Annotated in this window: 53 protein-coding genes and 1 tRNA gene (2 of these 54 cut by a window edge); 17 read left to right on the top strand and 37 right to left on the bottom strand. The window is 60.4% G+C overall.

The window, feature by feature from the left end; genetic code table 11:
- Window positions 1-2,295, bottom strand: partial view of a phosphoribosylformylglycinamidine synthase gene (purL, locus tag ACO77H_RS05250; protein WP_169956698.1) — the 5' portion only. It extends 1,602 nt beyond the left edge of the window; only the first 2,295 of its 3,897 coding nucleotides appear in the window; it begins with the start codon at window positions 2,293-2,295; the stop codon falls past the left edge of the window.
- A 287-nt stretch (window positions 2,296-2,582) separates the two neighbouring features.
- Between purL and mltF the strand changes: the two genes are divergently transcribed.
- Window positions 2,583-4,043 (top strand): membrane-bound lytic murein transglycosylase MltF, encoded by a 1,461-nt coding sequence (gene mltF, locus ACO77H_RS05245; protein WP_432755116.1) that lies wholly within the window; start codon window positions 2,583-2,585, stop codon window positions 4,041-4,043.
- Between the two features lie 138 nt (window positions 4,044-4,181).
- Here the strand turns inward: mltF and ACO77H_RS05240 are convergent, their stop codons facing one another.
- The 5 genes from ACO77H_RS05240 to treP form a co-directional block, all read right to left on the bottom strand.
- On the bottom strand, window positions 4,182-4,466 hold the full coding sequence (locus ACO77H_RS05240; protein ID WP_169956669.1) for a PTS transporter subunit EIIB: 285 nt from the start codon (window positions 4,464-4,466) through the stop codon (window positions 4,182-4,184).
- 2 nt (window positions 4,467-4,468) lie between these two features.
- Window positions 4,469-7,000 (bottom strand): phosphoenolpyruvate--protein phosphotransferase, encoded by a 2,532-nt coding sequence (ptsP, locus tag ACO77H_RS05235; RefSeq protein WP_432755115.1) that lies wholly within the window; start codon window positions 6,998-7,000, stop codon window positions 4,469-4,471.
- 169 nt (window positions 7,001-7,169) lie between these two features.
- Window positions 7,170-8,390, bottom strand: a complete 1,221-nt coding sequence (locus ACO77H_RS05230; RefSeq protein WP_170042961.1) for a maltoporin — start codon at window positions 8,388-8,390, stop codon at window positions 7,170-7,172.
- Window positions 8,391-8,461: 71 nt separating this feature from the next.
- Window positions 8,462-10,108 carry an alpha,alpha-phosphotrehalase gene (gene treC / locus ACO77H_RS05225; RefSeq protein WP_170042962.1) on the bottom strand — a complete coding sequence of 549 codons (1,647 nt, stop codon included), beginning with the start codon at window positions 10,106-10,108 and terminating at the stop codon, window positions 8,462-8,464.
- A 119-nt stretch (window positions 10,109-10,227) separates the two neighbouring features.
- Complete coding sequence (treP, locus tag ACO77H_RS05220) at window positions 10,228-11,670, bottom strand: PTS system trehalose-specific EIIBC component (RefSeq protein ID WP_170042963.1); 1,443 nt, start codon at window positions 11,668-11,670, stop codon at window positions 10,228-10,230.
- A gap of 200 nt (window positions 11,671-11,870) precedes the next feature.
- On the opposite strand from treP, the gene treR reads away from it, so the two are divergent.
- From treR to ACO77H_RS05200, 4 genes are all read left to right on the top strand, one after another.
- The gene (treR, locus tag ACO77H_RS05215; protein ID WP_169956677.1) at window positions 11,871-12,575 is read left to right on the top strand and encodes a trehalose operon repressor; all 705 of its coding nucleotides are present in this window, start codon (window positions 11,871-11,873) and stop codon (window positions 12,573-12,575) included.
- A 64-nt stretch (window positions 12,576-12,639) separates the two neighbouring features.
- Entirely contained in the window at window positions 12,640-15,672 is a 3,033-nt protein-coding gene (locus ACO77H_RS05210; protein ID WP_432755114.1) for a dermonecrotic toxin domain-containing protein, read from the top strand.
- A 118-nt stretch (window positions 15,673-15,790) separates the two neighbouring features.
- Complete coding sequence (locus ACO77H_RS05205; RefSeq protein ID WP_432755113.1) at window positions 15,791-16,558, top strand: APH(3')-II family aminoglycoside O-phosphotransferase; 768 nt, start codon at window positions 15,791-15,793, stop codon at window positions 16,556-16,558.
- Window positions 16,559-16,646: 88 nt separating this feature from the next.
- Entirely contained in the window at window positions 16,647-16,958 is a 312-nt protein-coding gene (locus ACO77H_RS05200) for a hypothetical protein (protein WP_432755112.1), read from the top strand.
- Between the two features lie 325 nt (window positions 16,959-17,283).
- On the opposite strand, the gene guaA is transcribed toward ACO77H_RS05200, so the two are convergent.
- The 4 genes from guaA to ACO77H_RS05180 all read right to left on the bottom strand — a co-directional run bounded on the left by guaA (window position 17,284) and on the right by ACO77H_RS05180 (window position 22,069).
- Complete coding sequence (gene guaA / locus ACO77H_RS05195) at window positions 17,284-18,861, bottom strand: glutamine-hydrolyzing GMP synthase (protein WP_029298509.1); 1,578 nt, start codon at window positions 18,859-18,861, stop codon at window positions 17,284-17,286.
- 81 nt (window positions 18,862-18,942) lie between these two features.
- Window positions 18,943-20,412, bottom strand: a complete 1,470-nt coding sequence (gene guaB, locus ACO77H_RS05190; RefSeq protein ID WP_016977684.1) for an IMP dehydrogenase — start codon at window positions 20,410-20,412, stop codon at window positions 18,943-18,945.
- 186 nt (window positions 20,413-20,598) lie between these two features.
- A complete protein-coding gene (locus tag ACO77H_RS05185; RefSeq protein WP_169956685.1) occupies window positions 20,599-21,147 on the bottom strand; it encodes a sugar ABC transporter ATPase in 549 nt (182 codons plus the stop codon).
- 154 nt (window positions 21,148-21,301) lie between these two features.
- Window positions 21,302-22,069 carry a sulfite exporter TauE/SafE family protein gene (locus tag ACO77H_RS05180; RefSeq protein ID WP_170058295.1) on the bottom strand — a complete coding sequence of 256 codons (768 nt, stop codon included), beginning with the start codon at window positions 22,067-22,069 and terminating at the stop codon, window positions 21,302-21,304.
- 99 nt (window positions 22,070-22,168) lie between these two features.
- Here ACO77H_RS05180 and ACO77H_RS05175 point away from each other — a divergent pair, with 99 nt between their 5' ends.
- From ACO77H_RS05175 to leuA, 4 genes are all read left to right on the top strand, one after another.
- Window positions 22,169-23,059: a LysR family transcriptional regulator gene (locus tag ACO77H_RS05175; protein ID WP_432755111.1), complete on the top strand. Its 891-nt coding sequence runs from the start codon at window positions 22,169-22,171 to the stop codon at window positions 23,057-23,059.
- Between the two features lie 30 nt (window positions 23,060-23,089).
- Window positions 23,090-24,469 (top strand): exodeoxyribonuclease VII large subunit, encoded by a 1,380-nt coding sequence (xseA, locus tag ACO77H_RS05170; RefSeq protein ID WP_432755110.1) that lies wholly within the window; start codon window positions 23,090-23,092, stop codon window positions 24,467-24,469.
- 3 nt (window positions 24,470-24,472) lie between these two features.
- Complete coding sequence (locus ACO77H_RS05165; protein WP_170042968.1) at window positions 24,473-25,294, top strand: M23 family metallopeptidase; 822 nt, start codon at window positions 24,473-24,475, stop codon at window positions 25,292-25,294.
- Between the two features lie 382 nt (window positions 25,295-25,676).
- Entirely contained in the window at window positions 25,677-27,356 is a 1,680-nt protein-coding gene (gene leuA, locus ACO77H_RS05160; RefSeq protein WP_169956696.1) for a 2-isopropylmalate synthase, read from the top strand.
- Window positions 27,357-27,528: 172 nt separating this feature from the next.
- Here leuA and ACO77H_RS05155 read toward each other — a convergent pair whose 3' ends face one another.
- The 21 genes from ACO77H_RS05155 to trmJ all read right to left on the bottom strand — a co-directional run bounded on the left by ACO77H_RS05155 (window position 27,529) and on the right by trmJ (window position 46,444).
- Entirely contained in the window at window positions 27,529-28,320 is a 792-nt protein-coding gene (locus ACO77H_RS05155; RefSeq protein ID WP_432755109.1) for an amidohydrolase, read from the bottom strand.
- On the bottom strand, window positions 28,308-29,456 hold the full coding sequence (locus ACO77H_RS05150; protein WP_432755108.1) for a pyridoxal phosphate-dependent aminotransferase: 1,149 nt from the start codon (window positions 29,454-29,456) through the stop codon (window positions 28,308-28,310). The genes ACO77H_RS05155 and ACO77H_RS05150 overlap by 13 nt, the downstream gene beginning before the upstream one ends.
- 220 nt (window positions 29,457-29,676) lie before the next feature.
- Window positions 29,677-31,146 (bottom strand): ribosome biogenesis GTPase Der, encoded by a 1,470-nt coding sequence (der, locus tag ACO77H_RS05145; protein WP_057437955.1) that lies wholly within the window; start codon window positions 31,144-31,146, stop codon window positions 29,677-29,679.
- Between the two features lie 134 nt (window positions 31,147-31,280).
- A complete protein-coding gene (gene bamB, locus ACO77H_RS05140; RefSeq protein WP_032858293.1) occupies window positions 31,281-32,432 on the bottom strand; it encodes an outer membrane protein assembly factor BamB in 1,152 nt (383 codons plus the stop codon).
- Window positions 32,425-33,066 (bottom strand): YfgM family protein, encoded by a 642-nt coding sequence (locus tag ACO77H_RS05135; RefSeq protein ID WP_057437951.1) that lies wholly within the window; start codon window positions 33,064-33,066, stop codon window positions 32,425-32,427. Before ACO77H_RS05135 ends, bamB begins: the two co-directional genes overlap by 8 nt.
- A gap of 41 nt (window positions 33,067-33,107) precedes the next feature.
- Complete coding sequence (hisS, locus tag ACO77H_RS05130; protein WP_099169878.1) at window positions 33,108-34,397, bottom strand: histidine--tRNA ligase; 1,290 nt, start codon at window positions 34,395-34,397, stop codon at window positions 33,108-33,110.
- A 23-nt stretch (window positions 34,398-34,420) separates the two neighbouring features.
- Complete coding sequence (ispG, locus tag ACO77H_RS05125) at window positions 34,421-35,530, bottom strand: flavodoxin-dependent (E)-4-hydroxy-3-methylbut-2-enyl-diphosphate synthase (protein ID WP_057437947.1); 1,110 nt, start codon at window positions 35,528-35,530, stop codon at window positions 34,421-34,423.
- A gap of 2 nt (window positions 35,531-35,532) precedes the next feature.
- Window positions 35,533-36,522 (bottom strand): RodZ domain-containing protein, encoded by a 990-nt coding sequence (locus ACO77H_RS05120; RefSeq protein ID WP_432755107.1) that lies wholly within the window; start codon window positions 36,520-36,522, stop codon window positions 35,533-35,535.
- Window positions 36,522-37,280, bottom strand: coding sequence for a type IV pilus biogenesis/stability protein PilW (pilW, locus tag ACO77H_RS05115; protein ID WP_432755106.1), 759 nt, complete (start codon window positions 37,278-37,280; stop codon window positions 36,522-36,524). The genes ACO77H_RS05120 and pilW overlap by 1 nt, the downstream gene beginning before the upstream one ends.
- Before the next feature lie 12 nt (window positions 37,281-37,292).
- A complete protein-coding gene (rlmN, locus tag ACO77H_RS05110; RefSeq protein ID WP_169956313.1) occupies window positions 37,293-38,441 on the bottom strand; it encodes a 23S rRNA (adenine(2503)-C(2))-methyltransferase RlmN in 1,149 nt (382 codons plus the stop codon).
- Between the two features lie 29 nt (window positions 38,442-38,470).
- Entirely contained in the window at window positions 38,471-38,896 is a 426-nt protein-coding gene (gene ndk / locus ACO77H_RS05105; protein WP_017846179.1) for a nucleoside-diphosphate kinase, read from the bottom strand.
- Between the two features lie 91 nt (window positions 38,897-38,987).
- Window positions 38,988-39,188, bottom strand: a complete 201-nt coding sequence (iscX, locus tag ACO77H_RS05100) for a Fe-S cluster assembly protein IscX (RefSeq protein WP_057437937.1) — start codon at window positions 39,186-39,188, stop codon at window positions 38,988-38,990.
- A gap of 14 nt (window positions 39,189-39,202) precedes the next feature.
- Window positions 39,203-39,544 (bottom strand): ISC system 2Fe-2S type ferredoxin, encoded by a 342-nt coding sequence (fdx, locus tag ACO77H_RS05095; RefSeq protein ID WP_016977666.1) that lies wholly within the window; start codon window positions 39,542-39,544, stop codon window positions 39,203-39,205.
- A 3-nt stretch (window positions 39,545-39,547) separates the two neighbouring features.
- Window positions 39,548-41,410, bottom strand: coding sequence for a Fe-S protein assembly chaperone HscA (gene hscA / locus ACO77H_RS05090; protein WP_432755105.1), 1,863 nt, complete (start codon window positions 41,408-41,410; stop codon window positions 39,548-39,550).
- A 51-nt stretch (window positions 41,411-41,461) separates the two neighbouring features.
- Window positions 41,462-41,983: a co-chaperone HscB gene (gene hscB / locus ACO77H_RS05085; protein ID WP_169956309.1), complete on the bottom strand. Its 522-nt coding sequence runs from the start codon at window positions 41,981-41,983 to the stop codon at window positions 41,462-41,464.
- Window positions 41,984-41,991: 8 nt separating this feature from the next.
- On the bottom strand, window positions 41,992-42,315 hold the full coding sequence (gene iscA / locus ACO77H_RS05080) for an iron-sulfur cluster assembly protein IscA (protein WP_010565230.1): 324 nt from the start codon (window positions 42,313-42,315) through the stop codon (window positions 41,992-41,994).
- Between the two features lie 28 nt (window positions 42,316-42,343).
- A complete protein-coding gene (iscU, locus tag ACO77H_RS05075) occupies window positions 42,344-42,730 on the bottom strand; it encodes a Fe-S cluster assembly scaffold IscU (RefSeq protein WP_028617851.1) in 387 nt (128 codons plus the stop codon).
- A gap of 99 nt (window positions 42,731-42,829) precedes the next feature.
- Window positions 42,830-44,044 (bottom strand): IscS subfamily cysteine desulfurase, encoded by a 1,215-nt coding sequence (locus ACO77H_RS05070; protein WP_169956307.1) that lies wholly within the window; start codon window positions 44,042-44,044, stop codon window positions 42,830-42,832.
- A gap of 50 nt (window positions 44,045-44,094) precedes the next feature.
- Entirely contained in the window at window positions 44,095-44,586 is a 492-nt protein-coding gene (iscR, locus tag ACO77H_RS05065; protein WP_003210305.1) for a Fe-S cluster assembly transcriptional regulator IscR, read from the bottom strand.
- Window positions 44,587-44,885: 299 nt separating this feature from the next.
- Window positions 44,886-45,671 (bottom strand): serine O-acetyltransferase, encoded by a 786-nt coding sequence (gene cysE, locus ACO77H_RS05060; protein ID WP_432755104.1) that lies wholly within the window; start codon window positions 45,669-45,671, stop codon window positions 44,886-44,888.
- Window positions 45,672-45,673: 2 nt separating this feature from the next.
- Window positions 45,674-46,444 (bottom strand): tRNA (cytosine(32)/uridine(32)-2'-O)-methyltransferase TrmJ, encoded by a 771-nt coding sequence (trmJ, locus tag ACO77H_RS05055; RefSeq protein ID WP_432755103.1) that lies wholly within the window; start codon window positions 46,442-46,444, stop codon window positions 45,674-45,676.
- A gap of 145 nt (window positions 46,445-46,589) precedes the next feature.
- Here trmJ and suhB point away from each other — a divergent pair, with 145 nt between their 5' ends.
- Window positions 46,590-47,405, top strand: coding sequence for a type III secretion system regulator SuhB (gene suhB / locus ACO77H_RS05050; RefSeq protein ID WP_003175971.1), 816 nt, complete (start codon window positions 46,590-46,592; stop codon window positions 47,403-47,405).
- Window positions 47,406-47,587: 182 nt separating this feature from the next.
- Here the strand turns inward: suhB and ACO77H_RS05045 are convergent, their stop codons facing one another.
- The 6 genes from ACO77H_RS05045 to queA form a co-directional block, all read right to left on the bottom strand.
- Entirely contained in the window at window positions 47,588-48,130 is a 543-nt protein-coding gene (locus ACO77H_RS05045) for a glycine zipper 2TM domain-containing protein (protein ID WP_029298576.1), read from the bottom strand.
- Between the two features lie 123 nt (window positions 48,131-48,253).
- The gene (secF, locus tag ACO77H_RS05040; RefSeq protein ID WP_169956302.1) at window positions 48,254-49,168 is read right to left on the bottom strand and encodes a protein translocase subunit SecF; all 915 of its coding nucleotides are present in this window, start codon (window positions 49,166-49,168) and stop codon (window positions 48,254-48,256) included.
- Between the two features lie 9 nt (window positions 49,169-49,177).
- Window positions 49,178-51,046, bottom strand: coding sequence for a protein translocase subunit SecD (gene secD / locus ACO77H_RS05035; RefSeq protein WP_169956300.1), 1,869 nt, complete (start codon window positions 51,044-51,046; stop codon window positions 49,178-49,180).
- A 62-nt stretch (window positions 51,047-51,108) separates the two neighbouring features.
- On the bottom strand, window positions 51,109-51,447 hold the full coding sequence (yajC, locus tag ACO77H_RS05030; RefSeq protein WP_003175975.1) for a preprotein translocase subunit YajC: 339 nt from the start codon (window positions 51,445-51,447) through the stop codon (window positions 51,109-51,111).
- 43 nt (window positions 51,448-51,490) lie between these two features.
- A complete protein-coding gene (gene tgt / locus ACO77H_RS05025) occupies window positions 51,491-52,606 on the bottom strand; it encodes a tRNA guanosine(34) transglycosylase Tgt (protein ID WP_032858353.1) in 1,116 nt (371 codons plus the stop codon).
- Window positions 52,607-52,611: 5 nt separating this feature from the next.
- The gene (gene queA, locus ACO77H_RS05020; protein ID WP_170042975.1) at window positions 52,612-53,661 is read right to left on the bottom strand and encodes a tRNA preQ1(34) S-adenosylmethionine ribosyltransferase-isomerase QueA; all 1,050 of its coding nucleotides are present in this window, start codon (window positions 53,659-53,661) and stop codon (window positions 52,612-52,614) included.
- Between the two features lie 108 nt (window positions 53,662-53,769).
- Here queA and ACO77H_RS05015 point away from each other — a divergent pair.
- The 7 genes from ACO77H_RS05015 to ACO77H_RS04985 form a co-directional block, all read left to right on the top strand.
- Window positions 53,770-53,854, top strand: a tRNA-Leu gene (locus ACO77H_RS05015).
- 165 nt (window positions 53,855-54,019) lie between these two features.
- Window positions 54,020-55,261, top strand: a complete 1,242-nt coding sequence (locus ACO77H_RS05010) for a tyrosine-type recombinase/integrase (protein WP_170045496.1) — start codon at window positions 54,020-54,022, stop codon at window positions 55,259-55,261.
- 246 nt (window positions 55,262-55,507) lie between these two features.
- Window positions 55,508-56,446 carry a hypothetical protein gene (locus ACO77H_RS05005; RefSeq protein ID WP_432755102.1) on the top strand — a complete coding sequence of 313 codons (939 nt, stop codon included), beginning with the start codon at window positions 55,508-55,510 and terminating at the stop codon, window positions 56,444-56,446.
- Between the two features lie 82 nt (window positions 56,447-56,528).
- A complete protein-coding gene (locus ACO77H_RS05000) occupies window positions 56,529-56,783 on the top strand; it encodes a helix-turn-helix transcriptional regulator (RefSeq protein WP_026078127.1) in 255 nt (84 codons plus the stop codon).
- Window positions 56,780-57,085 carry a hypothetical protein gene (locus ACO77H_RS04995; protein ID WP_029298593.1) on the top strand — a complete coding sequence of 102 codons (306 nt, stop codon included), beginning with the start codon at window positions 56,780-56,782 and terminating at the stop codon, window positions 57,083-57,085. Before ACO77H_RS05000 ends, ACO77H_RS04995 begins: the two co-directional genes overlap by 4 nt.
- 47 nt (window positions 57,086-57,132) lie before the next feature.
- Entirely contained in the window at window positions 57,133-57,618 is a 486-nt protein-coding gene (locus tag ACO77H_RS04990) for a hypothetical protein (RefSeq protein WP_133257337.1), read from the top strand.
- Window positions 57,615-57,671, top strand: partial view of a hypothetical protein gene (locus ACO77H_RS04985; RefSeq protein ID WP_432755101.1) — the 5' portion only. The gene runs 228 nt beyond the window's last position; only the first 57 of its 285 coding nucleotides appear in the window; it begins with the start codon at window positions 57,615-57,617; its stop codon lies off the right edge, out of view. Before ACO77H_RS04990 ends, ACO77H_RS04985 begins: the two co-directional genes overlap by 4 nt.

Raw genomic sequence — 57,671 nt, 5'->3', positions numbered from 1 at the left:
TTCCGGGCACAGCTCCATGCCGACCGCCTTGACGGTGTCGTACAGGCGCGCATCTTCACCGGGGTGGCCGGCAGCAGACATCCAGTTGGCCGAGAGCTTGATATCGGACAGCTTGCCAATGCGCGACGCGGCGATGTTGGTGATGGTTTCGCCAATGGCCATGCGGCCCGACGCCGGGGCGTCCAGCAGGGCCAGCGGCGTGCGCTCGCCCATGGCCATGGCTTCACCGGTGTACACGTCAAAGCTGGTGGCGGTCACGGCAACGTCAGCTACCGGCACCTGCCATGGGCCGACCATTTGGTCACGGGCCACCAGGCCGGTGATGGTGCGGTCGCCGATGGTGATCAGGAAGCTTTTGCTCGCCACGGCCGGGTGGTGCAGCACGCGCTCGATGCTGTCGGCCAGGTCGAGGCTGCTTGGGTCGAAATCATCGCCCAACTCGGCTTCACGTACCGCCGAGCGGTGCATGCGCGGAGCCTTGCCCAGCAGCACTTCCAGGGGCATGTCCACCGGGCTGTTGCCGAAGTGGCTGTCGGTGACGGTCAGTTGCGGCTCGGCGGTTGCTTCGCCGACGACCGCAAACGGGCAACGCTCGCGCTCGCAGATCGCCTGGAAGCGTTCGAAGTCCGCAGGCCCCACCGCCAACACGTAGCGTTCCTGGGATTCGTTGCTCCAGATCTCGTGCGGGGCCATGCCCGGCTCGTCGTTTGGAATGTTGCGCAGTTCGAAACGGCCGCCACGGTCGCCATCGTTGACCAGTTCCGGGAAGGCGTTGGACAGACCGCCGGCGCCGACGTCGTGGATGAAGCTGATGGGGTTCTTGTCACCCAACTGCCAGCAACGGTCGATGACTTCCTGGCAACGGCGTTCCATCTCAGGGTTTTCCCGTTGTACCGAAGCGAAGTCCAGGTCCGCCGAGCTGGTGCCGGTGGCCATGGAGGAAGCCGCGCCGCCGCCCAGGCCGATCAGCATGGCCGGGCCGCCGAGGACGATCAGCTTGGAGCCGACGAGAATCTCGCCCTTCTGCACGTGGTCTTCACGGATGTTGCCCATGCCGCCGGCCAACATGATCGGCTTGTGGTAACCGCGCACTTCATCGCCACGGGGGGTGGTGATGGACTGCTCGAAGGTACGGAAGTAACCGGTCAGGGCCGGACGCCCGAATTCGTTGTTGAACGCGGCGCCGCCCAGGGGGCCTTCGATCATGATGTCCAGCGCGGTGACGATGCGCTCAGGCTTGCCGTATGGCACTTCCCACGGCTGTTCGAAACCTGGGATCTGCAGGTTGGACACGGTAAAACCGGTCAGGCCGGCCTTGGGCTTGGCGCCACGACCGGTGGCACCTTCGTCGCGGATCTCGCCGCCCGAGCCGGTGGCTGCGCCCGGGAACGGGGCAATCGCGGTCGGGTGGTTGTGGGTCTCGACCTTCATCAGGATGTGCACCGGCTCCTGCACCGCGCCGTACTGGCGGGTCTGCGGGTCCGGGAAGAAACGGCCGGCGACAGAGCCGACGATCACCGAGGCGTTGTCCTTATAAGCCGACAGAACGCCTTCGCTGTGCATCACGTAGGTGTTCTTGATCATGCCGAACAGGCTTTTTTCCTGGCTCTGGCCGTCAATATCCCAACTGGCGTTGAAGATCTTGTGGCGGCAGTGCTCGGAGTTGGCCTGGGCGAACATCATCAGTTCGATGTCGTGGGGGTTGCGCTGCAAGCCGTTGAAGGCGTTGACCAGGTAGTCAATCTCGTCTTCGGCCAGGGCCAGGCCCAGCTCGGTGTTGGCCTTCTCGAGGGCGGCGCGGCCACCGCCGAGCACGTCAATCGCGGTCAGCGGCTTGGGCTCGGCGTGGCTGAACAGGCCGCCAGCCTGTTCCAGCTGGCTGACGATGATCTGGGTCATGCGGTCGTGCAGGCTGCTGGCGATCAGCTCGGCCTCGGCGTCGCTGAACTGGCCAGCCACGTAGAAGGCGATCCCGCGTTCCAGACGCTGGATTTTTTCCAGGCCACAGTTGCGGGCGATATCGCTGGCCTTGCTCGACCAGGGCGAGATGGTGCCGAACCGCGGCAGAACCAGGAACAAGCGGCCGGTCGGCTCTTGAACGGGAACGCTGGGGCCGTACTTCAGAAGGCGTGCCAGCACTTGCTGTTCGTCGGCGGTCAAAACGCCGTTAACGTCGGCGAAGTGAGCAAATTCAGCATACAAGCCTGTGACAGCTGGAACCTTCTGGCTCAGTTGCTCAAGGAGTTTGCTGTGGCGAAAGGCAGAAAGGGCAGGAGCGCCGCGCAGGATCAACATCTTCGGGACAGCCTCGGGAAGGGGGTGTGCTTTGAGGCCGTGCATTCTAGCGTAAACCTGCGCCAACGGCACCCGAAACGGCACCGCTGGCCGCTGCCGAACGTCAGTTGGCACCGATTGCACGGTATCGGGGCGTTTTCCAGGGCCGGCGGCGCAGTTATTTTAACCGTCACAATCGCGCCCCAGGCCACGTTTCTGCGGGCTGCAGCACAGTTTCGCGGGCGCTAGCAGACAACGCCGATGCTGTCGAGATATGGCGCCATGGGCCGTTTGCGTATACTGCGCAGATGTTCTCCCCAACTGCTTTGCGCCCGCGATGTGCCAAATGGCTCCTCGCCACCGGACTCTTCCTGATGCTCAGCGCCTGTGTTGATAAGCCCAGCACGCTCGAGCGAATCAAGGAGGATGGCGTATTGCGGGTGGTCACTCGAAACAGTCCGGCCACCTACTTCCAGGACCGCAACGGCGAAACCGGTTTCGAATACGAACTGGTCAAGCGCTTTGCCGACGACCTGGGGGTCAAGCTTGAAATCGAGACTGCCGACAACCTCGACGACCTGTTCGGCCAGTTGGGCAAACCCAACGGCCCGGTATTGGCCGCTGCCGGCCTGGTCAGCAGCGAACAGCGTAAACAGCAGGTGCGCTTCTCCCATGCGTACCTGGAAGTGACCCCGCAGATCATTTACCGCAACGGCCAGTCCCGCCCCACCAACGCAGCGGACCTGGTGGGCAAGAAGATCATGGTGCTCAAGGGCAGCACCCACGCCGAGCAACTGGCCGAGCTGAAAAAGCAGAATCCTGCGATTGAGTACGAAGAGTCCGACGCCGTTGAAGTAGTCGACCTGCTGCGCATGGTCGATGAAGGGCAGATCGACCTGACCCTGGTCGACTCCAATGAAGTGGCGATGAACCAGGTGTACTTCCCCAACGTGCGGGTGGCCTTTGACCTGGGCGACGCCAGCAACCAGAGCTGGGCCGTGGCAGCCGGGGAAGACAACAGCCTGCTCAACGAGGTCAACAGCTACCTCGACAAGGTCGAGAAGAACGGCACCCTGCAGCGCCTCAAGGATCGTTATTACGGGCATGTCGATGTGCTGGGCTACGTGGGCGCCTACACCTTTGCCCAGCACTTGCAGCAGCGCCTGCCCAAGTACGAGAAGTTTTTCAAGACCTCGGCCAAGGAAGAAAAGGTCGATTGGCGGCTGTTGGCGGCCATTGGTTATCAGGAGTCATTGTGGCAGCCGGCGGTCACCTCCAAGACCGGCGTGCGTGGCCTGATGATGCTGACCCAGAACACCGCCCAGGCCATGGGCGTATCCAACCGCCTCGATGCCCGGCAGAGCATCAAGGGTGGCGCCAAGTACCTGGCGATGATCAAGAGCGAACTGGACGACAAGATTCTCGAACCTGATCGCACCTGGTTTGCCCTGGCGGCCTACAACGTCGGCGGCGGTCACCTGGATGACGCGCGCAAGCTGGCGCAAAAGGAAGGCCTGAACCCGAACAAATGGCTGGACGTGAAGAAAATGCTGCCGCGCCTGTCGCAGAAGCAGTGGTACAGCAAGACCCGCTACGGCTACGCCCGGGGCGGTGAGCCGGTGCACTTCGTGGCCAACATCCGCCGTTACTACGACATCCTGACCTGGGTGACCCAGCCACAGCTGGAGGGCAACCAGGTGGTGGAAGGCAATCTGCATGTGCCGGGCGTGGACAAGACCAAGCCGCCGCAAGATACCCCCCAACTCTGACCCCTGGGAACGACCAGACACCACAAAACCCAATGTGGGAGCGGGCTTGCCCGCGATCGCGGTGGGTCAGTTGATGAGTATTTGACTGACCCACCGCTATCGCGGGCAAGCCCGCTCCCACATTTGTTTTGTGGTGTTCTACAGGCCAGTGATCAGATGCACCACCCCGCCCGCCAGTACCATCACCGCCGTGATACCCGCCGCCTTCAGCGCCGCCTCGTCCACCCGCGCCGGGTCCTGTAGCTGCACGCGGATCCGGGTCAATGCCACGCGCTGCTGTGACTTGAGATTACTCGCCCCACCCAACGCACTCAGCACCTCAGGCGCCAGCATCGCATCAGCCGCCGGCTCGGCAACCACCGTTTCTGCCACCAGGTCCGGGGTCAGGGCTTTCCAGAACGCCTGCTGCAATTTCTCGAACATATTCAGTTCTCCACAACCAGTGAGGTTTCCACAGTCGCCGCGTGGTACTGGCTCAAGGCCTCGCGCACCTGGGCGGCTTCTTCCAGGTTTAACACCTGGTGGGCGATCAGTTGGCAGTCCGCCAGGTCCAGCTCACGCACCGTGGCCTTGATGCTCGGGATCAGCGGTACGCTGACGGACAACTCGTCCACCCCCAGCCCGATCAGCATCGGCACCGCCAGCGTTTCGGACGCCAGCGCGCCACACACCCCCACCCACTTGCCGTGGGCATGGGCGGCCTTGACCGTGGTGGCGATCAGGCGCAGCACCGCCGGGTGAAAGCTGTCGGCCTGGCTGGCCAGGCGCGGGTGGTCGCGGTCCATGGCCAGGGTGTATTGGGTCAGATCATTGGTGCCGATCGAGAAAAAGTCCACGTGGGGCGCGAACACATCCGCCATCAACGCCGCTGACGGCACCTCGATCATGATCCCCAGTTTCGGCAATTCAGTGAGCCCCAGGGCCGCCGCTTCCTCTTCGAGGATCTGGCGGGCCTGGCGCAGCTCCGACAGCAGGCTGACCATCGGCAACATGATGTGCAACCGGGCCAAGCCCGCGCTGGCGAGGATTGCCCGCAACTGCTCGCGCAACAGTTCAGGACGCTCCAGGCACAGGCGAATGCCACGCAGGCCAAGAAAGGGGTTGCTCTCGCTGTCCATCGGCACGTAGGCCAAAGGCTTGTCACCGCCCACATCGAGGGTGCGCACCACCAGGTTGCGCTCGGTGCCCAGGGCACCGGCAATGGCGCTGTAGGTCTGGGCCTGTTCCTGCGGGCTCGGCGCACGGTTGCGGTCCAGGTAGAGAAACTCCGAGCGCAACAGCCCCACACCCTCAGCCCCCAAGACCAGGGCTTGCTGCACTTCTTGCAGCGAAGCGACGTTGGCTGTCACCTCGACATGATGACCATCGCGCGTGGTAGCCGCCAAGGCGGCCTGTTGCACATCGCGCTGGTGACGCAACACCTGTTGCGCGCGCGCGGCCCGCAGCCGCTCGATTACCGTCGGGTCCGGGTCCAGGTGCAGTTCGCCTTTATCGGCGTCCAGCAACACTTGCTTGCCCTCGGGCAAGTCCAGGACCTGGGCTGGCACCCCGCACATCGCCGGCAAGCCCAAAGCACGCGCAAGGATGGCGACATGGCTGGTGGCGCCGCCGGCAACGGTGATAAATCCCAACACCTTGCGCGGGTCGAGGCTGGCGGTTTGCGAGGGTGTCAGTTGCTCGGCAATCAGGATTGCCTGCTCCGGCAACTCCCAGGCGCCGTCCTGCACCCCGAGGATCAGCTTGAGCACACGCTGGCCAACATCCGCCATATCGGCGGCGCGTTCGGCCAGCAGGGAGCTGCCGGATTGCTCGAACAGCCCGGCGGTGGCGAGTGTGGCGCTGTTCCAGGCAAAGGCGGCGCTCTTGCCCTGGGCGAGCAGGCCGTGGGCTTGTTCAAGCAGGGTCGGGTCTTCGAGCAATTGCTGATGGGCGCGGAAAATCTCTGCCTGGGCACTGCCGCCGGCCTTGTCCTGCAACACTTGCAGCGCTTGGGTTGCAGCGCGCAAGCCACGTGCCAGGGCGGCATGCTCCAGCGTCTCGCCAGCCCCCTGTTCAGGCACATTCAGCTCGGGCTCAGCCACCTGCACCACCTGACCAAACGCCGAACCCGGCGATGCACATACGCCGCGCAGCACGCTTGCCGATGACAGCGGCGCAACTGGCTCAACCACCTCGGCCACCAGCGCAACGGTTTCGCCACAGCCTTCTGTCAACAGCGTAACCAGCGCCTGGATCGCCGCCGCGGCATCCTCCCCCGCCGCGCTCACTTGCAGGGTATCGCCCCGTACCGTTTGCAAGCCCATGATCGCCACCAGGGACTTGGCGTTGGCGCTCTGGGTTTGCTTGTGCAGGCAGATGCTCGCCTTAAAAGCCTTGGCCGCCTGGGCCAGCACCGCCGCCGGGCGGGCATGCAAACCGTTGGCGTTGGGCAGCTTCAGGGGCTTGGAGAACAGTGCGTCACCCTCCTCCTCGTCATCGTTGGCGGCGCGTATTACCGGCGTCACACGCAACAACGGTTGCCCGGTTTCCACCAACCCCGCGCCCGCCGCCAGCAGCACAAATGGCTCACCGCTGACCACCAGCATCAGGGTCAGCAAGCTACGGGCATTAAGCGCGATAAAGTCGCCATCGAATTCGATCAAAGGCTGGCCCGCCTCGACCCGCTGGCCTTCCTCGACCAGCCGGGTGAAGCCCTTGCCCGCCAGGTTCACGGTGTCCAGGCCGATATGCATCAGCACTTGCACGCCCTGGTCGTCGGTGACGCTGACCGCATGCCCGCTGTCCTGGATATTGCTGATCACCCCGGCCAGCGGCGCGCAGAGGGTCTGCGAGGTGGGATCGATACACACGCCGTCGCCAATCAGGCGGCTGGAGAACACCGGATCCGGCACCTGGTCCAGGGGCAACAGCACACCCGCCAGGGGCGCCAGCAGTTCCAGGGGTTGAGTTGTGGTCATGACATCACCTGCTGTTTGGTTCTGTAAAAAACATGGGCCGAGTACACATCCCGGGGTGAAATGGGCCCCTGTGGTAGCTGGCTTGCCTGCGATTGCATCAACGCGGTCTCATTGGAACACCGAGCCGCCTGTATCGCGGGCAAGCCCGGCTCCCACATAAAGCCGCTGTTTATTTCCACCAGTATTCGACCTGCACACCGAAGTTGGAACCGTGGCGCGCGGTGCCATAGGAGCCGGTGTCGGACAACGCCGAACCCGCCGCCAGTTCATTGGCCGCGCGCTTGGCTGCTTGGTTCCAGGTGGCATAGGTGTAATACAAGCGCACCTCCGGCCGCGCCCAGAAATCCGGGCCCTTGGGCGACCAGGTCGGGGCGAAGGTGAACTTGCTGAGTTTGCGCGTACCACCGCTGGCATCGACCTGATCGTGGCCCAGTTCGGTGACCAGCTTGAACTGTTCGCTGATGGCATACGCCGGGCGCACACCGACAGACATCCAGGTCTGGTCCTGGCTGCCGGGGCGCACGTCTTTCTGGTACACCGCCTCCACCTGGCCGCCAAAACGCGGGGTCACTTGCCAGTCAAAAAACTCCACCGCGCGGTAGCTTTTGCTGCTGCGCTCCAGAGCTGTATTCCCGGTGTAGCCCAGGCCGGTGCCCGGCCCTTCGCCGTACTGCAGGGCGAACTTGTTCTTGCCACCGAGGAACGCGGCCTGCACATGCTGCGCAGTGAGGGCCCAGCCGCTGTGGGTGTCGCGCCCGCCCGCCTGTTCGATATAGCTCAGGCCCAGTTCCAGTTCGCCGCCGGGGTTGGTCTTGAAGCCTGCGACGTTGAAGTCGTGACGGGTGGCGTATTGCTTCTGGTACAGGTTGTCCTTGCGCGACAGGGCGTAGCTGTACTTCAGATCGCCGATCAGCACGTCCTCGATGCCGCCGCCGGTGGCGCTCTGGTTCCAGTAGTAGAAGTCGGAAATATGGATGTCGTTACGTTTGTAGTAGCGCCGACCGGCCCACAGTGAGCCGCCGTTGAGGCTGGGCATGTTCGACCATTGCGCATACATCTGTGGCATGCGCGCCGAGCCGTTGTTTTCGCCCTGGAACTTCAGTTCGCGGTCGTATTTGTTATACAGCGAGGCCATGGCATCCACGCTCAGCACCGAACCGTCGTCCAGGGTGAACAGGTCCTGGCGCAATTCCAGCTCGGCATATTGCTCGCATTCGTTACCCAGCCGGTACTTGGATTGAGCGCCCGGCAGTTGGAAACATTGCTGCGGGCCGCTGCCGGTCGAGGTGCCGGCGCCGCTACGCAGGTAGCCGGCAAATTCCAGGGCGTGGGCCGCCAGGGGCAGGGTCAGGCAGGATGCGACGAGGCCCAGCTTTATTGTTGTTTTCATGAAGCGCTCCATTATTTTTTTTATTTTTTCCCTGTCGGAGCCGGCAAACCGGCTCCTGAAAAGGGGATGTTTCAGTCGGTCAGGTGCAGCACAAAAGACTCGTAAGGACGCAAGATGAGCGTGTCGGTGCGCACCGGGCAGTCGGGGTAGTTACTGATCAGCAGGCGTTGCGCGCTCGCCGAGCCAATCACGCTGTGAGGCAGTTGGATTTCGCAGGGCTGGCCGTAGAAGTTGTTCAGCACCAGCAGGCGTTCGCCATGGCCTTCGCGCAGGTACGCCCAGACCTTGTCGTGGTCCTGTAGCAGTTGGCGGTAAACCCCCTCCTGGATCAGCGGCTCAAGGCGCCGCAAAACGATCAAGGCCCGGTAGTGATGCAGCACCGAATCCGGGTCATCCAGCTGGCTCTGGACATTGATCTGCGCCGCATTGGCCGGGATGCCGATCCACGGTTCAGCGCGGCTGAAACCGGCATTGGCCTGGCTGTTCCACTGCATCGGCGTGCGCCCGTTGTCACGGGACTTCTGCATGATCGCGGCCATGCTCGAGGCCTCGGACTCACCGGCATCGCGCTTGAGGCGGTAGATGTTCAGGGTCTCGACATCACGGTACTGCTCGATGCTGTCAAAGCCCGGATTGGTCATGCCCAGCTCTTCGCCCTGGTACACAAACGGCGTGCCCTGCAGGAAGTGCAAAGCGGTGGCGAGCATCTTGGCCGAGACCACGCGGTGCTCGCCGTCATCGCCAAATCGCGAGACCACCCGCGGCTGGTCGTGGTTACACCAGAACAGCGCGTTCCAGCCGCCACCGGCCTGCATGCCCATTTGCCAGTCGGAAAGGATCTGCTTGAGCTGCAGGAAATCGAAGTCGGCGCGCACCCACTTTTGCAGGTTGGGGTAATCGACTTTCAGGTGATGAAAGTTGAAGGTCATCGACAGTTCTTTCGACTCAGGGCGAGAGTAGCGAATGCAGTGTTCCAGGCTGGTGGAGGACATCTCGCCGACGTTGATCAGCGCGTGGCCCTCGAACACTTCGCGGTGCATTTCCTGCAAGTACGCGTGCACGTTCGGGCCGTCGGTGTAGAAGCGCCGGCCGTCGCTGTTGTCTTCGGGGAAATCCGCCGGCTTGGAGATCAGGTTGATCACGTCCAGGCGAAAGCCGCCCACGCCCTTGTCACGCCAGAAGCGCATGAGTTTGTAGACCTCGGCGCGCACCTTGGGGTTGTCCCAATTGAGGTCGGCCTGGGTGTGGTCGAACAGGTGCAGGAAGTACTGGCCGGTCTGCGCCTCGTATTCCCAGGCCGAACCGCCGAACTTGGATTGCCAGTTGTTCGGCTGGTCGCGCCAGATGTAGAAGTCGCGGTACGGGTTGTCGAGGCTGCTGCGTGCCTGCTGGAACCACTCGTGCTCGATGGAGGTGTGGTTGACCACAATATCGAGCATCAGCTTGATGCCGCGCTTGGCCGCTTCGCTGATCAGCAGGTCGCAGTCGGCCATGGTCCCGTAGCTGGGGTCGATGGCGTAGTAGTCACTGATGTCGTAGCCGTTGTCGCGCTGGGGCGAGCGCAGGAACGGGGTGATCCACAGGTAATCGACGCCCAGCCACTGGAGGTAGTCGAGCTTGTCCACGATGCCCAGCAGGTCACCGGTGGCGTTACCCGCGTGGCTGTGGAAGCTTTTGGGGTAGATCTGGTAGATCACCGAGTGTTGCCAGTCTTGCATGGTGGGTTCCTTCAATTGAGTGTTGTAGCGGCCTTGCGGGCCTCATCGCGGGCAAGCCCGGCTCCCACAGTTGAAATGCATTCCTCTGTGGGAGCTGGCTTGCCTGCGATAGCGATCTATCAGGCGACGCGATAACCCGGCCGCACAATTTTCATGCTTAACCCACAGGTCAGAACAAACGGCACCACAATCGCGACGGCCATGCCGATCACAAAGCTTGGGATGTATTGCGGGATGATCGAGATAAACCCAGGCAAACCACCGACGCCGATGGCCGAGGCCTGGACCTTGTTCAGCGAGAGGAAAATGCTGCCCAGGGCCGAACCCAGCAACGCGGCATAGAACGGAAACTTGAAGCGCAGGTTGACCCCGAACATCGCCGGCTCCGTGATGCCGAAGTAGGCGGAAATCGCCGAGGTCGAGGCCATGCTTTTGTCTCGCGCATTGCGGCTCATGTAGAACACGCCAAGGGCTGCACTGCCCTGGGCCAGGTTGGACATGACGATCATCGGCCAGATAAACGTGCCACCCTGGGTCGAGATCAGTTGCAGGTCCACGGCAAGGAACATGTGGTGCATGCCGGTAATCACCAGCGGTGCATACAGCAGGCCGAAAATCGCCCCGCCCACCATTGGCGCCAGGTCAAACAGGGTGACCACGCCTTCGGTGATCAGGATGCCGAGGTGCCGGGTGACCGGGCCGATGATCGCCAGGGCCAGCACGCCGGTGACGACGATGGTGGTGATCGGCACGACAAGCAATTGAATGGCATTCGGCACCCGCGCCCGCAGCCATTTTTCAATCACGCTCATGACGTAGGCGGCCATCAGGATCGGCAGGATCTGGCCTTGATAGCCGACCTTCTCGATCTGGAACCAGCCCAGAATGTCGAAGTACGGCAGGCTCTGGCCGTCGAGCCCGGCCACCGCCTTGCCGTAGTTCCAGGCATTGAGCAGGTCCGGGTGGACTAGCATCAGGCCGAGCACGATGCCGAGGATTTCACTGCCACCAAAACGCTTGGCCGCCGACCAGCCCACCAGCGCCGGCAGGAACACAAACGAGGTGTTGGCCATCAGGTTGATCAGGCTCCACAGGCCATCCAGGTTCGGATAGGCCTCCAGCAGCGTCTGGCCCTCGATGAACATGCCCTTGGCGCCCATCAGGTTGTTGATGCCCATTAGCAGGCCGGCAATGATCAGCGCCGGCAGGATGGGCATGAACACATCGGAGAACACCCGCACCAGGCGCTGCATGGCGTTGGTCTTGTCGGCGCCCTTTTTCTTCACGTCGGCGATGGTGGCGGCGGCCAGGCCGGTCTGTTCGCGCAGGGCGGCGTAGACCTTTTCTACTTCGCCGGGGCCGATGACGATCTGGAACAGGCCGCCGGTGAAGAACGAGCCCTTGACCAGGTCGACCTGGTTCAACGCACTGGCGTTGACCAGGCTCGGGTCCTTGAGCGCCAGGCGCAGGCGCGTCACGCAGTGGGCCGCTTGCTCAAGGTTATCGCTGCCGCCGAGGTTCAGGAGAATCTCGCGGGCAATGTTGGAATAGTCGTGGCTCATGCTTGGTCTTCCACTTTAGATTCTTGTTATTGGCAGCACGCCGAGGGCAAAAGTACTCGTCTGTACGAGTTAAAGCAACAACTCGTCTGTACGAGTTGTAAAAATATTCGCCCAGCGCTTTCCAAGGGTCCAATGGACAAAGCCCACCTGTGCCACTAAGGTTCCTGCCTTGAACGCAAACGCGGCACAGAGCCCTCTCCATGAGTAAATACAACCAGATCTACACCGATCTGCTTGCCAGCATCACCACCGAACGCCTGCAACGCGGCACGCGCCTGCCTTCTGAAACCGAATTGATGCAGACCTACCAGGCCAGCCGTGGCACCGTGCGCCGGGCCATCGAGCAGTTGCAGGAGCGCGGGTTTGCGCAAAAAATCCACGGCAAGGGCACCTTCGTGCTGTCGCCCAACCCGATTGAGTTTCAACTGGGCGGCATCGTCAGCTTCCACGAAACCCACGCCGACCTGGGCGATGACGTACGCACCGAAGTGGTTGAGTTCACCCAACTCCCGCTGGAAGGTTCGCTGCTGCAACACATCGAGGCCGACCCCGGCACCCTGATCACCCGCATCAAGCGCGTGCGGCGCATTGGCGGCAAACGGGTGATCCTCGATATCAACCACTTCGTTGCCGAGCTGATCCCGGGCTTGGACCAGACGATTGCCGAACAGTCGATCTACGCCTTCATCGAACAAACCCTGCACCTGCAGATCAGCTACGCCCAGCGCACCATCGAAGCCCTGCCCCGCAGCAAGGACGACCAGGCGCACCTGGACCTCGACGGCCAGAGCCATGTGATCGTGGTGAGCAACCAGACGTTTTTGCAGGATGGGCGCCAGTTCGAGTACACCGAGTCGCGGCATACCCTGGATAAGTTCTACTTCTCCGATATCGCCCGGCGTTAATTATCTACCCACACCCACTCTGAAGCGCTTGGCATGCTCGCCTCCCCCCCTCAAGGAGAGCAGCATGCCACTTGCCGACACATCCCCCGCCGCCCAGCAACAACTTCGCGCCCTGGCCCCCGTGGTACTGGATGCCTGCCCGAACATGCAGGCGATGGCCATCGAGGCCGCCGGTGAAATCCTCACGAAACATGGCCTGGCGCACCTGGATCCCGATCAGGTGTACTGGCACCGCTTCAACCGCGGCACCGGTGATCCGGCGACCTTTACCGGCTGGAGCCATAACGAAAAACCCCAGGCATCGATGACCCTGACGCAGTTGGTCATGCACCGCTTCGAGGTGCATGACCAGGATAATGCCGACCTGCTCGACGGCGATGGCGGCTTCTACAGCGAGGGTGCCCAGGCGCGAGTGTTCGATCAGCACAACGAAGTGCAGCTGTCCGCCAGCGCCGTGCTCCATGATTTCTGGGCGATCAATTTCAGCGATCGCTACACCACGCGCGTGGAGCAATTCTGGAGTACCCACCACCACCATTTCCGCACCCTGGCCAAGGTCAATTGCCTGGCCCAGGCCCTGCAAGCGCGACAGGCCGGGCACCTCGACGAGGAGCAGTTGCAGAAGGTGATCAAGGCCCTTGCCGGCAACCTGGGCTGGCCGCCGACCCTGCCCGACCTGCAAGCCGAGGCAACCCCGGCAAGCGGGCTACGCGTGGCGGCACTGGATATTGGCGGGCATATCGCCACGGACATCCTGCGTATTGTCGATGGCGATGGTCGGCAAATCCTCTACGTGCCCGGCGAGGCCCAGGCCTTCCACTGCCTTGAAACGCCTGCCGACCTGCATTTCTGGCTGTTGAACCAGACCAACCGCGCCGATAACCGCGCGCGTTTCATGGCCCATTTCCCCTTGTCGGCCCAGGTCCAGCAGGACGACACCGACGCCGTGACCTGGAAGCAAATGCTGCTGACGCCCGTGCTGATCTACCGCACCGCCCAGGCCGTGGCCGGCACGCTGCCGCCAGACTGGGTGGACAAAGGCCTGAACCACCAACTCGACCAGCTGTTTATCGACTGGGGCACGTGGGACCACCACCTGATCAATCAAGCCGACCAGCCCCTCGACGGCGACGCCTTTACCTGGCTCGCACAATCGAGCCGTGCGCGCATGGACAACGATGCGCAGTTCTCCCTGCAGAGCAACGGCGACCTGCGCAAGAAGCTGTGGATCGGCTACCTGGCCGCCTTTGGCAAGACCTTCGGACCAATGGCCGTGGCAGGCTGGCCGGTGGCCCTGGTGGTGATGGGCGCCAGCGTGGCCAGTCTGGGCCTGAATATCGACCAGGCAATCAATGGCAAAACCCCGGCCGAACGCCGCGCGGGAGCGCTGGGCGCGGTCCTCAGTGCTATCGATGCGGTGTTCAACCTGACGCTGCTGAAGGCCGACGGCGTCATGCCGCAGATCGCCGAAACAGTCGATACCGTGGCGATTGAACACACTACGCCCGCCGTTATACCCATGTCGCCAGAACCGACCGTACCTGCCAGCTACCAAAGCAACCTGATCCTGGAAGGTGAAACCCTCAACACCGCACCCGGCAAGTTTCACCAGGTCTATACCCTCAAAACCTCCAGCGGCATGCCGCAGCACGCCATTATGCTCAACGATGAAGCCTATTACGTACGCTACGAAGCCGACCCCAACGGCCACGGTTTCTGGGCGATCGTCGACCCAAGTAACCCCCATGGCTTTTCCGGCTCGCTGCCAGTGCGCCTGAACGAACTCAACGAATGGGAACCCGTCAGCGCCAGCAAAGGGTTGAAAGGCGGTGGCGGCAACTCCAGCAAGGCCGCACACACGCCAGCGCCCTCCCCTAGCGAGGAACCGGTGACTGCCCCCGTCAACCCGCTGCGCCGGGTCACTACCCCCTTCGACACCCCGCCCTCGACCCGCACGCACATAAGAAAGTGGGTACTGGGCCTGCCTGAAACCCATGTTCAAAGCCGCTTTGGGCGCATCGACCGCTTCACGTATTACTTCGGCGTCACTCACGACAAACTGCTGCAATCGGCGAAAGACTTCTTTACCGAACTGCCCTGGAACCGACTTCCAGCGCGCCCGGACATCCCCGCGTTCGAGCCCACTACGCCCTTTGCCGAAATCATCGAGCGCCTGCCCGAAGACATACCCGGATACGTCATCGGTGAAACCCTGGACCGCATCGCCAGCACCCGCCTGGTGATCGACAACCTGCCCCTCTTCGCGCGCAAAGGTGTGAAGACCCTATATCTGCGCCGCCTGCTCAACGATTTTGTCCAGGATGACTTGAACCTCTATTCGCGCACCGGGGTGATGTCCGAAGACCTGGAAAGCTACCTGAACCGGCTGGGCACCGACCCGGCAGGCCAGTACAACGAGCTGGAGTTGGTCAAGACTGCCAGGGCCAATGGCATCCGCGTGCAGGCTCTGGACTGCGTCGCCCACTACAAGTACCCCAATCCCACCGCCAACCTTTCAGAGCAAGCGATGAGTAACTACCTCGCCCATACCATTATCCAGGCCGACCAGACCCTCAATGGCGGCGGCAAGTGGCTGGTGCTCACTGGCGCGCGAAACATCAATACCTTCAATGGCTTTGCCGGTATCAGTGAACTGCACGGCGGCATCGGACTGCGGGTCGAGGAGGTGCTTCCCGGGCAAGGCAGCGACATACGCATTGACCCCGGCATCGACATCGACCGCGACAGTGCACCTGCCCACGAACACGTCGGTGACAGCTTCGACACCTTGCATGCCGACCTGCGGGTGCAAGTGGAGGCCCCGCTGGTGCACAGGACCCTGGAGCAAAACCAGCGGTTGCTGTTTCGCAAGGGCATGTACCTGATCGATGCAAGCCAGGGCCGCTATACCCTGCTGCATCACAGCCGCGCCATGAGCGTCGTCCGCACCCCCATCAACCGATTGGCCGATGGTAGCTTCTCCATCGACCGGCCGGCCTGGCCCGGGGTACATAACGTGCACTTCGCGACCCTGGAAAAGCTGTCCAGCGCCCTCACCAATATGGGCTTGAACCTGCAATGCCGGCTGCCCGCTTGACGCCCCCCCGCGCGCCAGGCAGTAAAACGCCTGCCGCGCGGGGCGCCCATGACAAGCCGAGGCCAAACGTTGTTTAATCGGCGTTTGACAACGCTCAGGCGAGGACCGGGACAGCACCGTGAACATTCCAGAAAAGTGGCGTGAACAGTTCCCCCTCGCGCTCATCGAACAACAGGCCATCGGCGAGTCCCGGGCTGACGTGTTTCGACTGCGCAGGGACAACGGCCCAGACCTGTTCCTGAAAGCCGAGCCCCTGGTCGAACACGCCGAGCTTGCCGACGAAATCGAACGCCTGCACTGGCTGCAGCAACAGGGCTTGCCAGCGCCAGTGGTACTGGACCAAGTGCAGGAAAACCATCACCACTGGCTGCTGATGAGCGCCATGCCGGGACAGGACCTGGCCAGCAGCGCGCTTTCTGCCGCGCAGATCATCGACGTCCTGGCCACCGCCTTGCGCACATTGCACCAGGTTCCCGTGGCGCAATGCCCCTTCGATCACAACCTGGAACAGCGCATCACCGTCGCCCGGGAACACGTCGACGCCGGGTTGATTGATGGGACGGACTTCGACGATGAGCGACTGGGACGCAGCGTCCGCGATGTGTTTGCCGAACTCCTCGCGACACGGCCTGCCACCCATGACCTGGTAGTGACCCATGGCGATGCGTGCTTGCCAAACTTCATGGCGGCGGACGCGCACTTCAGCGGCTTCATCGACTGCGGCCGCCTGGGGGTCAGTGACCGCTATCAAGACCTGGCCCTGGCGGCACGCAGTGTCGAACGCAACCTGGGGCGGGAATGGGTAAGGCCGTTCTTTGAGCTGTATGGTGTGGAGCCTGATGAGCAGCGAATGGCTTTTTACTGCCTGTTGGATGAGTTTTTCTAATTGCTCCTGAGCAGCCCTCGACACTACCTCGACAAGCTCGCTGATACGACGCATCCGATATATGAGTCAAACCATGAGGAAGAACGCCATGCTCATCAAGAGCCTGTTGCTGAGTTTTTGCGCTGTGTTATTGGTTGGCTGCACGGGCCGGGGTTTTCAACCTCCGCCGCCGGAATTTACCAATTGGAAGAAAATCGGAGTGTCTGAAGAAGGCGTCAAGAGTGCTATGACCGCCTGCGGCTATACCAACCTGATAGGGACGGGGGACAGGACGCCGATTGACCAGGTACTCACGCGGTTTTATTGCATGAAAGACGCCGGTTTCAAGCGCACAGATAACATTGACCTGTGCAAGGAAGGCCGCCTCGGCGAATCACCGGTGTGCGAAGGCCGCCGGTAATCCATTGGGGGGGGTTGGTGGTAGTAGCGCTGGACAGTTGCGCCTTCTCGACCGCCATCACCGGGGAACCTGGCGAACCCTGATGCCAGTCAGTTAAGCGGATTCTGCTTTCTGTAGGAGCGAGCTTGCTCGCGAAGGACGTCAACGATAACGCGTGTTTGCTAGGTAAACGCGGCGCTCTCAAGTTCTTCGCAAGCAAGCTCGCTCCTACAAAAAGGCTTAACTGACGGGCATTAGGGCGAGCCCCAAAAAGCCAAAAGCCCGCAATTAAGCGGGCTTCAGGGTACTTTTTGCTAGAGGGTGCCGGACAATGCCGGACGCCCAATCATTCCCACTCAATCGTCGCCGGCGGCTTGCTCGACACGTCATACGTCACGCGCGAGATGCCTTCGATTTCATTGATGATACGGCCGCTGACAGTCTCCAGCAGTTCGTACGGCAGGTGTGCCCAACGGGCGGTCATGAAGTCGATGGTTTCTACGGCACGCAGGGCCACGACCCAGGCGTAGCGACGGCCATCGCCAACCACGCCAACCGATTTCACCGGCTGGAACACGACGAAGGCCTGGCTGACTTTGTGGTACCAGTCGGCCTTGCGCAGTTCTTCGATGAAGATGTGGTCGGCGCGACGCAGCAGGTCGGCGTATTCCTTCTTCACTTCACCGAGGATGCGCACGCCCAGGCCCGGGCCCGGGAATGGGTGGCGGTAGACCATGTCGTACGGCAGGCCCAGTTCCAGGCCCAGGCGACGGACTTCGTCCTTGAACAGTTCGCGCAGCGGTTCTACCAGCTTGAGGTTCATTTCCTCAGGCAGGCCACCCACGTTGTGGTGGGACTTGATCACGTGGGCCTTGCCGCTCTTGGCGCCGGCCGACTCGATCACGTCGGGGTAGATGGTGCCCTGGGCGAGGTACTTGATGTTGTCCAGTTTGTTGGACTGGGCATCGAAGACGTCGATGAAGGTGCGGCCGATGATCTTGCGCTTCTTCTCCGGGTCGGACTCGCCGGCCAGGTTGTTCAAGAACTGATCTTCGGCGTTGGCACGGATCACCTTGACGCCCATATTCTCGGCGAACATGGCCATCACTTGCTCGCCTTCGTGCAGGCGCAGCAGGCCGTTGTCGACGAACACGCAGGTCAGTTGGTCACCGATAGCCTTGTGCAGCAGCGCAGCAACCACGGAGGAGTCAACGCCGCCGGAAAGGCCGAGCAGGACGTTGTCGGTACCGACCTGGGCGCGCACGTTGGCGATGGCGTCTTCAGCGATTTTAGACGGGGTCCACAGGGCTTCACACTCGCAGATGTCGAGGATGAAGCGCGACAGGATGCGCCCGCCTTGCTTGGTGTGAGTCACTTCCGGGTGGAACTGCACGCCGTAGTAACGACGCTCGTCGCTGAACATGCCGGCGATCGGGCAGCTCGGGGTGCTGGCCAGGATGTGGAAGTCTTCCGGCATCCGGGTGACCTTGTCACCGTGGCTCATCCAGACATCGAGGCCGAACAGGCCGTCGGCGTCGACGTGATCTTCGATGCCGTCCAGCAGGCGGCTCTTGCCGACCACGTCGACACGGGCATAACCGAATTCACGCAGCTCGGAACCTTCAACCTTGCCGCCCAGTTGCTCGGCCATGGTCTGCATGCCGTAGCAGATACCAAATACCGGCACGCCCAGGTCGAATACCGCTTGTGGGCAGCGCGGGCTGTTGGCTTCGTGCACGGACTCGGGGCCACCGGCGAGGATGACGCCTTTAGGGGCGAATTCGCGGATCGCTTCGTCATCCATGTCGAACGGATGCAGTTCGCAGTACACGCCGATTTCACGCACGCGGCGGGCGATCAGCTGGGTGTACTGGGAACCGAAGTCGAGGATCAGGATGCGGTGGGCGTGAATGTCGAGGGCCATGAAGTCAGTCTCGTCTAATGAATCAGAAACAACTCGGGGCTGAAAGAACAGCCCCGGTTACTTAACGTTTTGCTGGAAGCCTCAACCTACGCGGTAGTTTGGCGCTTCCTTGGTGATCTGCACGTCGTGGACATGGGATTCAGCCATGCCGGCGCCGGTGATCCGTACGAACTCTGGCTTGGTGCGCATTTCTTCGATGTCGGCGCTGCCGGTGTAGCCCATCGAGGAACGCAGGCCGCCCATCAGTTGATGGATGATGGCGCTCAGGGTGCCTTTGTACGGCACACGGCCTTCGATGCCTTCCGGTACGAGCTTCTCGGCGCCTGCCGAGGAGTCCTGGAAGTAGCGGTCGGAAGAGCCTTGCGCCTGGGACATGGCGCCCAGCGAACCCATGCCACGGTAAGCCTTGTAGGAACGGCCCTGGAACAGTTCGATCTCGCCTGGCGCTTCTTCAGTGCCGGCAAACATCGAGCCCATCATCACGCAGGAAGCACCGGCCACGATGGCCTTGGACAGGTCACCGGAGAAACGGATGCCGCCGTCGGCGATCAACGGTACGCCAGTGCCTTCGAGGGCAGCGGCAACATTGGCGATGGCGCTGATTTGCGGCACGCCCACACCGGCGACGATCCGCGTGGTGCAGATTGAGCCAGGGCCGATACCGACCTTGACGGCGTCAGCGCCGGCTTCGGCCAGGGCCTTGGCGGCAGCGCCGGTGGCGATGTTGCCGCCGATCACCTGTACGTCAGGGAAGTTCTGCTTGACCCAGCGCACGCGGTCGATCACGCCTTTGGAGTGACCGTGGGCGGTGTCGACCACCACCACGTCAACCCCGGCAGCGACCAGGGCCGAAACGCGGTCGCCGGTGTCTTTACCGGTACCAACGGCGGCGCCAACGCGCAGACGACCTTGGTCATCCTTGCTGGCCAGCGGGTAAGCCTTGGCTTTTTCGATGTCGTTGACGGTCATCATGCCTTTGAGGGCGAATTTGTCGTCGACGATCAGCACGCGCTCGATGCGGTGCTTGTGCAGCAGTTCACGCACATCGTTCTTGTCGGCGCCTTCCTTGACAGTAACGAGGCGCTCTTTAGGCGTCATCACTTCACGGACGGTGACTTCAAGACGGTTTTCAAAGCGCACGTCACGGGAAGTGACGATGCCGACCAGGTCGCCATCGTGCAGCACTGGAACACCGGAGATGTTGTGCAGGCGGGTCAGGTCGAACAGGTCGCGCACGGTGGCGTCGGCTTCGATGGTGATCGGATCTTTCACCACGCCGGCTTCGTAACGCTTGACCTTGCGCACTTCGGCAGCTTGCTGCTCGATGGTCATGTTCTTGTGGATGATGCCGATGCCGCCTTCCTGAGCCATGGCGATTGCCAAACGGGCTTCAGTGACGGTGTCCATGGCAGCGGAAACCAGAGGAATATTCAGCTCGATGCCACGGGTTAGGCGGGTCTTGAGACTGACTTCGTTAGGAAGCACCTCGGAATAACCGGGCACTAGGAGAATGTCGTCGAATGTCAGAGCTTCTTGGCTGATACGCAGCATCGCGGGGGCTCCCGAGCGGGAAAATGGAAGCGCGTCATTATACTCAGACACCCCTCGGGCCTCAACGTAAAACTCTGACAAACTTGGTAATACTGATAGATGGGTAAAACCAGTCTCTGGTTTGGCGCACGGCCCAGGCTCCATCGCCGGCAAGCCGGCTCCTACAGGTAGGGGGCGGCAGTGGTTTTAGAGTTCGACTTTGACCCAACTGATTTTCTGATCGAGCCAATCGGCAAACTCGTCGATAAAGCTCTGCTTGAAGCCCGCTTCCGCCCAGTTGTTGAAGATAAAGCCCAGGTTGGAAAAGCCGCATTCCTGCAGGAACAGGAAACCGTTGATGTCATCTTCATGCCCACACAGCGGGCAGGTGAAGTTGTCGGTGTGGCCGGGCATCCAGTCTTCCAGGCTGTCGAACAGCGCTTCGCCAACTTCTTTAAGGCATTGCGGGCAGCCGGCTTCTTCGAGAAAACCCTTGGCGGGGGTATAGATGCAGCGTTTGTAGATGATTTCCAGGCCGTTGACCGGTTCGTTGAACGGCAGCGCCTCGGGGTGCAGCACCACCGCGCGGGCACCATCGGCCAGGGCATAGCCCATGCGGTTGCCGGTGCGCCCGCAGGTGGTCAGTTCTTCCTTGATGATGTTCTTGCGCACCAGCCAGCGCACGATGGCCCGGGCGCGGGGTTCGTGGACGGGCAAGGTGGAGATTTTCGGGACAAGGATGCTTTGGGAATTCATGGGAGTCCTGCGGTGTGGCGTCTGACGCCTTCGCGAGCAAGCCCGCTCCCATATTCGACTGCATTTCTCCTGTAGGAATGCAGTCGAATATGGGAGCGGGCTTGCTCGCGAAGAGGCCCTGAAGGCTGGCAGCTTAATCTCTGCCCCACACAGGTCAAGTACTCAAATACCGTCCAATCAAGGCAATGCCACTGGCCAGTACCAGCCACGTCACCAACCGCACAAACGCCTCGCGGGACATGCGCAGGGTCAATCGCCGCCCCGCCCACAGCCCCAGCGCCATCGCCGGCAGCAGGCACACGGCCAACATCAGCAGCGGCAACTCGGCATACACCCCGGCGATCAAAAACAGGCTCAGGCGTACCACCGTGCTCGCGCTGATCAACGCACTTTGGGTCGCTCGTGCCCCGTCCTTGGGCAGGCGGCTGTTCAGATAGATCGCATATAAAAAGCCGCCACTGCCAAACAAGGCACCAAACAGTCCGCCCACCACGCCCATCGGCACCGACCAGCCGGCAGCCAGGGCTGTGGGCTTGGCCCTTACCGTCAGGCTGTAGATGGCATAGGCGCTGATAAACAGGCCCATCAACAGCAGGAGCAGATCCGAATGCAGGTTGAGCAAGAAGATCACGCCGAGGGTGCAGCCAATCGCCATGCACGGCAGTAAGCGCAACAGCTCCGGCTTGACCACATCCCGCCGCGATTGCAGCAGGTTGCCAAAGGCCGCGACGAAATCCAGCAGCACCAGCAGCGGGATGATCTTCGACAGCGGCATAAACATAATCAGGATCGGCCCGGCCACCAGCGCCGTGCCAAAGCCGGCGATGCCAAACACGATATAAGCCAGGGCAATCCCCAGGCCGATTACCAGCCAGTCCACCGCCCCGAACGACCACTGCCCCATCAATTCAACCAGGCTCATGCAATATTCCTTGTCAGCGATGGCCCTCACTTTAGCCAAGCCGGTGAGTTGCGACTAATATCTTCCAGGCCCTCCACCCATCTCGAAAAGGCATGACTCGTGATTTCCACCCGGCAACTGCGTTACTTCGTTGAAATCGCCGAGAGCGGCAGCTTCAGCGCCGCCGCCGAGCGCCTGTTTGTCGCGCAATCGGCCCTCAGCCGGCAGATCAAGGAGCTGGAAATTATCCTGCAAACCCCGCTGTTCGAGCGCACCGCCCGCCAACCCAGGCTGACTGCCGCCGGCGAGGCGTTTTATCCACGGGCGCGCAACCTGCTGGGCGAGTTGCACAAGGCCAGTGAACTGGCGACCCAGGTCGGCCACGGCCAGCTCGGCACCCTGCGCCTGAGCCACTCCAGCACGGTGCCGATGAGTGGACGTGTACTGCGCGGGATCAGCGCCTGGCTGGAACAGGGCCCCGGGGTGTCGCTGGATATCGTCAAACTGTCCTCTGAAGCGCAGTTGGAAGACATTGCCGAGGGTCGCCTGGAGGTCGGCCTGCTGCGCCTGCCGGTGCTGCGCCAGCGCGAGGGGGTACGCATCCTGCCTTTATATAAGGAGCCGCTGCTGCTGGCAGTCCCGCCAGGCCATCCGTTGGCCGGGCATTCCTCGGCCATTGAGCTGGCGCAGTTGCAGGACCAAGTCTTTATCTCGATCCCCCATCCGCAACGCGGCGGCCTGAGTTACCTGTCAGCCGAGTTGTGCATGCGCGCCGGATTTTTCCCCAAGGCGGCGCGGGTGATGTCGCGCAAGACCACCCAATTGCAACTGATCCAGGCGGGGTTTGGCATTGCCCTGCTGCCCGAGTCGATGCGCGATATCGCCCCGGCCAACATTCACTTCCTGCCCCTGACCGACCCCGACTGCCACAGCACTGTGGCCCTGGCCTGTGCGCAGGCGCCGAGCGCGCTGGTTGCGCAGTTCTGTCAAACACTGGGCGAATGCCTATAAACTGCCGCCCATGACTAAAGATCGCCTCTCATGATTAAAGACCCGTTTGCCCGCCTGGGCCTGGACCGCGAAGTCCTGACTGTCAGCCAGCTCAACGGCCGCGCGCGGGTGTTGCTGGAGGACGTGTTCACCAATATCTGGGTCGAGGGCGAGATCTCCAACCTCGCCCGCCCGGCCTCCGGCCATGTGTATTTCACCCTCAAGGACAGTGGCGCGCAGGTGCGTTGTGCACTGTTTCGCAATAACGCTGCGCGGGTGCGCCAGGCGTTGAAGGATGGCCTGGCGGTCAAGGTGCGCGGCAAGGTCTCGCTGTTCGAGGGGCGTGGCGACTATCAGTTGATTCTCGACACTGTGGAGCCGGCCGGTGATGGTGCGCTGCGCCTGGCCTTCGATGCACTGAAGGAAAAACTCAGCGCCGAAGGCTTGTTCAGCGCCGAGCGCAAAGTGCCACTGCCGGCCCACCCGCGGCGCATCGGCATTATCAGCTCACCTACGGGCGCGGTGATTCGCGACATCATCAGTGTGTTCGGCCGCCGCGCGCCGAATGTGCAACTGACCCTGATCCCCACCGCCGTGCAGGGCCGCGAGGCCGTGGCGCAGATTGTCCGCGCCCTCAAGTTGGCCGATGCCCGTGGTTTTGATGCACTGATCCTGGCCCGTGGTGGTGGCTCGCTGGAAGACCTCTGGTGCTTCAACGAAGAAGCCGTGGCGCGGGCCATCGATGCCTGTGTCACGCCTATCGTCAGTGCCGTGGGTCATGAGACCGATGTGTCCATCAGCGACTTCGTGGCCGACGTACGCGCGCCCACGCCGTCGGCGGCTGCTGAGCTGCTGGCGCCGGATGCGAGCAACCTGGTGCGTCAGGTCGAAAGCCTGCATCGCCGGCTGGTGATGCTGATGCGCAATCGCCTGACCCACGACCGCCTGCGCCTGGAAGGCATGGCCCGGCGCCTGCGCCACCCCGGTGAGCGCCTGCGCCAGCAGGCCCAGCGCCTGGATGACCTGGATATGCGCCTGCGCCGCGCGTTCGAGCGCAGCCTCAATACCCGCCGCGAACGCCTGATCCGCCTGGAAACCCGCCTGGCCGGCCAGCATCCGGGGCGGCAATTGGCGCTACTGCGCCAAAGGCTGGACAGCCTCGCCGAACGCCTGCCCCGGGCCATGCGCGAAGGCCTCAAGGCGCACCGCCTGCAACTGCAAAGCCAGGTGCAGACGTTGCAGGTGGTCAGCCCGCTGGCGACCTTGGGCCGTGGCTACAGCATCCTGCTGGACGAGCGCGGCCAGGCCATTCGCAATGCCGCACAAACCCACACCGGCCAGCGCCTGACCGCGCGTCTCGGTGAAGGCCAATTGCAAGTGCGGGTGGAAGACAACCACCTGACACCCGTCACCCTTTCATTACTGGATTGATTGATGCCTCGTCTATTTAGCCTGTTGATGTTGCTGTGCCTGACCTTCAATGCCCACGCCGACAGCTACATCACCCGCACTCTTAACAAGCCGGTGCCTGGCGGTGTGGCCGTGGTCGACCTGGGCCCTGGAGCCGCCGCGCCGAAAGCCACTTACCAAGGCAAACCGGTGCTGGTGGTCAAGGAACAGGACAACTGGCTGGCGATTGTCGGCATCCCGTTGACGGTCAAGCCCGGTAACGAGCGGATCAGCAGTGGCGGGCGCACCCTGCCGTTTATCGTTGGTTTCAAGAAGTATCCGGAACAGCGCATCACCCTGAAGAATAAAAGCCAGGTCAACCCTGAGCCGGCGCAACTCAAGCGCATCGAGGGCGAGTTGGCGGTGCAGCTCAAGGCTTACCGCAGCTTCAGCCCGAACCTGCCGAGCAACCTGGTGCTGGACAAGCCGGTGAATGGTCCGCTGTCGAGCAGGTTCGGCGTGCGCCGCTTCTTCAACGGTGAAGAGCGCAACCCGCACTCGGGCCTGGACTTCGCGGTGCCTGCCGGCACGCCGATCAAGACGCCGGCCAATGGCAAGGTGATCCTGGTGGGTAATTACTTCTTCAACGGCAACACGGTGTTCGTCGACCACGGCCAGGGCTTTATCAGCATGTTCTGCCATATGTCGAAGATTGACGTGAAGGTGGGCCAGCAATTGGTGCGAGGGGCGGTGGTCGGCAAGGTCGGGGCGACTGGCCGGGCGACCGGGCCGCATATGCACTGGAATATCAGCTTGAATGATGCGCGGGTGGATCCGGCGATCTTTATTGGCGCGTTCCAACCTTGATGTGATCGTTGAGCTTACTGGCGCCATCGCGGGCTTGCATGCGAGGGCGCCCGATCAGTCGCCACTGATTGCGCATCTGGAAACCCTAACGCAAATAGAACAAAGCCTCCCGACTTTTTCCACAATAAAATCTCGTTTCCTACAGCAATAGCAGAACTTCTCTCAATTTTTTCCGACTGCTTGCCATCTTTCACCCCGGCGGTTAGGGTTGAGCTTATGAAAACCTCTCACACCCTCATTCAGCTCCGCCAGCACCGCAGCCTGTGCCTCGTCAGCGCACGACTGCCAGGCTGAATCGATCTGCCTCGTCCCCGATTTGCATCCCTAATAAACGCTTTCTGGCAGGCCGCCTCTTCTCGGCCCTACAACAAGGATTCTTCTGATGAGCATGCTCAAAGACCCGTCTTCGAAATACCGCGCGTTCCCGACCATTGATATCCCGGACCGCACCTGGCCATCCAAGACCATCACCACCGCGCCGATCTGGTGCAGCTCCGACTTGCGCGACGGTAACCAGTCGCTGATCGAGCCCATGGATGCGGTGAAAAAACTGCGTTTCTGGAAAACCCTGGTCGCGGTGGGCGTGAAAGAGATCGAAGCCTCGTTCCCGGCCGCGTCGCAAACCGACTTCGACTTCGTGCGCACCCTGATCGAAGACAACCACATCCCCGAGGACACCACCATCCAGGTGCTGACCCAAGGCCGTGAAGACTTGATCGCCCGTACCTTCGAATCCCTGCGCGGTGCCAAGAAAGCCATCGTGCACTTGTACAACGCCACTTCGCCGTCGTTCCGCCGTATCGTGTTCAACCAGGACAAGGATGGGATCAAGGCCATCGCAGTCGACGCAGCCAAGCTGTTCGTCAAGTACGCTGCCCAGCAGCCGGAAACCCAGTGGACCTTCGAGTACTCCCCGGAGACCTTCAGCGCTACTGAACTGGAATTCGCCAAGGAAGTGTGTGACGCGGTGATCGAGGTGTGGAACCCGACGCCCGAGCACAAGATGATCCTCAACCTGCCGGCCACCGTGGAATGCGCCACGCCGAATATCTATGCCGACCAGATCGAGTGGTTCGGTCGCCATATCAACCGTCGTGACAGCGTGATCATCAGCCTGCACACCCACAACGACCGTGGCACCGGTGTTGCAGCGACCGAACTGGGCCTGATGGCCGGCGCCGATCGTGTCGAAGGCTGCCTGTTCGGCAACGGCGAGCGTACCGGTAACGTCGACCTCGTCACCGTGGCGTTGAACCTCTACACCCAGGGCGTGAACCCTGAGCTGGACTTCTCCGACATCGACGGCGTGCGCAAAGTGGTCGAGGAATGCAACCAGATCCCGGTCCACCCGCGTCACCCGTATGTTGGCGACCTGGTCCACACCGCGTTCTCCGGCTCGCACCAGGACGCGATCCGCAAGGGCTTCGCCCAGCAGAAACCGGACACCTTGTGGGAAGTACCGTACTTGCCAATCGACCCGGCCGACATTGGCCGCAGCTACGAGGCGGTGATCCGCGTCAACAGCCAGTCGGGCAAGGGCGGCATCGCCTACTTGCTGGAGCAGGAATACGGCATCAGCTTGCCACGCCGCATGCAGATCGAGTTCAGCCAGGTGGTACAGGCCGAGACCGATCGCGTGGGCCTGGAAATGACCGCCGCGCAGATCCACGCATTGTTGCAGCGTGAATACCTGCAGGCCAACACCCCGTACGCGTTGGTCAGCCACCGCTTGCAGGAAGAGAACGGCAACAGCTCGGTAGAAGTTGAAGTGTCCGGCAAAGGTCAGGGCGAAACCAACCTGCGCTGGCACGGCAAGGGCAATGGCGCGCTGGAAGCGCTGGTGGCCGGCCTGCCGATTGGGGTTGAGATCATGGACTACAACGAGCACGCGATTGGCGCGGGTACTAACGCCAAGGCTGCCGCTTACATTGAACTGCGCGTGAACGGCGAGCGTCCGGTGCACGGTGTGGGGATTGATGAAAACATCACCACGGCCAGCTTCAAGGCGGTGTTCAGCGCGCTGAACCGTTCGTTGAGCCAGCTGGAAGCGAAAGCGGCGTAACTGCCTGCTGGAATGCAAAGGCCCCTGGGTGAGAACCCAGGGGCCTTTTTTATTTGTGGTTGTGGTGGTGCTGATGGCCTTATCGCGGGCAAGCCCGCTCCCACATTGCAATGCAGTCCCCTGTAGGAGCGGGCTTGCCCGCGATAGCTACCTCACTGGCAACGGGCTCCTGTCAGACAAACTGGAAGCTATCGGCATCCAGATTCGCCGGAAATCGCGTGCGGTACTCCGCCAATTGCGCCGCCTCCAGGCACACCTGGAACACCCCGTCCGCCTCCCCCGCGCTCAGCAGGCTTTCACCCTGGAAGTCCAGGACCTGGCTGTCCCCGGTGTAGGCAAAACCCTTGCCATCCGTCCCCACCCGATTCACCGCCGCCACATAGCACAGGTTTTCGATGGCCCGGGCCGGCAACAGGCGGTTCCAGTGCTGGCGCCGCGCCCCCGGCCAGTTGGCGGTGTACAGCAGCAGGTCGGTGTCCTGGGCGTCCCGGCTCCACACCGGGAAGCGCAGGTCGTAGCAGATCAGCGGGCGTATCCGCCAACCCTTGAGCTCGAACTGCACCTGACGCTCGCCAGGCGTGTAGTGATTGTGCTCGCCGGCCATGCGAAACAGGTGGCGCTTATCGTAGTGCAACACCTCGCCATCGGGCCGCGCCCACAAAAGGCGGTTACGGTGACTGCCATCGGCGGCCTGGATGATCACGCTGCCGGTAATCACCGCGTTGTGCTTATGTGCCTGAGCCTTGAGCCATTCATGGGTCGGGCCGTTTTCGGCTTCGGCTAGCAGTTGGGATTCCATGGAAAAGCCGGTGGTGAACATTTCCGGCAGCAAGATCAGGTCGGCGCCCGCGGTCTGCTCCAGCAGCAACTCGAAATGCTCCAGGTTGGCCTGGCGGTCATGCCAGGCCAGGGTGGTCTGTACCAGGGCGATATTCAGGTCGGGTAAAGCACTTAGATCATGCATAGTTTCTCGGCTGCTTGGCGCAACGTCTCCTCGCGTTTGGCAAAGCACAGGCGCACCAGGCGCTGGCCTTGGGGTGGGGTCCGATAGAACACCGAGACCGGAATTGTCGCCACGCCATGCTCGCGGGTCATCCACAGCGACATGGCCACGTCATCCAGGTCCGGGCGAATCTGTGAGTAATCCACCAGTTGAAAGTAAGTACCGGCCACCCGCGTAAAACTGAAACGCGAGGGGGCCAGCAGATCGCAGAACAGGTCGCGCTTGGCCTGATAAAAGGCTGGCAGTTCCTCGACATGTTCCGGGTGCTCGGCCATAAAGTCGGCCAGGGCGAACTGCAACGGCGTCACACCGCAGAAGCTGACGTATTGATGTACCTTGCGCAGCTCGGCGCTCAAGGCCGCTGGGGCCACCACGTAGCCGGTCTTCCAGCCGGTGACGTGGTAGGTCTTGCCAAAGGAGCTGACCACGAACGCGCGCTGATACAGCTCTTCGTGGGCCAGGACGCTGACGTGGGGCACGCCATCGAAAACCAGGTGTTCGTAGACTTCATCGCTGACCAGGTAGATATCGCGGTCGCGGATCAGCTCGGCCAATTGGTCCAGCTCGGCGCGGCTGATCAGGGCGCCGCTGGGGTTGTGCGGGGTGTTGAGGATGATCATCCGCGTACGCGGTGACAGCGCCGCCTCGATCTGCTCGAAATCCAGGCTGAAGTCCGTCAGCCCCAACTGCACATGCACGCAACGCCCACCGGCCAGCTCCACCGCAGGTTCGTAGCTGTCGTAGCACGGGTCGAAGACAATCACTTCATCACCGCTGCGGATCACCGCCTGGATCGCACAGAAGATCGCCTGGGTGGCGCCGGGTGTGATGGTCACTTCGCTGTCGGGACTGACCTGCACGCCATAGCTGCGGGCGATCTTGGCCGCCACTTGCTGGCGCAGGGCCGGTAGGCCGGTCATCGGCGCGTATTGGTTATGGCCGCTGGCAACGTGTTTGCCCACCGCGTCGAGCAAGGCCTGGGGGCCATTGAAGTCGGGAAATCCCTGGGACAGGTTCAACGCGCCGGTTTCGGCAGCGAGTTGCGACATGGTGGTGAAAATGGTGGTGCCGACATTTGGCAGCTTGCTGGTGATCATTCGGTGGGCCCCTGGCGGTGAGTTACAAGTTGTAAGCTGCAAGCGCCGAAGGGTCAATCGTGAGGCACAAAAAAGGGCTCGTTCAGAGCCCCTTCTTGGGTAACGCCTAACTTACATAAGAGCTGGCTTGCCTGGGATGGCGCTGGGTCAGTCAGCACATCGGTGTCTGACCTGTCGCTATCGCGGGTAAGCCTGCTCCCACACAAGCCTGCTCCCAGAGCTAGCGGCGATCTTTACGCTTTTTGTCAGCCTTCTTGTTGTGGCTCATCAAGCGACGTTTCTTGTTCACTTGGCGGTCAGTCAGGCTGTTCTTGTTGCCTTCGTACGGGTTTTCACCACCTTTGAACTCGATGCGGATCGGTGTACCGACCAGCTTCAGGACACGGCGGTAGGTGTTTTCCAGGTAACGCACGTAGGACTTGGGCACCTTCTCGATCTGGTTACCGTGGATCACGATAATCGGCGGGTTGGCACCACCCAAGTGGGCGTAACGCAGCTTGATCCGACGGTTGTTGACCATCGGTGGCGCGTGTTCGCCCACGGCGTCTTCGAGGATCTGGGTCAGACGGTTGGTCGGCCAGCGGGTGACCGCCGACTTGAACGAGTTCTGTACCGAAGCGTAGAGGTTGCCCACGCCAGTGCCGTGCAGCGCCGAGATAAAGTGGATATCGGCGAAGTCGACGAAGAACAACCGACGTTGCAGCTCGACCTTGACGAAGTCGCGCTCGCTCGGGGTCATGCCGTCCCATTTGTTAATCGCGATCACCAATGCCCGACCGGCCTCCAGGGCAAAGCCCAGCAGGTTGAGGTCGTGGTCGACCACGCCTTCGCGGGCGTCCATGACGAAAATCACCACGTTGGCGTCTTTGATCGCCTGCAGGGTTTTGACCACCGAGAACTTTTCAACTTCCTCGTGGATCTTGCCGCGCTTGCGCACACCGGCGGTGTCGATCAGCGTGTACTTCTCGTCGTTACGCTCGAACGGGATGTAGATACTGTCGCGGGTGGTGCCGGGCTGGTCATAGACGATTACCCGGTCTTCACCGAGCATGCGGTTGACCAGGGTCGACTTGCCCACGTTGGGGCGGCCGATGATGGCGATCTTGATCCCGTCTTTTTCACTCGGGCCAGGAATGCGCTTGGCTTCCTCGCCTTCGGCGACGATCTCTTCTTCACCTTCAACTTCTTCGGCGTCATCCTTGGGGAAGTCGCGCAGGGCGATTTCCAACATCTGGGTGATGCCGCGACCGTGGGCACCGGCGACAGGAATCGCGTCACCCAGGCCCATCGGGCTGAATTCGGCACGGGCCGCCTCAGGATCGATGTTGTCGATCTTGTTGGCGATCAAATAGGAGCGCTTGTTACGCTTGCGCAAGTGCTCGCCGATCATTTGGTCGGCAGCGGTGTAGCCCGCGCGGGCGTCCACCAGGAACAACACGACATCGGCTTCTTCAATGGCCAGCAGCGACTGCTCGGCCATCTTTTCGTCCATGCCATGCTCGTCACCGGAGATACCACCGGTGTCGACAATAATGTAGGAGCGCCCTTGCCACTTTGCCTCACCGTATTGGCGATCACGGGTCAGACCGGACAAGTCGCCGACGATGGCGTCGCGAGTCCTGGTCAGGCGGTTGAACAAGGTGGACTTGCCGACGTTAGGTCGGCCCACCAGGGCGATTACGGGAACCATGCGGCTCTCCACTGCGTTATTTCAGAAAATACAAAAGCCGCTGCAAGGCAGCGGCTGGTGCTCGGGGCAACACCCGAAGGTGCCGCATGCCCTGCCGAAGCAGGGCCGCCTGGGGGTTACCCCAAGCATAGTTCTTACTTGATGGTCAGGGCTTCCAGCTTGCCGCTGTTACCAAACACATAAAGCATGTTGCCTACTACCAGCGGACGCGCACGCAGGCCGTCGCTGTCGATACGCTCACGGCCGACAAAGCGGCCATCCACCTGGCTCAGCAGGTGCAGGTAACCTTCCAGGTCGCCTACCGCTACATAGCTGGAGAATACTTCCGGAGCCGACAGTTGACGGCGAGCCAACGAGTCGTTGCTCCACAGGGCTGTGGTGGAACGTTCGTCGACGCTTTCAACGGTACCGGATGCCAGGCTCACGTAGACGCTGCCAAACCCTTGGGCGACACCGGCGTAGCTGGAAGCATCACGCTGCCAGAGGACACGACCGCTTTGCAGGTCCAGCGCCGCGACACGGCCCTGGTAAGTGGCGACGTAGAGGGTTTCGCCCGACAGCAGCAAGCCGCCGTCGATGTCCACGACACGGTCCAGCTCGGAGCGACCTTGCGGAATGGCGACCCGCGATTCCCAGGCCGGCACGCCGTTCTGGGTATCCAGGGCGACCACTTTACCGGTCGAAAGACCTGCCAGCGCCAGGTTATTGGTCACAACCGGACCACTGGTACCGCGCAACGTCAACACCGCTGGGGTGCTGTCATACAGCCAGCGCTGCTCACCGGTGTTGGCGTCGAGGCCGATGACACGGTCATCCTGGGTCTGCACCACGACGATGTCGCCGTTGGTGGCAGGCGGTGCGAGGACTTCACTGGTCACGCGAGCGCGCCATTTCTCTTCACCGTTGCTCGAATCCAGGGCCACGACTTCGCCTTTCAGCGTGCCGATCATCACCATGCCGTAACCCACGCCGACGGCGCCGGAAACCGGGAGCTCGAGGTCTTTCTTCCACTTGACGTCGCCGTTCATGCGATCCATGGAGATCACCACGCCCGTCACGTCAGCGGCCACAATGTTGTCACCGTCGATTGCCGGTACCAGCATGTTGTAGGTGTCGCCCTGGCCGTCACCGATGGAGCGGCTCCACTGCTTTTGCAGGACCACTTCTTCCTTGAAGCTGGTCAGCTCGGCCGGAGGCAGTTCTTTTTTGCTGTTGCTGCTGCAACCCGCGGCCAAAACGGCCAGAGCCAGCAATGCTGCATGTTTCCAACGGATCACGTCACGCATCCCCTTTGGCCAAGTCGTCCAGCTTGATTTGTAAGCCACCGACCGCTGCTTCATCAGACAGCGCAGCCTTGGCTTTTTGGTACGCAGCATTGGCTTCGTCGGTACGACCCAATTGGACCAGCAGGTCGCCCTTGAGCTCTTCGCGAGTGGCTACAAATGCCTTGTCAGCATCGCCGTCGAGCAGTTTCAGTGCTTCGTCGGCTTTGTTCTGTGCGGCCAGGACTTGGGCCAGGCGCTGACGTGCGATTTCACCCAGGGTCGGGTTGCTCGGTTTGTCGGCGATGGCTTTGAGCTCGGAGGCTGCATCATCCAGCTTACCGGTATCGACCGCGACTTTCGCGACGAACAGGCTGCCGTATTGGGCGTAGGTGCTACCACCAAATTCGTTTTTCAGCTTGCCGGCCAGGTCCGCCACTTGGGCAGGATCAGGCTTGCCAGTGGGCGTCAGCGTGGTTTCCAGCAGTTGCTGATAGAGCATCGAGGCGCCTTGCGACTGATTGCCCTGATACTTCTGGAACGCCTGCCAACCGAACACCACCACCAGCGCCAGCAGGCCGCCAGTTACCAAGGGTTTGCCGTTACGCTGCCACCAGTCTTTGAACTCGGCCAGCTGATCATCTTCAGTACTCGACACCCCAATACTCCTTAATCGCTAAATTCGGCTGTTTGACAGCTTCAACCCTGCACGATGCAGGTGGCCAAGTGCGCGGCAAGCGCATCAAAGGCAATGCTTTGTTGTTCGCCCTGGCCACGCAGGGGTTTGACACTTACCACTTGCTGGGCCAGTTCATCGTCGCCCAGGATCAGCGCGTACAACGCGCCGCTCTTGTCGGCTTTCTTAAATTGGCTCTTGAAACTGCCAGCGCCGGCATTGACCAGCAGGCGCAGGCTCGGCAGTTGGTCGCGCAGCTGCTCGCTCAAGGCCAGGCCAGCCAATTCAGCTGCCTCGCCAAAGGCGCACAGGTACACGTCCACCTGACGGGAAATTTCTTCAGGGATCTGCTCCAGGGTTTCCAGCAGCAGGATCAGCCGCTCGATGCCCATGGCAAAACCCACGCCCGTGGTCGGCTTGCCGCCCATCTGCTCGACCAGGCCGTCGTAGCGCCCACCGGCACACACGGTGCCCTGGGCGCCGAGCTTGTCGGTGACCCACTCGAACACGGTCTTGCTGTAGTAATCGAGGCCGCGCACCAACTTGGGGTTGATCACGTAGGGAATACCGGCCGCATCCAGGCGAGCCTTGAGGCCCTCGAAGTGGGTGCGGGATTCGTCATCCAGGTAGTCTGCCATTTTCGGCGCGTCGACCAGCACGGCCTGGGTGTCGGCGTTCTTGGTATCGAGGACGCGCAACGGGTTGGTCTTCAGGCGACGCTGGCTGTCTTCATCGAGCTTGTCCAGGTGGGCCGACAGATACTCGACCAGGGCCTCACGGTAACGGCCACGGGACTCACTGGTGCCCAGGCTGTTGAGCTCGAGCTTGACCGCGTCGCGGATGCCCAATTGGCCCCACAGGCGCCAGGTCAGCACGATCAACTCGGCGTCGATGTCCGGACCATCTAGGTTGAAGACTTCGCAACCAATCTGGTGGAATTGGCGATAACGGCCTTTTTGTGGGCGCTCGTGGCGGAACATCGGGCCGATGTACCACAGCTTCTGGGTCTGGCCACCACCGGTGATGCCATGCTCAAGCACAGCGCGCACGCACGCAGCGGTACCTTCCGGACGCAGGGTCAGGGAGTCGCCGTTGCGATCTTCGAAGGTGTACATCTCTTTTTCGACGATGTCGGTCACTTCACCGATGGAGCGTTTGAACAGCTCGGTGAACTCGACGATTGGCATGCGGATCTGCTTGTAACCGTAGTTATCCAGCAGGCGCGCGACCGTGCTCTCGAAATAGCGCCACAGGGGCGTCTGCTCGGGCAGGATGTCGTTCATGCCACGAATGGCTTGCAGAGACTTGCTCACATCAAATCCTTAAATTCGTTCGATCAGCCGCGAGCGATAAGCGCTGCGTCAGAGGCGACCTTCTCGGCCGCTTTCTCGCGGATCAGCCGTTCCAACTGATCCACCAGATTATCATTCGTCAATTTCTGCGACGGCTTGCCGTCGATGTAAATCAGGTTCGGGGTACCGCCGGTCAGGCCCACATGCGCCTCCTTGGCCTCACCCGGCCCGTTGACCACGCAACCGATAACCGCGACATCCAGCGGCACCAGCAGGTCTTCCAGGCGTACTTCCAACTCGTTCATGGTTTTCACCACGTCGAAGTTCTGCCGCGAGCAACTCGGGCAGGCAATAAAATTGATGCCACGGGAGCGTAAATGCAGGGATTTGAGAATGTCGTAGCCGACTTTCACTTCCTCTACCGGGTCCGCCGCCAGGGAGATGCGAATGGTATCGCCAATCCCGTCGGCCAGCAGCATACCGAGACCCACCGCAGATTTCACTGTGCCTGAACGCAAACCACCGGCTTCGGTGATGCCCAGGTGCAACGGCTGCACGATTTCCTTGGCCAGCAGGCGGTAGGCTTCTACCGCCATGAACACGTCGGAAGCCTTTACGCTGACCTTGAAGTCCTGGAAATTCAGGCGCTCAAGGTGCTCGACGTGGCGCAGTGCAGACTCGACCAGGGCTGCCGGGGTAGGCTCGCCATATTTTTTTTGCAGGTCTTTTTCCAGGGAACCGGCGTTGACGCCGATACGGATCGGGATCCCGCGATCACGGGCCGCATCGACCACGGCACGCACGCGGTCTTCGCGACCGATGTTGCCCGGGTTGATCCGTAGGCAGTCGACACCCAGTTCGGCCACGCGCAACGCGATCTTGTAATCGAAGTGGATATCGGCGACCAGTGGCACCTTGACCAATTGCTTGATGCGGCCAAACGCCTCGGCAGCGTCCATATCCGGCACGGAAACCCGCACGATATCGACGCCGGCGGCTTCCAAGCGGTTGATCTGGGCCACTGTGGCAGCCACATCATTGGTGTCGCTGTTGGTCATGCTCTGTACGGCGATGGGGGCATCGCCACCCACCGGCACCGAGCCGACCCAGATCTTGCGCGATACGCGACGTTTGATTGGAGATTCGCCGTGCATGACTATTGTCCCAACTTCAGGCGAGCGGTCTCGCCACTGGTGAACGGCGCCACGTCCACAGGCTGGCCGTTGTAGGCCACTTGCGCGCCACGGGCAAAGCCCAGACGCAGCGTCAAAGGAGGCTTGCCGACCTGATCAAGCGTATCTCCCTTACGCTTCAAAGCACTGAACAGGACCTTGCCATTGCCATCGGTGACTTGTGTCCAGCAGTCAGCGACGTAGGTAATCTGAAGACGGCCATCGCCCGCCACGCTGGCAGGCGGCTGGGCGGCAGGTGCGGCGACCGTTGGTGCGACGGGTGCGACCGGTGCCGGCACAACGGGGGCCTGGGCCGCAGTGGCCGGAACCTGGCTTGCGGGCGCGGCTGGAGCGGCTGCAACGACGGCCGGGGCCGACTCGGTGCCGGCTTCGGCAGACGGTTGGCCTGCTTGCAGGTCAAGATTGGTTTCAGCCGTGGCCTCGCCCTGGGCGACAGCCTGGTCTTCCGGCTCGTCCAGGGGATGAATCTGGGTGGTGCCGTCGGCGCTTTCGACTTCGACGTGCTCCATAGCGTTGCTGATCAAGTCCTTGCTGCGCAGCGAGGTCTGGTCCTGCCACCAGACAAAACCACCACCGATCACTGCGATCAGCAGCAACAGGCTGACAATTCGCAAAATCGTGTGGGAAACACGCACGGGCTCTTCAATACGACCAAGACCGTGTACGTTGCTGCCCTGGGAATCGGTACCGGTGAACTGGTCGAATTGCTGGACCAGGATGGCCTGGTCGGTGCCCAGCAGCTTGGCGTAGGCACGGATATAACCGCGGGCGAAGGTATGCCCGGGCAGTTTGTCGAACGCGCCGTTTTCCAGGTTGCCCAGGGAAGTGGTGGTCAAATTGAGCTTGAGGGCCACTTCTTCGAGCGACCAACCATTGCTTTCGCGGGCCTGACGCAAGGTCTCGCCTGGGTTTACGCGATTAGCGGCTACAACTTCCGGGTGCGCGGCTTTCATCATTGCTCCGACAGGTATTGCTGATATTCCGGCGTACCGGGATAGAGTCGTTCTAGTTGCTGGCCAAAACGTGCGGCCTTGTCGCGTTCTTCATGAACTGTGGCCAGGCGCACACCAAGCAATAGACTACGTGCATTTTGCCCACTGAGCAGGCTAAAACGCTCGTAATAGTCACGTGCCGGCACATAATGCCTGTCTTCAAACGACAACTGGGCCATTTCAAGCAAGGCCCGTGGCTGGCGCTGGTTCAGGTGCAGGGCTTTTTCCAGTTGCCGGCGGGCGTCTTCACGTTGGCCAAGGCGCATGGAGGTCACTCCCAGGTTTTCGAAAACCCGCGAACGCTCAGGATATAGGGTATCAGTAGCTGCTTGCTGGAAATAACCGGCCGCGTGCTTATAACGCTCCTGCTGAAACAGGAAGCTGCCGTAGTTGTTAAGCAGGCGCGGATCATGGGGGCGAACCGCCAGGGCCTTCTGGAAATACTGGTCGGCCAGCTCGGGATCGGCCTGGGCCTGGAACACCAGCGCTAGCGCCGCATTGGCGTCGGCATCCTGATTATCGAGGGCCAAGGCCTTTTGCAGCGGCACCTTGGCCTGCTCGCTCAAGCCCTGGCGCAAGTAACCCAACCCCAGCTGCACATAGGCAGCACGCGCTTCGTCACGGCCCTTGCCAGTTTGCAGCGGGCTGTCAGAGCCCGATGAAACACAGCCAACCGAGAGGCTGGCAACAAGCAAAAGCAGCGCAAGGCGCAGGGGCATAGAGTTCCTCTCTCAGGTTCGTGTCGCGGCGTTCTGCGCCAGATCGCTGTCGGCGCTCAACTCGCGCACGGCGATGTAACGCTCGCTACGACGGGTGCGATCCAGCACCTGTCCTACCAATTGACCACAGGCGGCGTCGATGTCTTCACCACGGGTGGTGCGCACAGTGACGTTGTAGCCTGCCTGGTGCAGTTGATCCTGGAAACGACGAATGGCGTTGTTGCTTGGCCGCTCGTAGCCAGAATGGGGAAACGGGTTGAACGGAATCAGGTTGATCTTGCACGGGGTGTTCTTAAGCAGCTCGATCATCTCGACCGCGTGTTCGACCTTGTCGTTGATGTCCTTGAGCATGGTGTACTCAATAGTCAGCACGCGCTTCTCGCCCAAGGTCGCCATATAACGCTGGCAAGATTCGAGCAGCATCTTAAGCGGATACTTCTTGTTGATCGGCACCAATTGGTTACGCAATGCGTCATTGGGCGCATGCAGCGACAACGCCAGGGAGACGTCGATGTGCTTGGCCAACTCATCGATCATCGGGACCACGCCGGAGGTCGACAGGGTCACACGGCGCTTGGAAATGCCGTAGCCCAGGTCGTCCATCATCAGATGCATGGCCGCAATCACGTTGTCGAAGTTCAGCAGCGGCTCACCCATGCCCATCATCACCACGTTGGTGATGGCACGGTCGACGGTTGCCGGTACGCTGCCAAAGGATTTGTTGGCAATCCACACCTGGCCGATGACTTCGGCGGCGGTGAGGTTGCTATTGAAGCCTTGCTTGCCGGTGGAGCAGAAACTGCAGTCCAGGGCACAGCCTGCCTGGGACGAAACGCACAAGGTGCCGCGTTTGCCCTGGGGAATGTAGACGGTCTCGACGCAACTGCCGGACGCCACGCGCACCACCCACTTACGGGTGCCATCGCTGGAGATGTCCTCGCTGACAACCTCGGGACCACGAACCTCGGCAATCGCCTTGAGCTTGTCGCGCAGGGCCTTGCTGACGTTCGTCATGGCGTCGAAATCGTCGACGCCAAAGTGGTGAATCCACTTCATTACCTGACCGGCACGGAAACGCTTCTCCCCGATTGAGTCGAAGAATTTTTCCATTTCCTGTTGAGTCAGACCCAGCAGGTTGGTTTTTACAGTCGATGTAGTCATGGATTCACCTTCACTCTTTAAGCCAATGCTTAGCGAGTGGTTACTTCAGTAGCTGCGAAGAAGTACGAAATTTCGCGAGCAGCAGCGGCTTCGGAGTCCGAACCGTGTACAGCGTTGGCGTCGATGGAGTCAGCGAAGTCAGCACGGATGGTGCCGGCAGCAGCTTCTTTAGGGTTGGTAGCGCCCATCAGCTCACGGTTCAGAGCGATAGCGTTTTCGCCTTCCAGAACCTGTACAACAACAGGACCGGAGATCATGAAGGCAACCAGGTCGCCGAAGAAGCCACGAGCGCTGTGCTCAGCGTAGAAGCCTTCAGCTTCAGCCTTGGACAGTTGCTTGAGTTTCGAAGCTACAACCTTCAGGCCGGCTTTTTCGAAACGAGTGGTGATCTCGCCGATGACGTTTTTTGCAACAGCGTCAGGCTTGATGATGGAGAAAGTACGTTGAACAGCCATGGTGTAACTCCAGAAACGGTAATTTGCGAAAAATTAAACCCGCGAATTATACGCGGGTTCTTGGGTATTGCCTAACTGCGTGAGGGAGGCTTCAGTCCTGTTCTTCTTTCCAGGCAGTCTGGATAGCTTCAAGAACCTTTTCACCGCCGCGATCCCGCTCGTCTTCGAACCCTGGCAAGGCCATGACCATGTCACGCAAAGCTACAAAGTTCACGGAATAGGGATCCGTATCCGGATGGCCATCGGCCAGCAGAATAGCGATCTCTTGCACATCAACCCATTTAAGACTCATGACACTTCCTTGAATCAATGCGGCGCTTCGGCCGCATGGTTGAGCGAATACTTCGGAATTTCGACGGTAAGGTCTTCTGTTCCCACCTTGGCCTGACAGCTCAGACGCGACGTCGGTTCCAGGCCCCACGCCCTATCAAGATAGTCCTCTTCCAGCTCATCGGCCTCTTCAAGGCTATTGAAACCTTCGCGGATAATGCAGTGACACGTGGTACAGGCGTTAACGCCACCACAAGCACTCTCGATCTCGATGTGGTTGTCGTGGGCAACTTCGAGAATGGACTTGCCGGTCTCAGCCTCCACGACCATACCGTCCGGGCAATGCTCGGCGTGTGGCAGAAAAATGACCTGCGGCATCAGTTATTCCTCGATTTCATTCAGGTTGCGTCCCGCCAGGGCGGCTTTCACCGTCTGGTTCATACGACGGGCGGCAAAGGCATCGGTTACTTGTGAAAGGCGCTTGGTCTGTTGTTCGATGGCATAGCCATCGGTGCCTTTCATCAATTGGGCCAGCTCCTGCATCTGCAGGTCGATGACCAGGCGTTCTTCAGCATCCAGCAGGCGCTCACCGTCTGCCTCAAGCGCGCCCTGCACCGCTTCAAGCAGGCGCTGGGCATCGACTTGCTGCTCACGCAACACACGGGCGACCTTGTCGTCACCGGCATACTGGAACGAATCCTTGAGCATCTTGGCGATTTCGCCGTCAGTCAGGCCGTAGGACGGCTTGACCTGAATGCTGGCCTCAACGCCCGAACCCAGTTCGCGTGCAGCTACGCTGAGCAGGCCGTCGGCGTCGACCTGGAAGGTCACGCGGATCTTCGCCGCACCCGCGACCATGGCCGGGATGCCGCGCAATTCAAAACGCGCCAGGGAGCGGCAGTCGCTGATCAGCTCGCGCTCGCCCTGCAGCACATGGATCATCATGGCCGTCTGGCCATCTTTGTAAGTAGTGAAGTCCTGGGCGCGGGCGACGGGAATGGTGGTGTTGCGCGGAATCACCTTCTCCATCAGGCCACCCATGGTTTCCAGGCCCAGGGACAACGGAATCACGTCGAGCAGCAACAATTCGCCACCGTCACGCTTGTTGCCGGCCAGGGTATCGGCCTGGATCGCAGCCCCAATGGCCACCACTTGATCCGGATCGATTTCAGTCAACGGCTGGCGACCAAAGGCTTCAGCCACCGCTTCGCGAACCCGTGGCACACGAGTCGAACCGCCAACCATGACCACCGCACCCACTTCTTCCAGCTCAATGCCGGAATCACGAACCGCACGACGACAGGCTTTCAGACTGCGGGCAACCATTGGCTCGATCAGCGCATCAAAGGCGTCACGGGTCAGTTGGGCCGACCAGGAGCCGTAGGAAACTTCAACAGATGCGGCGTCGGTCAGGGCTTCCTTGGCGGCGCAGGCGGTTTGCAGCAGGTTACGCTGCTCGCCCGGATCCAGGTCGGCGGACAAACCGGCACTGGTGATCATCCAACCGGCAATGGCGTGGTCGAAGTCATCACCACCCAGGGCACTATCGCCACCGGTGGCCAGCACTTCAAACACTCCGCCGGTCAGGCGCAGGATCGAAATATCAAAGGTGCCGCCGCCCAGGTCGTAAATCGCAACCAGGCCTTCAGCGTGCTGGTCCAGGCCGTATGCCACGGCGGCCGCGGTCGGCTCGTTGAGCAGGCGCAACACATTGAGGCCAGCGAGTTTCGCTGCATCCTTGGTGGCTTGGCGCTGAGCATCGTCGAAATAGGCAGGAACAGTGATTACCGCGCCAACCAATTCACCGCCCAAGGTGGTTTCTGCACGCTGGCGCAGCACCTTGAGGATATCGGCCGACACTTCCACCGGGCTTTTCGGCCCCTGGATAGTGTCGATGAACGGCATATGGGATTCGCCGCCTACAAAGCGATATGGCAGTTGGTCGCCCAATTGCTTGACGTCGGACAACCCACGACCCATCAAGCGCTTGACCGACAGCACGGTATTGAGCGGGTCGGTAGACGCCGCCAGTCGAGCGGACTCGCCCACTTCGGTGCGATCCGCGTGATAGCGCACCGCCGACGGCAGGATCACCTGGCCATCAGCATCGGGCAACGGCTCGGAGAGACCGCTGCGCAGTGCGGCGACCAGTGAATTGGTAGTACCCAAGTCGATGCCAACCGCCAGGCGACGCTGGTGCGGTTGAGGACTTTGGCCGGGTTCGGCGATCTGCAGTAGAGCCATGGTAATCAGGTCTTATCTGTCTATCAGGCGTGCAATCTGTGCAGCACTGGGTTAATCGTCGAGGCGCTCTTCTAGCTGGCGCACTTCGTAAGTGAGCTTGTCGAGGAACTGCATGCGCCGCATCAGGCGTTCGGCCTGCTCACGTTGCGCTGCATCGTCCCAACAGGCTGCGAAGCTTTCGTTGAGTGCATCCTGGGCCACTTTCAGACGCCGCTTGAAGACCGCGACGCCAGCCAGATCGGCCTCGTCCTGCAGGTCTTCGAGCTCTTCACGCCATTGCATCTGCTGCATCAGGAAATCAGGGTCATGGACCGTGACTTCCAGCGGCATTTCGCCACCACCCATGGCGAGCAGGTAACGCGCGCGCTTGGGAGGGCTTTTGAGCGTCTGATAGGCTTCGTTGAGGCTGGCTGACTGCTCCAGCGCCAGGCGCTGCTCACGCTCGGAAGCGTCGGCAAAGCGATCCGGATGCACTCCACGCGCCAATTCACGGTAGCGCGTGGCAAGCTGCTCGAGGTCCAGGCGAAAACTCGGCTGCAACTCGAATAAAGCGAAATGACAAGGAGTACCCACAAATAGCCTCAGATGTTGAAGCTTTCGCCGCAGCCACATTCACCGCGCACGTTAGGGTTGTTGAACTTGAAGCCTTCGTTCAACCCTTCCTTGACGAAATCGAGCTCGGTGCCGTCCAGGTAGGTCAGGCTTTTCGGGTCGATGATCACTTTCTCGCCGTGACTTTCGAACACCTGATCTTCCGCAACCACCTCGTCGACGAACTCCAGCACATAGGCAAGGCCGGAACAGCCTGTGGTGCGCACACCCAGACGAATCCCCTCACCTTTACCGCGCCCATCCAGGGAGCGTCGCACGTGCCGCGCAGCCGCTTCTGTCATGCTGATAGCCATCGTTGACTCCTTACTCGTCGCCAAATGCTTAGATCAAGCCTTTCTTCTGCTTGTAGTCGCGAACGGCCGCCTTGATGGCGTCCTCTGCAAGTACCGAGCAGTGAATTTTCACGGGCGGCAGGGCCAGCTCTTCAGCCAACTGGGTGTTGCTGATAGTGACAGCCTCATCCAGGGTCTTGCCTTTCATCCATTCGGTCGCCAGGGAACTGGAGGCGATGGCTGAACCGCAGCCGTAGGTCTTGAACTTGGCGTCTTCGATAACGCCAGCGTCGTTGACCTTGATCTGCAGGCGCATGACGTCGCCGCACGCCGGGGCGCCGACCATGCCGGTGCCCACATCAGGATCTTCCGCGTCCATCTTGCCGACGTTGCGCGGGTTTTCGTAGTGGTCGATGACCTTTTCGCTGTAAGCCATGGTACTGAATCCTCACTCATCAGGGCCGCTCTGGAACCCTGTAAAAACGCCTGCGTTTTCCGCCACGTTCCTACAGAGCTTGGGTGGCGGCTTCTATATTTAGTGTGCCGCCCACTCGATCTTGGAAATATCGACACCGTCTTTGTACATGTCCCACAGCGGCGACAGGGTGCGCAGCTTGGTGACCGCTTCGCAGACTTTCTGCGCTGCGTAGTCGACTTCTTCTTCGGTGGTGAAACGGCCGAACGTAAAGCGGATCGAGCTGTGTGCCAACTCGTCGTTGCGGCCCAGGGCACGCAGGACGTAGGACGGCTCGAGGGAAGCCGAGGTGCAGGCCGAACCGGACGAAACCGCCAGGTCCTTGAGCGCCATGATCAGCGACTCGCCTTCGACGTAGTTGAAGCTCAAATTCAGGTTGTGCGGTACACGGGCGGTCATGCTGCCATTGATGTACAGCTCTTCAAGGTTCTCGACCTGCTTGTAGAAGCGATCGCTGAGGGCCTTGATGCGCACGTTTTCGCCAGCCATGTCTTCCTTGGCTACGCGGAAGGCTTCACCCATGCCGACGATCTGGTGGGTCGCCAGGGTGCCAGAACGCATGCCGCGCTCGTGACCGCCGCCGTGCATGGTGGCTTCGATACGTACGCGAGGCTTGCGGCTCACGTACAGCGCACCAATGCCTTTAGGGCCGTAGGTCTTGTGGGCCGAGAACGACATCAGGTCGACTTTCAGCTTGGACAGGTCAATGTCGACCTTGCCGGTAGACTGGGCAGCATCGACATGCAGCAACACGCCTTTGGAGCGGGTCAGCTCGCCAATGGCGGCGATGTCGTTGATGGTGCCGATTTCGTTGTTCACGTGGATCACGGAAACCAGGATGGTGTCTTCACGCATCGCGGCTTCGATCATGGCCGGGGTGACGATACCGTCAGTGGTGGGCTCGAGGTAAGTCACCTCGAAACCTTCACGCTCCAGTTGGCGCATGGTGTCGAGGACAGCCTTGTGCTCAATCTTGGTGGTGATCAGGTGCTTGCCCTTGGTCGCGTAGAAATGCGCGGCGCCCTTGATTGCCAGGTTGTCGGACTCGGTGGCACCGGAGGTCCAGACGATTTCACGCGGGTCAGCATTGACCAGGTCGGCGACCTGGCGACGAGCGTTTTCCACCGCTTCCTCGGCTTTCCAGCCGAAAACGTGGGAACGGGACGCCGGGTTGCCGAAGTTTCCGTCAACCAGCAGGCATTCGCTCATCTTTTGCGCGACACGCGGATCAACCGGGGTGGTCGCTGAGTAATCAAGGTAAATCGGCAATTTCATGGACTTTCTCCTAAATCAGGCTGGCTGGCGTGCCGTTAGCTCTTCGGCTGTCACTCGACGGCGGACGCTTCAATCTTGTCCAGACGCGGCGCCTTGGTATTGCATCGGCGCTGGTCCTGACGCTGGGCTACTTCCTGCACCTCACGGCGAGTCACAAGATCAGCCAAGCTGATACCGCTCAAAAACTCATGGATCTGCAGGCTCAGGTCACACCACAAGTGGTGCGTCAGGCAGGTGTCGCCGGCATGGCAATCACCCAGGCCCTGGCACTTGGTGGCATCGACGGATTCATTGACCGCATCGATCACCTGGGCGACCTGGATGCCCTGCATGTCGCGGGACAACTGATAACCGCCGCCCGGGCCACGCACACTGGAAACCAGGTTGCTGCGGCGCAACTTGGCGAACAGTTGCTCAAGATAAGACAGGGAAATGCCTTGGCGCTCGGAGATATCGGCCAGGGACACCGGCCCGTTTTGCGCGTGCAAAGCCAGATCGAGCATGGCGGTCACCGCGTATCGGCCTTTTGTAGTCAGTCTCATGGACAAGTACCAAGGTGTTTCAGAATGGGAGCAAGTATGCGATTCCCGAGTATTTAAGTCAACTATAAGACCTAGTACTTTAGTCAGGAATACCCGTAAAAAGGGCGCGCGAATCATAGCAGGGTGGGGTGGAATCGAACAGCAGGAACCTGGCGAGGGCCCAACCTCAAGACCAACGGAGGTCAAATGCGGGAGCGGGTTAGCCTGCAATGGCGGTGGATCAGCCGCCCATGGGGTGACTGGCAGACCGCTATCACCGGCAAGCCAGCTCCCACAGGGGACTTTATCAATCTTAAAACCTAACCCGCCTTGGTGGCACCGGCCTCATCCTTGATCTCGGCGAAGTCTTCTTCGCGCAACTCAGGCAGATCTTTCGCACAGTAAGGACTACCCAGATCTTTCAACGCGCCGCACATGCCATCCAGCTTGCCGTCCACCGCCTGCAGGTGGTCGAGCAACTGGCCAATGGCGCGTGCCACCGGATCCGGCATGTCTTCGCTGACGCCATAGGCGTCGAAGCCGATCTTCTCGGCCATGGCCTTGCGCTTGGCCTCCTGTTCATCGCCGACTTCCGGCTTGACGATGATCCGCCCTGGAATGCCCACCACGGTTGCGCCCGGCGGCACCGCCTTGGTCACCACCGCATTGGAACCAACCTTGGCACCGGCACCGACCGTAAACGGGCCCAGGACCTTGGCGCCTGCCCCGACCACCACACCATCTTCAAGGGTCGGGTGACGCTTGCCCTTGTTCCAGGTGGTGCCGCCCAGCGTCACGCCCTGGTACAAGGTCACGTCATCACCAATCTCGGCCGTCTCACCAATCACGATGCCCATGCCATGGTCGATGAAGAAGCGACGACCGACCTTGGCCCCCGGATGAATCTCGATCCCGGTCAACCAGCGGCCAAAGTTCGACACCAGCCGCGCCAACCACTTCCAGCCCATGCCCCACAAGGCGCCGGACAAGCGGTGAATCCAGATCGCGTGCATGCCCGGGTAGCAGGTCAGCACTTCAAAGGCGTTGCGCGCCGCCGGGTCACGATGGAAAACACTTTGGATATCTTCTCGCAGACGCTCGAACATTTTTAATCCTTCCGCTTCAGAAGCTCGCCACGGGCCGCTTTCTGGGTCTCCGTGAGGATGCCACGCAATATATTCATCTCTGCCCGGCTGACCGAGCTACGTCCGTAAAGCCTTCGCAGGCGCGCCATCAAGTGCCTCGGTTTTTCCGGATCGAGAAATTCGATGGCCACCAGGGTTTGCTCCAAGTGCTCATAGAACCGCTCCACCTCATCCATGGTGGCCAATTCGCCACTTTTGGTGGATGCAACCTCGTCCTTCTCCATTTTGCTCGGCTGGCCTTGTGCTGCCAGCCAGGCCATGCGCACTTCATAACTCAACACCTGCACCGCTGCCCCGAGGTTCAGCGAGCTGAATTCGGGGTCTGATGGGATGTGCACGTGATAATGACATCGCTGCAGCTCGTCATTGGTCAGGCCAGAGTCTTCACGACCAAACACCAAGGCGATTTCGGCGCCACCAGCCGCCTCTTCGACCACTTTGGCCCCGCATTCGCGGGGATCGAGCAGCGGCCAGGGGATGCGGCGGTCGCGGGCGCTGGTGCCAAGCACCAGGTTGCAACCCACCAGGGCATCTTCCAGGGTGGCGACGACCTGGGCTTTTTCCAGGAGGTCATTGGCGCCGGAGGCACGAGCGTCGGCTTCGTGGTGCGGGAACACACGCGGCTCCACCAGCACCAGGCGCGTCAGCCCCATGTTTTTCATGGCCCGCGCCACCCCGCCGATATTGCCGGGGTGACTGGTATTGACGAGGACGACACGAATGTTTTGCAGCAAGGGAGGCGCTCGCGGACACGGGAAAGGGGAGCAAATCTTACAGAACAGCCTAAGGTTATGCCATGAAAGCGAACGTCGTCCTTCACCTGAAGAAAGTTTCTGCTAGAATGCTCGGCTTTCTTTAACAACCTTAGGTGACACATCCATGCAGCCCATGCTGAATATCGCGCTGCGCGCCGCCCGCAGCGCCAGTGAATTGATCTTCCGCTCCATCGAGCGCCTGGATACCATCAAGGTCGACGAAAAAGACGCCAAGGATTATGTATCCGAGGTGGATCGCGCCGCCGAACAGAAAATCATCGACGCCCTGCGCAAGGCCTACCCTACCCACGGCATCCTCGGTGAAGAAACCGGCCTGCACAAAGGTAGCGGCGAAGGCGAAGACTACCTGTGGATCATCGACCCACTGGATGGCACCACCAACTTCCTGCGCGGCATCCCGCACTTTGCCGTAAGCATTGCCTGCAAATACCGTGGCCGCCTGGAGCACGCCGTGGTCCTGGACCCGGTTCGCCAGGAAGAATTCACCGCCAGCCGTGGCCGTGGCGCCCAATTGAACGGTCGTCGCCTTCGCGTCAGCGGTCGCACCAGCCTGGACGGCGCCCTGCTGGGCACCGGTTTCCCGTTCCGTGACGACCAGATGGACAACCTGGAAAACTACCTGGGCATGTTCCGCGCCCTGGTTGGCCAGACCGCCGGCATCCGCCGCGCCGGTGCCGCCAGCCTGGACCTGGCGTATGTGGCCGCCGGTCGTTTTGATGCGTTCTGGGAGTCGGGCCTGTCCGAGTGGGACATGGCTGCAGGCGCCCTGCTGATTCAAGAAGCCGGCGGCCTGGTGAGCGACTTCACCGGTGGTCACGACTTCCTGGAGAAGGGTCACGTGGTTGCAGGCAACACCAAATGCTTCAAGGCAGTCCTGACGGCGATCCAGCCGCACCTGCCGGCTTCGCTGAAGCGCTAAGCGAGCGAGCACAAAAAAGCACCCTTAGGGGTGCTTTTTTATGCCCGGGATTTGGCCAAGAACCAATGCCCACTGACCCCACTGTGGGAGCTGGCTTGCCTGCGATAGCGGTTGGCCAGCCAACTTGCTTAATACTGACCCGCCGCTATCGCCGGCAAGCCGGCTCCTACAGGATATGTCGGTTACTGCTGATTCTGGCCGAGGATCAGGCGACCCTCTTTATCCACAGGGATCTGGCTACCCGGATCACGCTCCATGCGCACCGATCCTTCCTTGCCATCCAGGTTGTAACGCACGTCATACCCGACCACCTTGTCGCTGATGTCGTTGACGGTGTTACAGCGAGTTTGCGTGGTGGTGTAGGTATCACGGTTCTGCATGCCTTCCTGAACCTTGTTACCGGCATAACCGCCACCCACTGCGCCGGCTACGGTGGCAATCTTCTTGCCAGTACCGCCGCCGATCTGGTTACCCAGCAGGCCGCCTGCCAGGGCGCCGACCACCGTGCCGGCGATTTGATGCTGATCCTGCACCGGACGCTGCCGGGTCACGGTGACGTCCTTGCAGACCTCACGGGGAGTTTTGATCTGGGTCTTGACCGGCTGCACCGCCAGCACTTGCGCATACTCAGGGCCGCTTTTTACCAGGCTGTAGGTGGCAACAGCACCCCCGGCAGTCACACCGACAGCACCCAATACCGCACCAACCAGTAACGACTTGTTCACGTGAACCTCCTGACCATCACAAGCGGACTGAAACGTCCGCGCTATACCCAGCCTTGGAGCAAAAAAAAAGGCGCGAGTTCAATACTCGCGCCTTCTTTGCAACAGTAGATCAACAAACACCCATCAAGGGCGGTCGTCGACCTCCTTGTCGGTCGCAACAGGAGGAATCAGGTCTTCGCTGTTGAGGTTCAGCCAGATCAGCACCACGTTGGCGATGTAGATCGACGAGTAGGTGCCCGCCAGGACGCCGATAAACAGCGCCAGGGAGAAGCCCCACAGGTTGTCGCCACCGAAGATCATCAGCGCGGCAATCGCCAGCAAAGTGGAAATCGACGTCGCCATGGTGCGCAACAGGGTCTGGGTGGTGGAGATGTTGATGTTCTCGATCAACGTCGCCTTACGCAGTACCCGGAAGTTCTCGCGAACCCGGTCGAATACCACGATGGTGTCGTTGAGGGAGTAACCAATGATCGCCAGCACCGCCGCCAATACCGTCAAATCGAAGGTGATCTGGAAGTACGCCAGGATACCCACGGTCACGATCACGTCGTGGATCAGCGAGACAATGGCACCGACGCCGAACTTCCACTGAAAGCGGAACGCCAGGTAGACCATGATGCCGGCCAGCGCCATCAGCATGCCGAGGCCGCCCTGGTCGCGCAGCTCTTCACCTACCTGCGGGCCGACGAACTCGACGCGCTTGACCGAAGCCGGGTTATCGCCACCGACCTTGAGCAAGGCCTCGGCCACCTGGTGGCCCAGTTGCGGGTCTTCACCCGGCATCCGCACCAGCAGGTCGGTGGTCGCACCAAAGCTCTGCACGATCGCCTCGTGGTAACCGGCCTCGTTCAGTTGGGTACGCACCTTGGTGACATCGGCCGGCTTCTCGTAGGTCAGCTCGATGAGCGTACCGCCGGTGAAGTCCAGACCGTAGTTCAGACCCTTATGGAACCAGCTGAACAACGCCAGGACGGTAAGGAGCACAGTGACGCCGAACGCAACGTTGCGAACGCCCATGAAGTTGATTGTACGTAACATGGCAGCCCCTTAAATCCACAACTTCTTGAAGTCACGCCCGCCAAAGATCAGGTTGACCATTGCGCGGGTCACCATGATGGCCGTGAACATCGAGGTAAAGATACCGAGGGACATGGTCACCGCAAAACCCTTGACCGGGCCGGTGCCCATGGCAAAGAGAATCCCGCCGACCAGCAATGTGGTCAGGTTGGAGTCGAGAATCGCGGTAAATGCCCGGCCGAAACCTTCGTTGATTGCCCGTTGCACGCTCATGCCCGCCGCGATCTCTTCACGAATCCGCGAGAAGATCAGCACGTTGGCGTCCACCGCCATACCCATGGTGAGTACGATACCGGCGATACCCGGCAGGGTCAGTGTAGCCCCCAGCAGCGACATCAAGGCCAGCAGCAGCACCATGTTCACCGCCAGCGCAACCGTGGCAATGATGCCGAAGAAGCGATAGATGGCGATGATGAACAGCGAAACGAACAGCATGCCCCACAGGGAAGCGTCGATACCCTTGGTGATGTTGTCAGCACCCAGGCTCGGACCAATGGTGCGCTCCTCGGCGAAGTACATCGGTGCCGCCAGGCCACCGGCACGCAGCAGCAATGCCAGCTCGGAGGACTCACCCTGGCCGTTCAGGCCGGTGATACGGAATTGAGCACCCAACGGCGACTGGATGGTCGCCAGGCTGATGATCTTCTTCTCTTCCTTGAAGGTCTGTACGGCTACGTCTTTCTCGACGCCATTGACCATCTGCTTGGTGTAGGTAGTCACCGGGCGTTGCTCGATGAAGATCACCGCCATGCTGCGACCGACGTTGCTGCGGGTGGCGCGGCTCATCAGTTCGCCACCATGACCATCCAGGCGGATGTTCACTTCAGGCGTGCCGTGCTCGCCAAAACCAGCCTTGGCATCCGTCACCTGGTCACCGGTGATGATCAGGCCACGCTCGATCTGCGCAGCTGGGCGATTGCCCTCGCGGAACTCGAACATTTCGGAAGTAGCCTTGGAAGCACCCGGCTCGGCAGCCAGACGGAACTCAAGGTTGGCGGTCTTGCCGAGAATCCGCTTGGCTTCAGCGGTGTCCTGCACGCCTGGCAGCTCAACCACGATGCGGTTGGCGCCCTGGCGCTGGACCAGAGGCTCGGCCACACCCAGCTCGTTGACGCGGTTACGTACCGTGGTCAAGTTCTGCTTGATGGAGTATTCACGGATTTCCGCCAGCTTGGCCGGGGTCATCGCCAGACGCAGCACCGGCTGACCATTGAGGTCGGCAGGAACAATGTCGAAATCGTTAAAGCTTTTGCGAACCAGGGCGCGTGCCTGTTCACGGGTGGCTTCGTCAGCAAAGCCCAGCTGGATGGCACCGTTGAGCTGCGGCAGGCTGCGATAACGCAGGCGCTCTTTGCGCAGCAGGCTCTTCACATCGCCTTCGTAGACTTTCATGCGTGCATCGAGGGCTTTGTCCATGTCCACTTCCAACAGGAAGTGCACACCACCGGACAAGTCCAGGCCCAGCTTCATCGGGTGCGCGCCGAGGCTGCGCAGCCATTGCGGAGTGGTTTGTGCCAGGTTCAGTGCGACTACATAGTCATCACCCAATACCTTGCGCACAACATCCTTGGCCGGCAATTGGTCTTCTTGCTTGGCCAGGCGCAACAAACCGCCCTTGCCGTTGGGCGTCAGGCTGGAAGCCTTGACCGTCAAGCCGGCTTCGGTAAGCGCCTTGCTCGCGCGCTCGAGGTCGGCATCGGTCACTTGCAACGACGTGCTAGCGCCGCTGATCTGGATCGCCGGGTCATCTGGATAGAGATTGGGAGCGGAATAAATAAAACCGATCGCCAGCACCGCCAGGATCAGTACGTATTTCCACAGAGGGTATTTGTTCAGCATCACGCCGCCCGCTTATGACGCGGGGCGCCTTGCGCGCCCCGTCGATTGGTAAAAGTTGTTACTCAGATCGCTTTGAGCGTGCCTTTTGGCAGCGTGGCGGCGATGGCGCCTTTCTGGAACTTCATTTCAACGGTGTCGGAGACTTCCAGTACCACGAAAGCATCGGAAACCTTGGTGATCTTGCCAGCGATACCGCCGGTGGTGACCACTTCGTCGCCTTTTTGCAGGCTGCCCAGCAGGTTTTTCTGCTCTTTGGCGCGCTTGGCCTGTGGACGCCAGATCATCAGGTAGAAGATGACCAGGAAGCCGACCAGGAAAATCCACTCGAAACCACCGCCCATAGGACCGGCAGCGGCCGGTGCAGCGGCGTCAGCCATAGCGTTAGAGATAAAAAAGCTCATTTAGCACTCCAGTTGCAAATAGTGAATCTTAGGGTCGGGAAACTCAGTCCAAGGGCGGCACAGGCAGCCCGCGCTTGGCATAGAAGGCATCGACAAAGGCGGCCAATGTACCCTGTTGAATAGCCTCGCGCAAACCAGCCATCAGGACTTGGTAGTGACGCAAATTGTGGATGGTATTCAACATGCTACCCAGCATTTCCCCGCATTTGTCCAGATGGTGCAGATAAGCACGGGAGAAGTTCTGGCAGGTGTAGCAATCACAGGTGGGATCCAGCGGCGAATCATCATGGCGATGGAACGCGTTACGGATCTTCAGCACGCCTGTATCAATGAACAGATGCCCATTGCGGGCATTACGGGTTGGCATCACGCAATCGAACATGTCCACACCGCGGCGCACACCCTCTACGAGATCTTCTGGTTTGCCAACGCCCATAAGGTAACGAGGTTTGTCAGAAGGCATCAGGCCTGGCAGGTAGTCCAGCACCTTGATCATTTCGTGCTTGGGCTCGCCCACCGACAGGCCGCCAATGGCCAGGCCATCGAAGCCGATCTTGTCCAGGCCTTCGAGCGAGCGCTTGCGCAGGCTTTCGTGCATGCCGCCCTGGACGATGCCGAACAACGCGGCAGTGTTGTCGCCGTGGGCATTCTTCGAACGCTGGGCCCAGCGCAACGACAACTCCATGGAGATCCGCGCCACGTCTTCATCGGCCGGGTACGGCGTGCACTCGTCAAAAATCATCACAATGTCTGAGCCCAGGTCACGCTGGACCTGCATCGACTCTTCCGGGCCCATGAACACCTTGGAACCGTCCACCGGCGAGGCGAAGGTCACGCCCTCCTCCTTGATCTTGCGCATGGCGCCCAGGCTGAACACCTGGAATCCACCGGAGTCGGTGAGGATCGGGCCTTGCCACTTCATGAAGTCATGCAGGTCGCCATGCTTCTTGATCACTTCGGTGCCCGGGCGCAGCCACAGGTGGAAGGTGTTGCCGAGGATGATCTCGGCGCCGGTGGCGACGATGTCACGCGGCAGCATGCCCTTGACCGTGCCGTAGGTGCCGACCGGCATGAACGCCGGGGTCTCCACGGTGCCACGGGGGAAGGTCAGGCGGCCGCGACGGGCTTTACCGTCAGTAGCCAACAATTCAAACGACATACGACTCATAGTTGTTCCTCTGGGCCGCGCGGCGCCGGATTACGGGTGATAAACATCGCATCACCGTAGCTGAAAAAACGGTACCCATTATCGATGGCGGCCTGATAGGCGGCCATGGTCTCGGGGTAACCGGCAAATGCCGACACCAGCATCAACAGCGTGGATTCCGGCAAATGGAAGTTGGTGACCAGGCAATCGACCACATGGAACGGCCGGCCTGGGTAGATAAAGATATCGGTGTCGCCACTGAACGGCTTGAGCACACCATCGCGCGCGGCACTCTCCAGGGAACGCACGCTGGTGGTGCCCACCGCGACCACCCGCCCGCCACGCGCCTTGCACGCGTTGACCGCGTCCACCACGGCCTGGCTGACTTCCAGCCATTCGCTGTGCATATGGTGATCTTCGATGTTCTCCACACGCACCGGCTGAAACGTCCCGGCCCCCACGTGCAGGGTCACATAGGCCGTCTCGACACCCTTGGCGGCAATCGCCTCCAGCAGCGGCTGGTCAAAATGCAGCCCAGCCGTCGGTGCGGCGACGGCGCCGAGGCGCTCGGAGTAAACCGTCTGATAGCGCTCGCGGTCCGAATCTTCGTCGGGGCGGTCTATATAAGGAGGCAACGGCATATGGCCGACACGCTCCAGCAGCGGCAACACTTCTTCGGCAAACTTGAGTTCGAACAGCGCGTCATGGCGCGCCACCATCTCGGCCTCGCCACCGCCATCAATCAGAATGCTCGACCCCGGTTTCGGCGACTTGCTGGAGCGCACATGGGCCAGCACACGATGGCTGTCCAGCACCCGTTCCACGAGGATTTCCAGCTTGCCGCCGGAAGCCTTCTGGCCAAACAGCCGCGCCGGAATCACCCGGGTATTGTTGAAGACCATCAAGTCGCCTGGGCGTAAATGCTCAAGCAAATCAGTAAATTGACGGTGTGCAAGGGCACCGTTGACCCCGTCCAGGGTCAACAGTCGGCTGGCGCGACGCTCGGCCAAAGGGTGGCGAGCGATCAGCGAATCCGGCAGTTCAAAAGTAAAGTCAGCAACGCGCATGATGGGGTTCGTCTAGCAGGGCCGGGAAGTCTAGCGGAAATAGTGAAAATAGACCATGAAACGTGATTGACCAACGGTAATCACGTCTCTATACTTCGCCGCCATTGAGCCCTGATGGCGGAATTGGTAGACGCGGCGGATTCAAAATCCGTTTTCGAAAGGAGTGGGAGTTCGAGTCTCCCTCGGGGCACCATATAGCAGTATCTGAAAGTCTCTACCAGACTCTCAGCAACAGAGAAACCGGCCACTTGAGCCGGTTTTTTTGTGTCTGGCTATCTACCTCTGTATCCCCTTATCCGTTGTATCCCTGTATCCCTACTTGTATCCTGAGAAAAATACCTAACTTTGGGATACAAGGATGAAGCGCGCAGATATCAAGCGCCGCCCTCTCGCCGACACGACGCTTGCAGGGCTGGAGCCGGAGTCAAAGGAATACCGGGAGCTAGACGGAAACGGTCTCTACTTCAGGGTCAAACCTGATGGTGGTAAATCCTGGCAGCTCCGCTACAAACGTCCGGCAGGCAATTGGGCTTGGATGGGGCTCGGGGGTTACCCAGAGGTCAGTGGTGCGCTGGCAAGAGACAAAGCTGCCGATCTACGCAAAGTAGTGAGTAGCGGCGCCGATCCCCTTGAGCAGAAACGATCCGCTAAAGCTGCAATCGATGCGGCCAAGGCCCGAACGTTTAGAGCTGCTGCTGAAGCTTGGCTCAAGGCCAAGGAAGAAAAGGGCCTCGCACCCTCCACCCTTCACAAAATTCGCACCTACCTCGACAAGGACATACTCCCTGCATTGGGAGATAAGCCCCTCGACGAAATCACCCGTACCGACTGTGCAGATCTCCAGGCATCCCTCGAAGCCAGAGACGCTCACAACGTGGCAGAAAAGTGCCGCACCTGGATCAACCAAATCTTCGGCCGAGCGATTGGTTTAGGACTCACCGAAAACGATCCAGGTAGCCGACTTCGCGATATTGCCGCCCAGGCACCCAAGACTCAGCAGCATCCACACTTGCTAGAGCCTGAACTGGCTGAGTTCCTCCAAGCACTCAAAAACACTCCGAGCAGACTGACGGCACGCACCGCCGCATGGCTTTGTATCTGGACGGCTTCCCGACCAGGCATGGTTCGCTTGGCTGAATGGAAAGAGTTCGACCTTGAGAAGGCAATTTGGACGACGCCTGCTGCCAAGATGAAGATGCGCCGGGATTTTGTATGCCCCCTTCCCCATCAAGCAGTGACAGCTTTGAGGGATCTGCACAGTTTAACGGGGCGGAGTCGTTGGCTTTTCCCCGGTGTGGGAGCGAAGAACCCAACCATCAGCGAAAACACAATCAACAAAGTCTTCGCAACCATCGGCTACAAAGGTCGTCTCGTAGGCCACGGCACTCGACACACCGCGAGCACGTTACTTAGAGAGCATGGCTGGCCGAAGGAACACGTTGAAGCGCAGTTGGCTCACAAAGAGGAAGGCATCTCGGGGGTATACAACAAGGCTCAATACTTTGAGCAACGTGTAAAAATGATGCAATGGTACGCCGATCATCTTGATTCCCTAGTGGCCGGAAATGTAGTCCAAGGTCAATTTGGGAAGGCCGTGTGAAGGCGTTGACCCTACCCCCCCTCAAAAATCGTGTTACGGGTGTTACGCGTGTTACGAACACCAATAACCCATTGTATTTATTTAACATATTTAGCGTTACACGCACTGCAAAGCTTCTGAGCACCACGTGTTACATCGAGCAGTCGTGTTACAGAAAGGCCACATCCGCAACCCTGCAGGCATCGGCGTTTCCGTTTGCGAATCGCTGTAACAGCCTACCGGCTTCGGGGCGGAGGGGAGATCTAAATGGACTTTGAGCGAGGCATCGAGGCAGAAGAGCTCGAAATCGCAGGTTTCGACGTAACATGCCTGGTGTGGGATCAGGACGACGTCGAGGCAGCCGTTCGCAGTCTTGCGCTGTTTCCGCAGTTCAAAGAACCCTTCAAAGGTGCCTTCGATCTGATCAACACCGCCACATCGTTCTGGCTTGAGGAGGGTTCCTACTCCCCAGGTGCAGAATCGATCACACGAACCCTTTACTCCCTACGTGATGCCATCTACGACCATGCCGACTCTGCGGAAGCAGGCTCATTGCCAAGCGTGATTCGAGGACTCCTTCAGGTCAGCCTTTCCGCAGCAGACTCACAGCTCGTGGCTACCTACGCCCTGGTACTTGGAACGCAGGCCGTTGAGAAGCTCGCAAATTGGCTATTCGACCTTGAACTCGCGACCTACGACATTGATGCAGACCTGATAGAGCAACTGAGACACGACTCACCCCGCCAGTACCTTGCACTGATCGAAAAAGAGCGGGACCGTAGTAGCGGAAACGAGATCCGAGCTCGAGAAGACTTCGCTACGTTGTTAGGTGAGGCGAACCAGGCGTTGTTGATGGCGAGTCTTTATCGCCAAGTAGAGCAGATTGATGTGTTTAAAAAAGGCTTCAATACATTAAGCCTGATGCATCGAGTTCTCGACGACGCATTTTCGACGAAGGCGACGAGAAGGGGCCAGGAAGCAGGTAATGGGAACCGCAATCCCAACTCAGCGATACAGACCTCCGCTACGAATAGGCGGGCAAAAATTAAGGCAGCCGCAGAGCAAATCATTAGCGGCCGGAAAAGTGAAAAACGAAGTCTGTCCGATGCTGAACTGACCAATCTGCTTTTCGACCAAGCCGGCAACGGCACGAAAAAAACCATTCGAGAGCACTTAGTCGCTCTGGGCCTTAGACCTCTGAAATAAAAAAGGGAGCGGACACAGTCCAGTCCCCCTCCCCTGCGTAGCGTATGACCCGTTGTCTCAATTAACAAAGGGTTAGCTCGCTATGACTACCGTATTAAAAGCAATTCCCTCGCATGATCCCTCCATGACCCTCATCCGCATGCCCGAGGTCATTTCAATCGTAGGGCTCGCACGCCCGACTATCTACAAGCTGATGCGTCAACCTGAAAGCGGATTCCCGTTGCCGGTAAAGCTGAGTAACAGCAATGCACGAAGTGCTCCGGTTGCGTGGGTATTGGGGGAAGTTCAGGCATGGACACGGGCACGCATCGCTGCCCGCGATCAGGTGGCAGCATGAAAAATCGTGTCGCCAACAGGGCCATCTTGCAGCCCTTTTCTGTACTCAGAACAGTCGGATTTACGCCTCGGTGGATGCAACGTTTCGAACGCTATCGCAAAGAGCAAAAACGCCTAAATCGGGACGTGATGGTGATGCGATGGGCAGACGGCATCTGGTGCGCATTGTCAGTTCCCTGCCAAGCCCCCCGAGCAATCATCGTCGACGAAGGCCAACAGATAGACGCTTACGAAGATGCACGCGCTTGCCTCGATAGCGACTTCTTGCCCTTTGTTTCCCTGAGTTGGGAAATCCATGCCTGAAACGAAAACGCCCCCGGCGGCAACCGGAGGCGTTGAGGTAAATCTACATGCCTGATCAATTTATGCCGCATCGAAAAAATCCGCAAGTGATCTGCACAGTTGCACTTTCAAAAAACGGGCGTTACTCTCTGGCTGTCGCTGCAAATTCAGCGACCGGGCTTGGTAACCCGACGAAATCAAGGCGCAACAGCGCCCCCATTACGATTGCAGGCGCTTTTTTTGTGCCCGCAGTTACGTGTTATGGCGGCTGTGCGTGGGAGGCATTCGTGCCTGCCGGGTTCCTTGATTCCCGGTTTACCAACCTGCGCACAGCTGCCACCCATTCGCTTGGTAACGAACGTGGCAGCTCCTCAAATCAAGGAGCTACACAGATGAAACACGCCTTCAATCCGTCCAAAATTCGCGCTGCTGCTCATCGAGCAATGGCTCTCGCCGCTTTACACGCCAACTCCAGCCTCGCTACACGCCTTTCCCGTTACAACGCCCATATGTCCAAGGCTCGCGCCCTGGAAGCCGCAGGGGGTGCCCAATGAGCATACTCCCAGGCTTTGCACTACCCGAGGATCTCCTCTGCGTCAGCCAGGAC

Source organism: Pseudomonas sp. WMBT8, assembly GCF_050916005.1.
Taxonomy (GTDB): domain Bacteria; phylum Pseudomonadota; class Gammaproteobacteria; order Pseudomonadales; family Pseudomonadaceae; genus Aquipseudomonas.
Note: the sequence above shows the minus strand (reverse complement) of the source record. Positions and strands in the feature narration are given on the sequence as shown.

Excerpts from the sequence above, each read along its gene's own strand:
- mltF (WP_432755116.1), top strand. The coding sequence starts at position 2,583 with ATGTTCTCCCCAACTGCTTTGCGCCCGCGATGTGCCAAATGGCTCCTC.
- ACO77H_RS05240 (WP_169956669.1), bottom strand. The coding sequence starts at position 4,466 with ATGTTCGAGAAATTGCAGCAGGCGTTCTGGAAAGCCCTGACCCCGGAC.
- ptsP (WP_432755115.1), bottom strand. The coding sequence starts at position 7,000 with ATGACCACAACTCAACCCCTGGAACTGCTGGCGCCCCTGGCGGGTGTG.
- ACO77H_RS05230 (WP_170042961.1), bottom strand. The coding sequence starts at position 8,390 with ATGAAAACAACAATAAAGCTGGGCCTCGTCGCATCCTGCCTGACCCTG.
- treC (WP_170042962.1), bottom strand. The coding sequence starts at position 10,108 with ATGCAAGACTGGCAACACTCGGTGATCTACCAGATCTACCCCAAAAGC.
- treP (WP_170042963.1), bottom strand. The coding sequence starts at position 11,670 with ATGAGCCACGACTATTCCAACATTGCCCGCGAGATTCTCCTGAACCTC.
- treR (WP_169956677.1), top strand. The coding sequence starts at position 11,871 with ATGAGTAAATACAACCAGATCTACACCGATCTGCTTGCCAGCATCACC.
- ACO77H_RS05210 (WP_432755114.1), top strand. The coding sequence starts at position 12,640 with ATGCCACTTGCCGACACATCCCCCGCCGCCCAGCAACAACTTCGCGCC.
- ACO77H_RS05200 (WP_432755112.1), top strand. The coding sequence starts at position 16,647 with ATGCTCATCAAGAGCCTGTTGCTGAGTTTTTGCGCTGTGTTATTGGTT.
- guaA (WP_029298509.1), bottom strand. The coding sequence starts at position 18,861 with ATGGCCCTCGACATTCACGCCCACCGCATCCTGATCCTCGACTTCGGT.
- guaB (WP_016977684.1), bottom strand. The coding sequence starts at position 20,412 with ATGCTGCGTATCAGCCAAGAAGCTCTGACATTCGACGACATTCTCCTA.
- ACO77H_RS05185 (WP_169956685.1), bottom strand. The coding sequence starts at position 21,147 with ATGAATTCCCAAAGCATCCTTGTCCCGAAAATCTCCACCTTGCCCGTC.
- ACO77H_RS05180 (WP_170058295.1), bottom strand. The coding sequence starts at position 22,069 with ATGAGCCTGGTTGAATTGATGGGGCAGTGGTCGTTCGGGGCGGTGGAC.
- xseA (WP_432755110.1), top strand. The coding sequence starts at position 23,090 with ATGATTAAAGACCCGTTTGCCCGCCTGGGCCTGGACCGCGAAGTCCTG.
- ACO77H_RS05165 (WP_170042968.1), top strand. The coding sequence starts at position 24,473 with ATGCCTCGTCTATTTAGCCTGTTGATGTTGCTGTGCCTGACCTTCAAT.
- leuA (WP_169956696.1), top strand. The coding sequence starts at position 25,677 with ATGAGCATGCTCAAAGACCCGTCTTCGAAATACCGCGCGTTCCCGACC.
- ACO77H_RS05155 (WP_432755109.1), bottom strand. The coding sequence starts at position 28,320 with ATGCATGATCTAAGTGCTTTACCCGACCTGAATATCGCCCTGGTACAG.
- ACO77H_RS05150 (WP_432755108.1), bottom strand. The coding sequence starts at position 29,456 with ATGATCACCAGCAAGCTGCCAAATGTCGGCACCACCATTTTCACCACC.
- der (WP_057437955.1), bottom strand. The coding sequence starts at position 31,146 with ATGGTTCCCGTAATCGCCCTGGTGGGCCGACCTAACGTCGGCAAGTCC.
- bamB (WP_032858293.1), bottom strand. The coding sequence starts at position 32,432 with ATGCGTGACGTGATCCGTTGGAAACATGCAGCATTGCTGGCTCTGGCC.
- ispG (WP_057437947.1), bottom strand. The coding sequence starts at position 35,530 with ATGCACGGCGAATCTCCAATCAAACGTCGCGTATCGCGCAAGATCTGG.
- ACO77H_RS05120 (WP_432755107.1), bottom strand. The coding sequence starts at position 36,522 with ATGAAAGCCGCGCACCCGGAAGTTGTAGCCGCTAATCGCGTAAACCCA.
- pilW (WP_432755106.1), bottom strand. The coding sequence starts at position 37,280 with ATGCCCCTGCGCCTTGCGCTGCTTTTGCTTGTTGCCAGCCTCTCGGTT.
- rlmN (WP_169956313.1), bottom strand. The coding sequence starts at position 38,441 with ATGACTACATCGACTGTAAAAACCAACCTGCTGGGTCTGACTCAACAG.
- ndk (WP_017846179.1), bottom strand. The coding sequence starts at position 38,896 with ATGGCTGTTCAACGTACTTTCTCCATCATCAAGCCTGACGCTGTTGCA.
- iscX (WP_057437937.1), bottom strand. The coding sequence starts at position 39,188 with ATGAGTCTTAAATGGGTTGATGTGCAAGAGATCGCTATTCTGCTGGCC.
- fdx (WP_016977666.1), bottom strand. The coding sequence starts at position 39,544 with ATGCCGCAGGTCATTTTTCTGCCACACGCCGAGCATTGCCCGGACGGT.
- hscA (WP_432755105.1), bottom strand. The coding sequence starts at position 41,410 with ATGGCTCTACTGCAGATCGCCGAACCCGGCCAAAGTCCTCAACCGCAC.
- iscA (WP_010565230.1), bottom strand. The coding sequence starts at position 42,315 with ATGGCTATCAGCATGACAGAAGCGGCTGCGCGGCACGTGCGACGCTCC.
- iscU (WP_028617851.1), bottom strand. The coding sequence starts at position 42,730 with ATGGCTTACAGCGAAAAGGTCATCGACCACTACGAAAACCCGCGCAAC.
- ACO77H_RS05070 (WP_169956307.1), bottom strand. The coding sequence starts at position 44,044 with ATGAAATTGCCGATTTACCTTGATTACTCAGCGACCACCCCGGTTGAT.
- iscR (WP_003210305.1), bottom strand. The coding sequence starts at position 44,586 with ATGAGACTGACTACAAAAGGCCGATACGCGGTGACCGCCATGCTCGAT.
- cysE (WP_432755104.1), bottom strand. The coding sequence starts at position 45,671 with ATGTTCGAGCGTCTGCGAGAAGATATCCAAAGTGTTTTCCATCGTGAC.
- suhB (WP_003175971.1), top strand. The coding sequence starts at position 46,590 with ATGCAGCCCATGCTGAATATCGCGCTGCGCGCCGCCCGCAGCGCCAGT.
- secF (WP_169956302.1), bottom strand. The coding sequence starts at position 49,168 with ATGTTACGTACAATCAACTTCATGGGCGTTCGCAACGTTGCGTTCGGC.
- secD (WP_169956300.1), bottom strand. The coding sequence starts at position 51,046 with ATGCTGAACAAATACCCTCTGTGGAAATACGTACTGATCCTGGCGGTG.
- yajC (WP_003175975.1), bottom strand. The coding sequence starts at position 51,447 with ATGAGCTTTTTTATCTCTAACGCTATGGCTGACGCCGCTGCACCGGCC.
- tgt (WP_032858353.1), bottom strand. The coding sequence starts at position 52,606 with ATGTCGTTTGAATTGTTGGCTACTGACGGTAAAGCCCGTCGCGGCCGC.
- queA (WP_170042975.1), bottom strand. The coding sequence starts at position 53,661 with ATGCGCGTTGCTGACTTTACTTTTGAACTGCCGGATTCGCTGATCGCT.
- ACO77H_RS05010 (WP_170045496.1), top strand. The coding sequence starts at position 54,020 with ATGAAGCGCGCAGATATCAAGCGCCGCCCTCTCGCCGACACGACGCTT.
- ACO77H_RS05005 (WP_432755102.1), top strand. The coding sequence starts at position 55,508 with ATGGACTTTGAGCGAGGCATCGAGGCAGAAGAGCTCGAAATCGCAGGT.
- ACO77H_RS05000 (WP_026078127.1), top strand. The coding sequence starts at position 56,529 with ATGACTACCGTATTAAAAGCAATTCCCTCGCATGATCCCTCCATGACC.
- ACO77H_RS04995 (WP_029298593.1), top strand. The coding sequence starts at position 56,780 with ATGAAAAATCGTGTCGCCAACAGGGCCATCTTGCAGCCCTTTTCTGTA.
- ACO77H_RS04990 (WP_133257337.1), top strand. The coding sequence starts at position 57,133 with ATGCCTGATCAATTTATGCCGCATCGAAAAAATCCGCAAGTGATCTGC.